Here is a 56,028-nt window from a genome sequence, read left to right as displayed (position 1 = left end):
TAGGGCGCTGGCGGGGCCGCCGGCGGCGTGACGGGCAGGTGCACGGTAAAGCGCGTGCCACGGCCCACTTCCGAGGCCACCTCGATGCGTCCGCCGTGCTTGTTGACGATGCCGTACGACAGCGACAGGCCCAGGCCCGTGCCGCTGCCCACGGCCTTGGTGGTGAAGAACGGTTCGAAGATGCGGTTCAGGTGCTCGGGCGCGATCCCGGCGCCCGTGTCACCGATCTCCACCCACACCCAATCGCCGGCGTGGCCCGTGCGGATGCTGATCACGCCATCGCTGCTGATGGCCTGGCCCGCGTTGACAAGCAGGTTCATGAACACCTGGTTCAGCTGCGAGGCCAGGCACAGTATCTGCGGCAGCTCGCCGTAGTGCTTCTCGATGCGCGCCTTGTATTTCAATTCGTTGGCGACGATGTTGAGGGTGCTGTCCAGGCCCGCATGCAGGCTGGCCACTTGCCAGTCCGTCTCGCCCACATGGGAAAAATCCTTCAGCGCCTGCACGATGTCGCGCACGCGTTTGAGGCCATCCATCGATTCGCGCACCAGGTCCACCATGTCGTCCTGCAGGAAGGCGAGGTCGGCCTGGTCGCGCACCTGGGCCACGCGCGCGGCCAGGGCCGGGCCGTCGGGCGTCTCGCGCATCGCCGCCTCGTACTGGCCGATCACGCCGAACAGGGTGCCGACATAGCCTTGCAGCGAACTCATGTTGGAGTTGACGAAGCCGATCGGGTTATTGATTTCATGCGCGATGCCGGCCGCCAGCTGGCCGATGGACGCCATCTTTTCCGATTGCAGCAGCTGGTCGTGCGCTTCCTGCAACTTGCTGATCAGTAGTTGCTGCTCTTCGCCGCGCGCCTGCAGCATCGCTTCCATGCGCTTGCGTTCCGTGATATCGGTCAGCGAGCCGATCACCTCGAACGGCACGCCGTGTTCGTCGCGCACGAGGCGCAGGCTGTCGTGCATCCACAGGTAGCTGCCGTCGTGCACGCGGAAGCGGTATTCATAGGCGCGCGCGCCTTCGACGAAGATCTGCGCCAGGCTGGAGAAAATGCCGGGCGCATCGTCGGGGTGGATGTGGTCGAACCAGAAATTGGGGTCGGCTACCATCTCCTCGGGCTGGTAGCCCAGGACATTGAGGGCATTGTTGCTGACGAACGTCATCTTGAAGTCGCCGCTGGGCACGGTGCAATAGATGATGGAGGGTGTATTGTCGAGCAGGTATTGCAGGCGCACGGCCGTGGCGGCCGGCGTGTCGGCGTCAGGCGCCGCCCCGGCATGCCGCCCGGTATCGGGAGTGGAAAGGTCAAAATCCTCGAACTGCATTGTCACACCTCGCGGCCTGCACGGCATTGATGTCGTCCTGCTTCGATTATGCCTGATTCTACCTGCCTTGGGCCGTCATCGGCACGCTCAAGGAGCCAGTGGCTGCTCGACGATCGCCATGCGCCGCGCGATGCGCTGCGCCGCTTGGGCATCGCCCGCCTGTTCGGCGCGCAGGCGCTGCACACCGAGCCATGCCAGCAGCGGACGGCGCCAGCCCTGGTCCGAGGCGGTGGCCACGGCCGTATCGAGCAGCTCCGGCGTGGCGCGGCCCGAGCGCAGCAGCACGCCGGCCGCCACCAGCTGCGACAGCGGGTCCTTGATGGCGGCCACGGCGCTGGCGGCGGCCGTATCCGAGCTGGCGCTGGCGGCCGCCCGCTGCGCTTCCGGCAGCAGGGCGGCGTCGGCCGCCTGCGCCTTGCCTGCGAGGTAGGCCGCATAGGCGCGGTCGGCGTCCGTCGCGTCGGCCTGCAGGGCGTCAAAGCCGGCGCAGTCCTCGAAGGCCAGGCTGGCCACGCGCGCGGCGCAGCGCAGCAGTTCGATGCGCGCCACGAGTTCGAGCTTGCCCGTGCCGGCGACCTGGCTGCGGGCGCGCCGGAATTCCGTCTGCTCGACCAGGGCGTTGCCATTCAAATATGCGGCTTGAAACCGTTCGACGGAACTTTGCGCATTCATTTTCCAGTCCGGCACGGGCGGGCCGCTGGAGCAGGCGGCGAGCGTGGTCAGGGCCAGTGCGGACAAGGTGGCGTTGAGTTTTCTCATGGCAGTTTGATCTCCGGATTGCGCTTGAACGGCCATTTGCGGTTGATTTCATTGACCAGCTGCTCGACCTTGCGCAGATTGCTTTCCACATCGGCGCGCAGCGGGCCCAGGTCGGCTGTGGCCGCCTTGGCGTTGGCGCCCACGGCTTGCGCTTCGACCAGCACGGCATCGACTTTTTTCAGGCTGTTGCGCGTATCGGCCAGCAGGGCGTTCAGCTGCACGATGGTCGCCTGCGCATCCGTCATCACGCCCTTGTCGCCGAAGACGCGCGTATCGGCATTGGCCACCAGGCCATCCGTGCGGCGCGCCAGCTGGTCCGCCGTGATCAGCAGGGCGTTGGCCCGTTCGATCAGCAGGCGCGACTGCTTGTCGTCGCCCGTCAGCAAGCCCATGGCGCCGCCCGGACCGCTGAGCTTGCCGGTGACGGCCTGCACGTTGCGCATGGTGCCGTCGAGTGCGGAATCGGTGCCCGTCAGGTTGCCCAGGTTGTTCAGCAAGTCCTTGGCGGCGGCCAGCAGGCGGGGGATTTCCGCCGCCATGTCGCCCACCAGCAAGTCGCGCGTGGCGTCGTCGGGCAGCGGCGGGTCCGTCAGGATGCCGCTGTAGGCGCGCAGCTTGGCGCCGCCGACGATGCCCCGTTCCAGGGTGAAGATGGAGCTGGTGCGCAGCCAGTGCGCGTCTTTGCGCGGCACGTCGATGATGACGCGCGCGCGGCCGTCCGGCGCCAGCTCGATGCGCTGCACGCGGCCGATGGGAAAGCCGGAAAAGGTCAGGTCGGCGCCGACGCCGACGCCGTCCGAATCGTCGGCCGTCAGCACCAGGGTTTGCGTGGCTTCGAAGGCGCCCCGCGCATACATCAGGTAGACGACGGAGCCGACCACCAGCACGAACATGAAGACGAGCAGGATGGCCGCCTTCAGTTCGGCGTGGCGCACGGGCGGCGGGGCGGGCAGCACAGCGTCGGGCGCCGTGACGTCGGTCTGGTCGGGATTTTGAGGTTGGCTCATGGCTTCTGGCTCTGGTATGGGTGGTTCAAGGTTAGCTGGGCGGTGGCGGGCATCAGTAGTAATTGCCCATCAGCGAAGCCACTTCGACCAGCAGGATGACGGAAAACAGGCGCAGCATTTCGGACAGGCCGTGCGCGGCCCACAGGCGGTTGCGCCGGCCGTGCGGTTCTTCCGGATAGTACGACGAGGCCAGCGGGATCAGGGCGACGGCAAAGCTGAAGAAGATGACTTTGAGCATCAGGATCAGCGCCACGGCCGGATTGAATATCTGCCCCACGACGCGCGTGTAGCCTTGCAGCGCCCACGGCGTAAAGCCGTAGATGGTGATGTAGGCGAGGATCAGCGAGGTGACGCAGCTGACGATGGCCAGCATCCACACGGCGAAGATGCCGGACATGACGCGCGGAAAGTATTCGCGGCGCAGCAGGTCGACGCCCTGGCGCTGCATCTTGTCGAGCATGCCGGACGAGCGCATTTGTGCAAACGCAATGCCGTCGGGCAGGGTCAGGCGCAGCGCGACGAACAGGGCGGCCGTCAGCGGTATCAGTTCCAGCACCAGCACGCGCACGACCATTTCCAGCGCATAGCGCGACAGGCCGTAGCTTTGCGCGCTGACGACGACGATGCGTATCAGCACCAGGCTGACGAGCGCGCAGGCCACGCTGAACCACACGAGATTGGGCGCCGTGTTCGTCACGAGTCGGTGCGCGAGGATGGGGCGGTTGTCGCGGTTATAGCTCGATGGCGACAGGGCCAGCGAAAACACGAGGATGGCGAAATGCAGCATGCGCCACCAGCTGACCAGCCAGGCCATGGTGGCCCGGTGCAGGCGGCGCAGGCTGATGATGAGGGAGACGGATAGGGTCATCATGGCATCTTAACATTGGATGCGTTCGATACAAGCGATTGTGCAGCCGTGCACGGCAGGCCCTTTATTGACCGGCCACGCTGGCGACGCTGTGGATAATCGCGTCGGCCGCCGCCCGCACGCGGGCAGAACGGTTCAGGTCCGCATGCATGACCAGCCACACGTCATACGCTTCCGCCCGCTCGGGCCAGATGCGCACGAGCTGCGGGTCGATGTCGCCCAGGTGGGTGGCCAGCTCGGCCACGCCCAGGCCCGCGCGCGTGGCTTCCTGCAGCATCGCCGCCGAGTTCACTTCCATGGCGACCCGGGCGTTGGCGACGGATTCGCCGGCGATTTTCTCGCCATGGCGCGGCGTCACGGAATGGTGGTAGATGACGATGTCGTGGCCGGCCAGTGCCGTGCCGCGCACGGGCTCGCCCCGTTCGGCCAGGTAGCTTTTCGACGCATACAGGCCCAGGCTGCGCTTGACGAGGTGGCGCGAGATCAGGTCCGGATCGGTGGGGCGCACGCCGCGCACGGCCAGGTCCGCTTCGCGCCGCGTCAGGCTGGCCAGCGCGGGCGCCACGTTGAGCACGATGCGGATGTCCGGGTGGGCCGCGTGCAGCTGCTGCATGGCGCGGATGACGAAATGGCTGGCCATGGTGTCCGTGGTGGCCACGCGCACCAGGCCGCTTAAACGGTTGTCGACGCCCTGCATCTCGCGCTGCAGCTTGTCGGCCGCCCGCTCCATCGCTTCGGCGGCCGTGAGCGCCAGCTCGCCGGCCGGCGTGGGCACGTAGCCCGACGGCGTGCGCAGGAACAGGGTGGCGCCCAGCGAGCTTTCCAGCGCGGCCAGGCGGCGCCCGCACGTGGCCTGGTCGATGCGCAGCAGGGCGGCCGCGCCGCGCAGGGTGCCGGCACGGCCGATGGCGAGAAAGATGCGCGCGTTATCCCAGTCCATCCGTTTCCTTGTGATTGGCGATGCATTTCTGCATCAAGGTGCCGAGTTTATGCCTGTTTACTGCATCATGCAACGCTCGCATAATGGCTGCCCCGCTGTCCCTGCAAGGAATACCATGTCTGCCCCTACACCGCACCGCGCCAACGGCTTGATCCTGCTGACCCTGGCTTTCGGCTTCGTCATGGCGATGATCGACGTCACGGCCGTCAACGTGGCCCTGTCCGATATCGCGCTGGACCTGGCCATTCCGCTGACGGGCCTGGTCTGGGTGGTCGACGGCTACACCCTGACGTTTGCCGCGCTGCTGCTGGCCGGCGGCGCGCTGGCTGACCGCTACGGACCGAAAGCCGTGTACCAGGGCGGCCTGGGCATCTTCCTGCTCGGCTCGATTTTGTGCGGCGCCGCGCCCGACGGGCATTTCTTGACGGCGGCGCGCCTGCTGCAGGGCGCGGGCGCGGCCCTGTTCATGCCCAGTTCGCTCAGTCTGCTCACGCACAGCTTTGACGACGAGCGCGAGCGCACGCGCATGCTGGGCGCGTGGTCGGCGCTGGTGGGCGTGGCTGGTGCATCCGGTCCATTGATCGGCGGCATCCTCGTGCACCAGTTCGGCTGGCGCAGCGTGTTCTGGGTGAACGTGCCGCTGGGCGTGCTGGCCATCGTCATGGCGCAAATGCTGCTGGCCGCGCCGGCGCGCCAGCCGCGCGATCTGTCGCTGTTCAGCCATGCGCTGGGCGTGGCGGCGCTGGCGGGCCTCAGTTTCGTGCTGATCGAAGGGCCCGTGCTGGGCTGGCTGTCGCCCGGCGTGCTGGCGGCGGTGGCATTGGCGGTGCTGTCGGCCGGCCAATTGCTGCGGCGCGAGCGCAGCGGCAGCCATCCGCTGTTGCCGCGCGCACTGTTTCATAGCAGCAGCTTCGGCGCGGCCAATGGCGTGGGTTTCCTGATCAATTTCTGCGTCTTCGGCCAGCTGTTCCTATTGAGCCTGTATTTGCAGCAGTCGGGCGGCGCCGACGCCTTGCAGTCGGGCTTGCGCCTGCTGCCCATGATGGCGGCCTATACGGTAGGCAATTTCATGGCGGGAAGTATTGCGGCCCGCCATGGCACACGCTTGCCCATGCTGGCCGGCTTGCTGGTAGGCGCCGTCATGGCCTTGTTGCTGATGGGCTTGCGTCCGGGCACGCCGTTTGCGCTGCTGGCGTTGGGCACGGCCGTCATGAACGTGGCCATCGGCATCGCCATTCCCGCCATGACGGCCACCGTGATGCGGGTGGCCGGCAAGCAGCATGCGAACAGCGCCGCCGCCGCCCTGAATGCGAACCGGCAAATCGGCGCGCTGGTGGGCGTGGCCCTGATCGGCAGCATCCTGCACATGGTGCAGGACTGGTCGCTGCGCTTGCCGCTGGCCTACGCGACGATTGCCGTCGCGTATGGCCTGGCGGCGGGCCTGGTCTACCGGCACGTGCATCTGCCGAAGACCGTCGCCGCCTGACAGTTTATTGCTCGCGCGTGCTGCGCCATTCCACCAGTTCTTCGATGGTGAGGATCGGCATGCCATGCAGTTCGGCGAAGCGTTCGATATCGTCGCCGCGCATCATGGTGCCGTCCGGATTCATCAGCTCGCACAGCACGGCGGCCGGGTTCAGGCCGGCCATGCGCGACAGGTCGACGGAGCCTTCCGTGTGGCCACGGCGCTCGAGCACACCACCGGGCGCGGCGCGCAGGGGGAACACGTGGCCGGGGCGCACCAGGTCGGCTGGCTTGGCGTTCGGCGCGATGGCGGCGCGGATGGTGGTAACCCTGTCGGCGGCCGACACGCCCGTCGTGACGCCATCGCGCGCCTCGATGGACACGGTGAACGGCGTGCCGTAGCGGCTACCGTTGTCGGACGACATGGGTGGCAATTCCAGCGCGCTGACGACGTCCGTCGGCAGGCACAGGCAGACGATGCCGCTGCATTCACGGATCAAGAGTGCCATGGTTTCGTGCGTGAGTTTTTCGGCAGACAGGATCAGGTCGGCTTCGTTTTCACGGTCGAAATCGTCGAGCAGGATGACGGGGATGCCGGCGCGCATGGCGGCCAGGGCGGATTGGATGCGACCTTCGAGGTCGTTGGAAAGCAGGGTATAGCTGTTGACTAACATGGTGAAACGCTCCTCGCATAGGCGAAAAACGCTGCAGGGCAAGCGAATAGACGCAGCCGGCCGCATCGACAGGTCGAGCGGACATCGCGTTTACTGCACATCTTCTTTCATCCGGACTATACCGTCGGCTCTGGAGTCGCACCAGATCTGCTGACCCTGCCAAACGAAGTTGGACAGGCGCTCGCGGGCTTGACCGTTGCCGGTCTTACCGCCGGTGGGGAATCGCACCCCGCCCCGAAGACGTATTGTTGTGCCGGTCCACATGACCGGCGGCAATACTTTAGCACAATTGAACAAAAGGGGCGGGGCACTGCTGAGTTTGTCATTCGGCAAAGTTGCTTGGGGAAAGCAGTTTTCCTAAGCTGTTTTTAATGGCGGAAACAGGATTTCAGTGTAAGGTACGCTTACTGAATCTTACCGTTGAGAATACATGAAGCTGAGTAAATTACGCCTGATCTCGGGTGCCGTCTTATTGGCGTGCGCCTGCATGGCCCAGGCGGAAATCCGTTTGAGCGATCCCCTGCCGCTGGCACCAGAAGTTACCGTTGGAAAACTGCCGAATGGCTTGACCTATTACATCAAGAAAAATGCCCGTCCCGCGCAGAAAGTGGAATTGCGCCTGGTGGTGAAAGCCGGTTCCATCCTGGAAGACGACGACCAGCAAGGCCTGGCCCATTTCACGGAACACATGGCCTTCAACGGTTCCACGCATTTCAAGCGCAATGAGCTGATTTCATATCTGCAATCGATCGGCGTGAAGTTCGGTGCCGACTTGAACGCCTACACGAGCTTTGATGAAACCGTCTACGTGCTGCCGATTCCCACGAACAAGAAGGAAAACCTGGAAAAAGGTTTTCTCGTGCTGGAAGATTGGGCGCATGGTTTGAAATTCAACCCGGCCGACATCAACAGCGAGCGAGGCATCGTGCTGGAAGAGGCGCGCCTGGGCAAGGGCGCCAGCGACCGCATGAACAAGGTGCTGTATCCGAAGTTGCTGAACGGTTCGCGCTATGCGGAACGCATGCCGATCGGCAAGGAATCCGTGCTGAAAACCTTCAAGCCGGAAGCCATCAAACGTTTCTACAAGGATTGGTACCGTCCCGACCTGATGGCCGTGATGGTGGTCGGTGATGTGGAGCCGAAACAGGCTGAAAAGCTGATCCGGCAGCATTTCGGCAAGCTGAAAAACCCCGCGAAACCGCGTCCGCGCCTGTATGCGGAAGTGCCGCAGCGCTCGCAGACGGAAGCGCTGGTGATCACGGACAAGGAAGCGCCGGACGACAGTGTCTTCATCCGCTATCCGATCCGCGCCGCGCAGGAGCCTGTCACCATCGCCGACTACCGCCGCCAGATGATCGAAAACCTGTATGGCCAAATGCTCAGCGCGCGCATGCAGGAATTGACGCAGCAAGCCAATCCCCCGTTCATCCAGGGCGGCAGCAGCATGGGCAAGCTGGTGCGCGGCTATGAATCGTTCAGCGCCTATGCATTGCTGGGCAAGGGCGGCGTGCAGCCGGCCGTCGATGCGCTGGTGCAGGAAGATGAGCGGGCGCGCCGCTTCGGTTTCAGCCAGGATGAACTGGACCGCGCGCGCAAGGACATGCTGCGCAATTACGAGCGCGCCTACAGCGAACGCGACAAATCCGATTCGGCCGGTTTCGTGGCCGAGTATTCGCGCAACTTCCTGGAACAGGAAGCCATCCCCGGCATCGCCAATGAATTGCTGTACGCGCAGGAGCTCTTGCCACAGGTAACCTTGCAGGAAATCAACGAGACGGTGGCCAAGGTGATTCCCGACCAGCAAAAGAAACTGGTCGTCTTCATGGGCGCCGAGCCGAAAGCGGGCGCCAGCGTCCCGACGCAGCAGCAATTGCTCGACGCCGTGGCGAAGGCCGAGCAGCAGAAGGTCGAGCCGCGCACGGAAAAAGTCCTTGCCAGCAAGCTGATGGATGGCCCGCCGGCCGGCGGCAGCATCGTCTCGGAAAAGTTGAACAGCGCCATCGGCGTGACGGAATTGACCCTGGGCAATGGCGTGCGCGTGCTGCTGAAACCGACGGACTTCAAGAATGACCAGGTGCTGATGGGCTCGACGCGTTTCGGCGGCCAGTCGCTGTTTGGCGACGCCGACATCTACAACGCCCGCTATGCCAGCGCCGTGGTCGGCAGCATGGGCTTGAAAGATCTGGCGCCGCTGGACTTGCAAAAAGTGTTGGCCGGCAAGACGGTCAACGTGGGCGCGTCGCTGGGCGAGCTGAGCGAAGGCTTTGGCGGCTCGGCCAGCAGCGCCGACGTGGAAGCCATGCTGCAACTGGTGTATTTGTATTTCAACGACGTGCGCAAGGATGCTGGCCTGTACCAGTCCTTCATCGGCAAGCAGCAGGACCTGGCGAAAAACAGCATGGCGCAGCCGGAAGCCGTGTTTTACGACGCCATCCAGCACGCCATGTTTGGCGACAACCCGCGCGTCGACGGCGTGCCGCGCGTGGCCGACTTCGACAAGGTGGGCCTGGACCGTTCGCTGGACATCTTCCGCCAGCGCTTTTCCAGCGCGCGCGACATGACCTTCATCTTTGCGGGCAGCTTCGAGCTCGACAAGATCAAGCCGCTGATCGCCAGCTATCTGGGGACCTTGCCCGTGGGCGACGTGCCGCATGCCTACCGCGACGTGGGCATGCGCCCGGTGACCGGCGTCGTCAAGAAGGATATCTACATGGGTAGCGAGCCCAAGAGCACGATTTCCATTACCTTCAATGGCGACGTGGCGTATTCGGACGAGCAAAAGCTGACCTTGCAGGCGCTGGGCGAGGTGCTGAACCTGAAAGTCATCGAAGTGCTGCGCGAAAAGATGAGCATGATCTATGGCGGCGGCTTTGAAACCTCAATGGGCCAGCACCCGTATGGCCATTATTCGGTGGCCTTGAACTTGCCGACGGGACCCGAAAACGTGGACAAGGTGATCGCCGCCGCCTTTGCCGAAATCAACAAGATGAAGACGGACGGGCCATCGGCGGCCGACCTGGAAAAGGTCAAGCTGAACTGGATCACGCGCCAGCAAAAGTCGCTGCGCGAAAACCGCTACTGGATGAGTCAGTTGATGGGTTCCGTGACCCAAGGGCGCGACCCCGCGCACATCCTGCGCTACGAACAGCGCGTGCGCGCCATCACGCCGCAAGCCGTCAAGCTGGCGGCGCAACGCTACCTGGACATGCACAATTATGTGCAGGTGGTGCTGTATCCTGAACGCAAAAACGTTGCAGCCAAGTAACCCTCGTGTTTGATCTGCATGGGCGGCAGCGTGGCGAAGCTGTTAAACTGCCGCTTATTGATGTGATATCGCAATTTAACAAGCAAGGAAATACGATGGCTAAGAAAGAAGAGCTCGATCCGGAAACCCTGGAGTTGATCAACTGGTGTATCGAGGTCGAAGGCTTCCTCGTGGCTGGCGGCGCCACCGTGGCGCAGGCGCAGGACCACATCGAAGAGCAGGTCGAGTGGTTTACCGACCAGTTCTACGACGGCTTGACGCCGGAAGAGGCGGCCAAGGAAGCCTTGGCCTGACCTTCAACAGTAACTTACAGCGGGCGGTGCCTGCCGGGCACAGCCCGGTAGCGCCGCCCGTTTTGCTTTTCTGAAAAGATTTCCATTGGGCAATTAATTCTCCTATTTATTTCCAGGCACCCATGACACTCCGTTCGCGCATTCTCCTCCTGTGTTTCAGCACCTTGCTGGGCATCGTCCTCATCGCTTCATTTTCCCTGTATTCCTTGCGCCAGACCATGATGGCGGAAAGGGTCGAGCAATTGACGGTGCTGGTGGAGCTGGCCAACGCGTCCGTGGAAAAGGCGTATGCGCTGGAACAATCGGGCAAGCTCACACGTGAGCAGGCCCAGCAGCAGGCCAAGCTGGCCATCGGCAGCTTCGCCAAGGACGAGATGTATTATTTCGTGCGCGATTTCAGCACGGACTTGCTGTACGTGCATCCGAATGCGTCGCGCATCGGCGTGCCGCAAAAGAACATGAAGCAGTCGGGTGACCGCTACCGCGTGGCCCTGGCTGCCAGCCGCATCGGCCTTGTGCAGGCGGACGGCACGCGCCCCGGCGTGCCCGACCCGGTGGCGAAGATGTATGCCGTGGTGAAATTTTCGCCGTGGGACTGGCTGATCGGCACGGGTACGTATATCGATGACATCAACCACAAATTCTGGGCCCAGGCGGGCGTGCTGCTGGCCATCGGCGGGGCGCTGATGCTGGTGGTGGGCGCCTTGGCGGCCCTGATGCTGCGCCGCATCCTGGCCCAGCTCGGCGGCGAACCCGACTATGCAGCGGCCATCGTGGCGCAAATCGCCCAGGGCGACCTGACCACGCACATCGATACGCGCCCCGGTGACACGTCGAGTTTGCTGATGGCGATCAAGGCCATGCGCGACAACCTGGCCCATCTGGTGAGCCAGGTGCGCACCGATGCAGAATCGATTTCCACGGCGTCGGGCGAGATCGCCTCGGGCAACCACGACTTGTCAGCGCGCACGGAGCAGCAGGCGGGCTCACTGGAAGAAACGGCGTCGACGATGGAAGAAATGACCTCGACCGTGCGCCAGAATGCGGACAATGCGCGCCAGGCCAACCAGCTGGCCATTTCCGCCTCGCAAGTGGCGAGCCAGGCGGGTGGCGTGGTGAGCCAGGTGGTCGACACCATGGGCGCCATCAATGCCTCGTCGAAAAAGATCGGCGACATCATCGCCGTCATCGACGGCATCGCTTTCCAGACGAACATCCTGGCCCTGAACGCGGCCGTGGAAGCGGCGCGCGCGGGCGAGCAGGGCCGTGGCTTCGCCGTCGTGGCCAGCGAGGTGCGCAACCTGGCGCAGCGTTCGGCCGCAGCCGCCAAGGAGATCAAGCAATTGATCGACAGTTCTGCCGAGCAAGTGGGTGCCGGTGAAAAACTGGTGGCGCTGGCGGGCGAGACGATGGAAAAAGTCGTTTCCAGTGTGCAGCACGTGACCGATATCGTGGCCGAGATTTCCTCGGCCAGCGCCGAGCAAAGTGCCGGCATCGAGCAGATCAACCAGGCCATCGTCGAGATGGATAACATGACGCAGCAAAACTCGGCCCTCGTCGAGCAGGCGTCGGCGGCGGCGCAGGCGATGAACGAGCAGGCGGCCGGGCTGGCGCAGATCGTCAGCGTGTTCAAGGTGGGCGCAGTGGCAGGGGCGCCGCGCCCGACGCAGGCGGCCCAGCGCCGGCTGGCCCGCTAAGTTTTCGTCATAGCGGGAACTTATCGCCTGACCATCTGTCAAATTCTTCTTGGTCCTTAGCGGACGCATAGTAGAGGTGAGCATGACAGATGGTTTTTCCTATCACGCGGCATTTGCCCGCAACCTGGGCTGGGTCACGCAGGCGGAGCAAAACAGCTTGCGCGGCAAACGCGTGGCCATTGCCGGCATGGGCGGTGTCGGCGGCGTGCACTTGCTGACCCTGGCGCGGCTGGGTATCGGCGCTTTCCACATCGCCGATTTCGACACCTTCGATATCGCCAACTTCAACCGCCAGGCCGGCGCCATGGTCTCCACCCTGGGCCAGCCCAAGGTGGCCGTGCTGGCGCAGATGGCGCGCGACATCAATCCCGAACTCGACATCAAGCAGTTTCCCGACGGCATACACGACAGCAACCTGGCCGAGTTCTTTGCCGGTGTCGACCTGTACGTGGACGGCCTGGATTTCTTCGCCTTTCCCGCGCGCCAAGCCACTTTCGCCACGTGCGCCCGCCTGGGCATTCCCGCCATCACGGCCGCGCCGCTGGGCATGGGCACGGCCGTGCTCAGCTTCATGCCGGGTGGCATGACGTTCGAAGAGTATTTCGGCTGGGGCGACTTGCCCGAAGAAGAAAAAGCGCTGCGCTTTCTCGTCGGGCTGGCGCCGGCCGGCTTGCACGGTCCTTACCTGGTCGACCCGTCCGCCATCAACCTGAAGGAGCGGCGCGGGCCGTCGACCATCATGGGCTGCCAGCTGTGCGCGGGCGCGGCCGCCACGGAAGCCTTGAAAATTTTGTTGAAACGCGGCAAGGTGATGGCGGCGCCGCACGGTGTGCATTTCGACGCCTATCGCAACAAGCTCGTGCATACCTGGCGTCCCGGCGGCAACCGTCATCCGTTGCAGCGCCTGACGATGGCCATCATCAAGCGGCGACGCGCCGCGCAGGGGGCATAAATGGCGCAAGCACTGTTGAACGATCCCGTGCTGGAAAGCATCCTCGACCAAGCGCGCTGGGCGCCCAGCGGCGACAACACGCAGCCGTGGCGCTTTGAAGTCGTGGACCCGCGGCACGTGGTCGTGCATGGTTTCGATACGCGCAGCCACTGCGTGTACGACCTCGACGGCCATCCCAGCCAGCTATCGCTGGGCGCCTTGCTTGAAAGCATGGCGCTGACGGCCAGCTGTCACGGCTTGCGCATGGAAGCGCGCCGGCGCCTGTCCATGCCCGATACCCTGCCCACCTTCGATGTGCACCTGATCGACAGCCCCGGCATGCTGCCCGATCCGCTGGCGGCCTTCCTGCCGCAGCGCAGCGTGCAGCGGCGGCGGCTCAGCACGCGCAGCCTGCGCGCCAGCGAAAAGGCGGCGCTGGCGGCCAGCTTGCCGTCCGGCTATGGCGTGCAGTGGTTCGAGGGCGGGCGCGCGCGGCTGGCCTGCGCGCGGCTGATGTTCGACAATGCAAAGCTGCGCCTGACCATGCCCGAAGCGCACAAGGTGCACCGCGACGTGATCGAATGGGGCGCGCGCTTCAGTAACGACCGCATCCCGGAGCAGGCGCTCGGCGTCGATGCGATGACGGCGCGCCTGATGCGCTGGGTCATGCACAGCTGGCGCCGCGTGGATTTTTTCAATACCTGGCTGGGCGGCACCATTGCCCCGCGGCTGCAGATGGACTTGCTGCCGGGCCTGTATTGCGCCGCGCATTTCGCGCTGCTGGCCGATGCGCCGCCGCGCCATATCGACGATTATGTGGCGGCCGGCCGTGCCATGCAGCGCTTCTGGCTGACGGCCACGCAGCTGGGACTGCAATTGCAGCCGGAACTGACGCCGCTGATCTTTGCCCGCTATGTGCGCGAGCGGCGCACCTTTTCGCGCACCGATGGCATGCAGGAAATGGCGCAGGAGTTGGCCGTGCAATGCCAAGGCGTGCTGGGGGCGGCGGCGGTCGAACGGGCCGTGTTCCTCGGACGCATCGGTGCGGGGCCGGCGGCCAGTGCACGCTCCTTGCGCCGTCCGCTGCAAGACTTGCTGGTGGCGCCCACAACGGGGCAGTAGCGCGCGTGACGCCGTGCGCGCCACGGCGTCAGCATCAGTGCCGGTGCCGGCGCCGTGGCGCCAGGCACGCCAGCGCTGCCAGGCCCGCCGCCAGCAGCGGCAAGGTGCCGGGCAGCGCCACCGGGGTGACGCCTGGCACGTAGGCCAGTTCGGAACTGTTCAGCATGTTCAACACGAGGGTGTAGTTGCCCGCCACCAGGTTGTCCGTGATGGCGCCATATTGCCCGCCGCAGGTCTTGCCGGTGCCCGTGCCCGTGGGCGCGCCGCAGCCGCTGGGGTCGTACGTGAATACGCTGCCGCTGGTGAGCGGCGTTTGCGCGTAGCCCGTATTGAGGTTGGCGGCGTCGGCCAGTTCGGTGCCGCCCAGGATGCCGGAGCCCAGGCTGCCGTCGGGCGCCCAGTTGAAGACGATCTGGCCATTGTCATCGATGATGCTGAACGTCATCGCCATATTCGTCGTGGCCGCCGAGCCCGTGCCGGCCAGCGCGTCCAGGTACAGCTGCATGAAGGGCAGGGCCTGGAAGTCGAAGGCCAGGGTTGCGCCCGGCTGGCCGACGACGAAATTGATGGCCAGGGCCGTGCTGGAACCGTTGCGTCCCGAGGCGTCGGCGCTGCCGCCGCCCGTCAGGAAGGTTTCCGCCGCATTCACCGTATGCGTACTGGTCGAGCCCGGCGGGAACGGGGGAATTTGCGAAGTGATGATTTGTGCCTCGCCGCGCGCATACGCGGCGTTGCCCATGCCTTGCTGGGTAAAATCATTTTGCCCTTTGGTCACGGCGCCGCGTGTCGCTTGCGGCGCGTCGATCTCATTGCTGCCACCGTTGATGACGCTGCTGCCGTTGAGCGTGGCGGTGGTGCGCGACAGGTCGATATTGCTGATCAAGGTGGTGGAACCGGTGGGATTGCTGATGACCAGGCCAAAGACGCTGGTGTAGGAATAGCCGTAGGCGGCGGCGCTGGCAGTGCCGCTGCCGGCCAGCAACAGCAAGGCCAGCAGGGCCATTGAAAGTCGGGTGCATAAAAATGTAGTCATGAAAATCCTCATCTCCTGGTCGGCCGCGTTGTAAGGAAAACCGACAGGCTTGCCGCATAAAAAAAAGGCGAGGAGACTCCCTCGCCTGTGAATCCCCCCTGTTGCCTGGTTCAGGCGGCAACTTTGCGGCGGCGGGCGTAGCCCAGGCCGGCCAGGCCCAGGCCCAGCAAGGCCAAGGTGCCCGGTTCGGGTGTCGCCGCCTGTTTCACCAAGTCCACGCTTTCTACCGCATTCAAGGTCAAGGTGTAGTTGCCGGCCGTCAAAGCATTGCTGACGGAGCTGAAGTTGCTGCCGCACGCTGTACCCACACCGGTGCCCGTGGGCGTGCCGCAGCCGGAAGGGTCGTAGGTGAACAGATTGCCGCGCGTGAGGAAATTGGTCGCCAGGCTGGTGTTCAGGTTGGCGCCATCGGCGTTTTCCGTGCCGCCGAAGATGCCCGAGCCGATCACGCCGTCCGGCGTCCAGTTGAATACCGTCGCGCCGGCCGCGTCCGTGATGGTGAAGGTTACGACCAGGTTGGCCGTGGCCGTGGACAGCTGCCCGACCGTGCTTTGCAGGAAGACCTGCATGAAGGGCGACGCCAGGAAGTCGAAGCTCAGGGTTGCCGTGGGCGAGCCGACGACGAAATCGACCGAGAAACCCGTGGTCGAGCCGTTGCGCCCGGACGCATCGGCCGTGCCGGCAGGCCCGTCAAGGTGGGCTTCGGCCACGTTGACGGCCTGGGTGGAGGTGGAGCCTGGCGGGAACGAAGGGAACTGCGTGCTGACGATTTGCGCATCGCCGCGTGAATAGTTGCCTGCCGGGCCTTGTTGCGTGAAGTCGTTTTCGCCCTTGATGACGGGGCCGACGTTGGCGCGTGGGGCATCGAGCGAGCCGGCGCCACCATTGATGACGCTCACGCCATTCAGGGTGGCCGTGCTGCGCGAGATCGTGGTGCTGTTGGCCACCGTGATCTGGCCCGTCGGCACGGCGATCACCAGGCCGAAGATGTTGTTGTACGAATAGCCGTAGGCGCCCGCCTGTGCGCTACCGGCGGCGCACAGCATGGCCAATGCCGCTGCGGCCGGGAGCAGTTTCAGTTTCGAGAGTTTCATTGTATTCACCTCATGGTTGAGTGAGTCTGGAAGTCTTGCCTGAGACCTGTCGGCAGGTGCTCATGGCCAGTACCTAGCGACTTCCATGCCAACGCATGAGGTTCTTTTAAAATCAATGACTTGGCGTGCTTTTGTTGACGCGGTGCAAGCTTTGCCGGATGCGCTGTAAGAAAAACCGACGCCAGCCTTTCAAGGCTGTCCGCCTTGTGGCAACGAGCCCAGCAGGGCGTGCATATGGGGCAGCAAGCGTTGCGCGGGCACATAGTCGCGCATGGCCGTGGCCAGCTGGCGCGCCGCCAGCTTGGCCCGGCCATCGTCGAGCATGCGCGTGGCGGCATGGCGCAGAGCGGTTTCCTGGAAGCGGTCGGCGCGCAGCAGCAGGCCGGCGCCGGCGCCCACGATGCCGTGCATGTTGAGAAATTGGTCGAGGTTGTTGGCGATGCCGATGACGGGCACGCCTGCCGTCAGCGCTTGCTGGCTGGTGGGGCTGCCGCCGTTGCAGATCACCAGGCTGGCGCGCCGGGCGGCCGCGTCGCCCGGCAGAAAGGGCGCGACATAGGCATTCGGTGGCACGGCATCGACGCGGATGGTGCCGGCCGTGGCCGCCAATACGGTGACGGGCAGGGGCGCCAGCGCGCGCAGCACGCGCGGCAGCAATTGCCCCTGGCCTGAACTGCCCAGGGTGACATAGATGATGGGCCGTCCGCTGCTCAGTTCCGGGCGCTGCCACCAGTCCGGCAAGTCGAGCGGCGGCGCCCAGATGATGGGACCCAGGTAGTCGTGCGTGGACGGCATGCCGTGCGGCGGGAACAGTTGCGGAATATCCGCGTACAAGGTGCGGTCGGCATCCGTATAGATGCGCCGCAGGTCGCTGCCCAGCGATGGCAAGCCATGGCGGCGGCGCACGCGGTTCAGGGGCACGGCGTGCGAAGCGAAGGCCAGCGGGCGGATCAGGCGGAACAGGGGATCGGCCAGCCAGATGGGCAGCACGCCCGTCAGGGGCAGGTTGGGCACCGTGTAGTGCTGGCGCACCCAGGGACTCCAGTAGGCGTTGCTGACGGTAATGTAGGGAATGCGCTGCAGGCGCGCGCTGACCGACAGCGACAGGCGGAAGTCGCCGATCACGAGGTCGGGCTGGACGGCATTGAGCAGGCGCAAGTCGTCTTCCACATACGCGTGCAAGGTGCTTTCCGTATACACGGGCTTGCCGTGCGCCAGCGCCTGCAGAAATTGCAGCGATGAAATACTGTCGATGCGCCAGCGGCGGAACGGGGCTTGCTTGAAACAAAAGTCATACCCATCGGCGCAGGCAAAATGCACCTCGTATTTTGCCTCGTCCAGGCCCTGGGCTAGGCTCAGGGGACGGCCAACATGGGCCAGGGTCACTGCCTCGGCCATAAAGAGGATTTTCTTGCGCGCCATAGGGGTCGCTTGTACTCGTGCTGGAGGGGATGCCTGCGAAGTTGGAGTGGCGCCACGCCGTTTAGTTCCCCTGCAGCGGGCCAATGGCGGGCGCCAGGATTTGGCTGCATCAGCTACAGTGGGGCAAAGGAGGCCACCATGCAGCCACAATTCCATCTTGCCCCGCTGCGTGCGCACAGCACGCCCGAACCCGATATACCGCCACCGCCCGAAGGCGATCCCCTCAAGCCGCCGCCAGAACCGCCGCCGCACATCGACCCCGTGCCGGTCGAGGAACCAACGCCGCCACCACCGCCCGTGAAAATGCATTGAACGGTTCTCGGACCGTGGCGCCGCGCCATGGGTGGCGGCGGGCAGGCGCGCGCGATGTTTATTTCCAATCGGAAATTGAAGGCGCGGGCCTCGCCAGAGGCACGCCATTTAAACAACAAAAATGCGCATAAATGTTGCCGAGCGGATACAAATCAAGCTCCAACTGCTGAGTGTCATGCGGCCGTCACGATTCTGTTCTTATAATGAGACATCATAAAAATTCTTGTACAGGAGACCATCGTGGGCAATTCCTTGCATAACAAAATCTACCTGGGCCGGCGGCCTGTGATCACCAGCAAACACCTCGTGGCGCTGGCCCTGGCGGGCGCCGTGGCTGGTTGCGGCCTGGCATGGCTGCTGCTGCGCAGCTACAAATAACGCTCGTCACGCCCGTGTTTCCGTCGCCTGGCCGCATGGCGGGCGGCGGTAGATTCACGTTGCCTGTTGCCGATGCGCAGCGGGGCGCGTACCATGGGGGCCGAACACCTGGCCTTTTATGGAAAAGTAATGAAGAACGAGAAATTAACAACCGATGAATATGACGCGCTGGAGCAAGTTGCACGCGGCATCAAGACCGAGCGCCCCAGTGCTTGCGTTGCCCGCAATGCCAAGCGCCTGTCGGGTCTGAAGCTGCTCAGCTATGCGCGCGATGGCCGTCTGTCCATCACCGAGAAAGCACAACAATTGCTGTTCCTGCGCCGCTGCATCATGGGTTTGCGCGCTGTCGCCACCGATCCGCTGACCAAGCTCGATACGGACGTGGCGTATTTCCTGGGCAAGAAAGCCCACATCGTGGCGCGCGCCGAAGGCGAAGGCCACGACATTTCCGACAAGGGCCGCGAATCGCTGGCCGACATCGACACCCTGGGCCTGTAAGGCTCACAACCGGCCCCTGGGGCCGGTTTTCACATCTTCCCTCACTTTTAATTTCCCCCTTGGAGAACACTTTGGACAGCGCGATGAACTGGTCGGCCCACGAACTGACGATGACGGTCCTGATGACGCCCGATATGGCCAACTTTTCCGGCAACGTGCACGGCGGCACCATCCTCAAATACCTCGACAGTGTCGCCTACGCCTGCGCCAGCCGCTATTCGGGCAGCTATGTGGTGACCTTGTCCGTGGACCAGGTGATGTTCCTGCAGCCTATTCACGTGGGCGAGCTGGTGACGTTCCTCGCCTCGATCAATTACACGGGTACGACGTCGATGGAAGTGGGTATCCGCGTGGTAACGGAAAACATCCAGCAGCGCCTGGTGCGCCATGCCAACAGCTGCTACTTCACGATGGTGGCCGTGGATGCCAACCGCAAGCCGGTGGCCGTGCCGCCGCTGGTGCTCGAGACGCCAGAGCAGCACGCGCGCTTCGAGCAGGCAAAGCTGCGCAAGCTGTCGCGCCAGAAGGTGTCGAAGAAATAAAGGCAGCGGACATGAAAAAACGGCCACCAGAGCGATCTGGTGGCCGTTTTTTATTGCTTGCCGCCGGCTGGCGGCATGGCGCCGTGATTAACGGTCGCCGTAGCTGCGGCGTGCGCCATCGGTGCTGCGCGGGTTGGAACCCTTGTAGCCGCCGCCGGTGCTAGGTGCGCCGTCTTTGCGTGGTGCGCCTGGCTTGCTGAACGTGCGTTGGCCTGGCTTCGCGCCGCCACGGTTGTCGCCTGGTTTCCAGCCGCCTGGACGGGCGCTCGAACGTGGTGCCGATGCCGTTTTCTTCGGTTCGAAACCTTCGATGACATTGACCGGGATCAATTGCTTGGTAAAGCGTTCGATGCGCTTGACGTTCATGCCTTCAGCGTGGTTCACCAGCGAGATGGCCAGGCCATTACGGCCAGCGCGGCCGGTACGGCCGATGCGGTGGACGTAGTCTTCAGGGAACTTCGGCAGATCGTAGTTGAACACGTGGGTGATCGTTGGCACGTCGATACCGCGGGCGGCAACGTCGGTGGCAACCAGCACTTTGACCTGGCCGCGGCGCATGCCGTCCAGGGTGCGGTTACGCGCGCCCTGATGCATGTCGCCGTGCAAAGCGGCAGCCGAGAAGCCTGCGATGTTCAGACGGTCGGCGATGGTGTCGGCGTCACGCTTGGTGGCGGTGAACACAACAGCCTGGTCCAGCGATTCGTCGCGCAGCAGGTGGTCCAGCAGGCGATTCTTGTGCGACAGATCGTCGACGAAGTGGACGCGCTGGGTGATGTTTTCATGCTTGTTGCTCGAGCTTGCCACTTGGATGACCAGTGGGTTCTTCGTGATGCGGCGGGCCATGTTGCCCACGACGCCGTCCAAGGTTGCCGAGAACAGCATGGTTTGACGGCCTTCTGGCGTCGCTTCCACGATTTTTTCGATGTCGTCGATGAAACCCATGTCCAGCATGCGGTCGGCTTCGTCCAGCACCAGGATTTCCAGTTGCGAGAAGTCGATCTTGCCCGAGTCCATGTGGTCGATCAGACGGCCAGGGGTGGCGACCAGAATCTCAGGATTCTTGGCCAGCAATTGCATCTGTTTAGGGTAAGGCATACCGCCCAGAATCGACACAGCCTTGATGCGGCGGATGCCGGTGCTGTACTTGTCGGTGTTGGTGGTTACTTGCAGGGCCAGTTCGCGCGTTGGCGTCAGCACCAGCATTTTTGGCTGGGCAGCCTTGAAACGTGGACGCTCGCCGCGGGCGCGCGATGCTTGCATTTCCTGGTTTGGCGTCTTGCCGGCGGCGCTTTGTTCGGCGCTGGCCAGTTTGTGCAGCGACGGCAGCATGAAAGCTGCGGTCTTGCCCGAACCGGTCTGCGACGAGACCAGCAGGTCACGGCCTTCGATCGCGGCTGGAATCGCTTGCGACTGTACCGCGGTTGGCGCGGTGTAGCCCGATTCGGTCAGTGCGGCGATGATGGACGGATGCAGGCCTAAGGATTCAAATGTCATTCTTTTCTTTCGTAAAAATCAGCGTTCTTGCAAAAAGCAGAACGCAAAATAGCAACGCCAACCAAAACGAAATGACTCAACTAGAAAGAAATTTCGGCACAAAAGCTTTGCGCCGGGACGGTGTCAGGTGCGACACACAAGGCGGGAGGGCTTTATAAGCGGCATCCTGTGGATGCGCTAAGGCTTGCGAAGCTGCTAAGTTTGTAGTGCATGACTGCGGTGTTGCCATCGCTTCAAGGGAACATATTGCAGCGCACAACGACACTATACCGTATTTGACGCCGTTTTGCACGGGCTAAATGGGAAGAAACGAAAGTCCTACCACGTTTTGCGCATGTTTCCTATGTGAAATCAGTAGGAATACGCAGTTTTCGCCCGTTCAGTTGAGCATGGCCACGATGTCGGCGGGCAGCGGCGGCGCCTGTCGCGTTTCCCTGGCCAGATTGATTTGCCGGGTGACCTGCGCCAGTTCGACCAGGCTGCGTTCCAGCTGATACGTTCCCTTTGCGTGCAGCCACGCCAGTACGTCGTCCAGGTGCCAGATGGTGGCGCTGCCTTCATGCACGGGCACGGGGAAGCTGTGGCGGTATTTGCTCATCAGCTTGTGCAGGTTTTGCCGGGACAGGCCCAGCACTTGCGCCACGTCGGTCAGGCCCACGAAGTCGGGCGAGGCCTCGACCAGCACGGCCTCGGGCACGATGGCCTTGACGTCGGCCAGGGCGCTGAGCAGCGCCTCCCTGGCATTGCTGGCCTCGCGCGTGAATTCCAGTGCCAGGCGTCCCGCTTGACCGATGCCGACCAGGGCGTCGTCGCAACCGCCACTGCCCAGGCGCCCGGCCAGCGCGTCGAGGTCGTGTTCGTGGTCGGGCAGGCGGTACTTGAGAGTGAAGATGTAATCCATGATGGTTATCCTCTGGATTTGCGTTGCATGCAGTCGTGCATCAGTTTGTTGAAAGTGCAATTGTCGACCACCCGGCGGATCGCCCGCGCGTAGTTGCCCGGGTTTTTCGGCGTGCTCCAGATGCAGGCGATGCAACCTCTCCACAGCGGCAGCCGTCGTCATTGTAGGGGCGACATTTTGCCCCAGGCATGGCTGCCGCCCACTTCCACTCGCCAGCCCTGGCTTTCCGCGTGGCGCAGCGCCGCTTCGATTTCTTTCCTGGGATGCGAGGAGCGCGCCATGCGATGCCTCCAATGTAGGTCGATATTTCGAGGTTGTCAAATGACAACCACAAAATATCGGCCATCACCGCATCACTCTACTTCGGGATTGACAGCCATCACTTGCGAAAAGCCGCCATCGACATAGGTAATCTCGCCCGTGATGCCCGAGGCCAGGTCGGACAGCAGAAAGGCGGCCGTGTTGCCGACCTCTTCGATGGTGACATTGCGCCGCAGCGGGGCGTGTTCGGCCACAAATCCCAGCAGTTTACTGAAATCCTTGATGCCCGAAGCGGCCAGGGTCTTGATGGGGCCGGCGGAAATGCCGTTGGCGCGGATGCCGCGCGGACCCAGCGATTCGGCCAGGTAGCGCACGGAGGCTTCCAGCGACGCCTTGGCCAGGCCCATGGTGTTGTAGTAGGGTACGGCACGTACGGCGCCCAGGTAAGTCAGGGTCAGGAGTGACGCGCCCGGATGCAGCAGGGGCAGGGCGGCCTTGGCCATGGCGGGAAAACTGTAGGCGGAAATGTCGTGCGCGATGCGGAAGCTGTCGCGCGACAGGCCGTCGAGGAAGTCGCCGGCGATCGCCTCGCGCGGCGCGAAGCCGATGGCGTGCACCAGGCCGTCCAACTGATCCCAGTGGCGCGCCAGATCGCTGAAGACGGCGCTGATCTGTTCATCGCTGGACACGTCGCAGTCGAATACCAGTTCGCTGCCGAATTCCGCCGCAAATTCCGTGATGCGCTCCTTGAAGCGTTCGCCCACATACGTGAAGGCGAGGGCGGCGCCTTCGCGGTGGCAAGCCTTGGCGATGCCATAGGCGATGGAGCGGTTCGACAGCAAGCCCGTGATGAGGATTTTTTTGCCTTGCAAGAAAGCCATGACGACTCCTGTCTGGGTAGGTGGGCGGGTAAGCGGATGTGCAACCGGCCGCGACAGCAAAGCTGTGGCGGCCGGTGAGGTGGATCTATACGGATCAGGCGATCAGTGACGGGCCTTGGCTCGGCTGTTACCGCCGCCGCGCTGGATGCGTGGTTTCACCAAGGAAATTGGCGCCGCTTGCACCTTGCCGCCCTTGGTGACGCGGCGCACGGCCTTGGCGACCCGTTCAGGACGGTCCGCTTCCAGCAGCATGGTGGCGCTGTCGGCGATTTCCTGGGTGATGTCGCTGTTCATCGTGGCCGAGGTTTTCGGCACGAGGATGGTGGAGCCGGCGCGCAAACGCGTGCGCTGGGGAATATTGTTGGCCTGGCGCAGCACGTCGGCCGTGGTGCCGAATTTCGACGCCAGCGTTTCGATGCGTTCGCGCGCATTGGTGATCTTGTGCGTGGTCCAGCTCGACAAGGCATGGCCCCATTGCGCCAGGTTGGTGGTGAACTTGGCGGCGTTTTCCTGCGGCAGCAGAATCTTCGTCTTTTCGCCACCGATGATGACGGGGCGGTTAAATTGCGGATTCAAGGCCTTGAATTCATCCATCGACAGTTCGGCCAGCTGGGCGGCGACGGTGATGTCGATGTCGCTGGTCTTGTCGATGGCCGTGAAGTAGGGCTGGTTGTCGACCACGGGCAGGGTCAGGCCGAACTGGGCCGGATTGGCGATGATGTTTTTCACCGCTTGCAATTTCGGCACGTAGTTGCGTGTTTCGGCCGGCATCAGGTCGGCCAGGCTTTCGAAGTCGGTCGGCTTGCCCAGCGCCTGGTTTTTCTTGATGGCGCGCTGCACCGAGCCTTCGCCCCAGTTGTAGGCGGCCAGGGCCAGTTGCCAGTCGCCAAACATGTCATACAGGCGTTGCAAGTACGTGAGGGCCGCATCGGTCGAGGCCAGCACGCCGCGGCGCTCGTCCTTGAACATGTTTTGCTTGAGGTTGAAATCGCGCCCCGTGGCGGGCACGAATTGCCACATGCCGGCCGCATTGGCGCTCGAGAACGCTTGCGGGTTGAAGGCGGACTCGATGAACGGCAGCAATGCCAGTTCCGTCGGCATGCCGCGTTTTTCCAGTTCCTGCACCACGTGGAAAATGTAGCGCGAGGCGCGCGCCGTCGTGCGGGCGATGTAGTCGGGGCGGGTGGCGTACCAGTTGACATGATTCGCTACCAGCTGGTTGTTGATGTCGGGAATCGCATAGCCGCTGCGGATGCGGCCCCAGACGTCGGCTTCGCGCAGCGGATCGGAATTGTCGCTGAGGTTTTTCAGCAGACGATCGGTCTTTTGCAGGCGGTTGTCGAGGGTGGGGAGTTTCGCCGTGACCTGGGCGGTCATCGGGATCAGGGCGGGCGTGGTGGCGGCGACTGGCGCGTTATCGCTCTCAACACCGGCTTCGTACGCCTGGCTGAGGGCGGGCGCAAGCGCCAGGGCCAACGCCGCCAGGACGGTAGATTTAAAGGAGTTTTCGTGCATAGTGTTCCATTGTTGTCGTCGGAGAAACATCGGACAGACCCATGATTAAGCTGCGAGTGTACGTATATCCACATGCCGGAGTCAAGAATTATGTCAGCATGATGACAGCACATAGGCGTCAATAGCGATGTTTCCAGTCGCTAATAATGTAATTATTACAAATTTAATTTGCCAGATGTGCGATTCGGCCGCTGTTATAGCATATATGGCCAGGGTCATGGCGCAAGCCTGGCGGCCGTCCGGTATGAGGCTGCGCAAAAGTGCGTACAATTTGGCTTTGGCCGGCCATTCAGCCGTCGGCCGCTTTATTGATAGAGAGTCAAGTATATGAACACCCCGCCGCGCCACGACGACGACAACGCCGTCATCATCGCCAATACTGTTGCCTGGTTGGAAAAGGCCGTGATCGGCCTGAACCTGTGCCCGTTTGCCAAGGCCGTGCACGTCAAGAAGCAGATCCGCTATGTGGTGTGCGAATCGAGCAATCCCGAGGATCTGCTGGCGATGCTGATGGATGAGCTGCAAACCCTGGCCGACACGGATCCCGAGCAGATCGACACGACCCTGCTGATCCACCCGTACACTCTGAACGATTTCCTCGACTACAACGAGTTTCTCGACGTGGCCGATGCGGCCGTGGAAGACATGCACCTGGCCGGCGAGTTGCAAGTGGCCAGCTTCCACCCGAACTACCAGTTTGCCGAAACGTTCGAGGACGATATCAGCAACTACACGAACCGCTCGCCGTACCCGACCCTGCACCTGCTGCGCGAAGACAGCATCGAGCGCGCCGTCGAGGCGTTCCCGGAAGCGTCGGACATCTTCGACAAGAATATCGCCACCCTGGAAGCGCTGGGCACCGAAGGCTGGGAAAAGCTCGGCCTGCCGAAGGTATCCTGATGGCTGACAAGGAATTGCCGCCGCGTCCAGACACGCCCTGCGTGGCCGTGTGCTCGACGACTTTCGATGAAATCTGCCGCGGCTGCGGCCGCACCGTGGTGGAAGTGGCCCACTGGGTGTCGATGACGGATGAAGAGAAGGAAGTGGTGTGGGTGCGCATTCTGGCGCAAGGGTATCCGCGCCGGAATACCTGATTTAACCCAACTGCAACTGCTGGGGTCAGACCCGACGGGGGAATGCTTCCCAATGGGAAGCATTCCGATTCCGAAGGAACTGCCCCCATTTTCACAGCTAAGGATCAATAGCTGCCGATGAAGTCTTTCTTGCCGACTTCAATACCGTTATGGCGCAGGATGTCGTACGCCGTCGTCGCGTGGAAGAAGAAGTGCGGCAGCGCGTAGTGGAATAGATAGGTCTGGCCCGTGAAGTGTTTGGTCTTTTCGCCGCTGCCGGTGGTGATGGCGCGCGTTTCGCTGCCGTCGATGTCCGCTTGCGGCAGGCTTTCCAGGAAAGCGATGGTTTTGACGATGCGCGCTTTCAGTTCGGCAAAGCTCTGCTCGCTGTCTTCATACGGTGGCACGGCCACGCCGGCCAGGCGCGCGCCGCAGCCCTTGGCGAAGTCGGTGGCGATCTGGATCTGGCGCACGAACGGCAGCATGTCCGGGAACAAGCGGAATTGCAGCAGGGCGTTCGGGTCGATTTTCTTGTCTTGCGCGTGCGTTTCCGCCTTGTCCAGGATAGCGGCCAGGCTGCCCAGGATCTGTTTGAAGACGGGGATCGAAGCGGAGTAGATGGAGAAGGTCATGGTGGTTCCTCTAGGTAAAGTGGCGCGATGATAGCAAGCTAAGCGTTTTTCTGCTGGCGCCGGCAGGGCGCGCCGGTCAGCGTGTGGTTTTTCAACCCTGTTTATATGACATGAGGTTGCCGCTGGCGCGTGTTTATTGGTGACTTACCCCGCTTTTTCCATGCATAATTGCTCCTGAAAAAAGTTTCTTCCCGCCTGACCACCCGACTTCCCCTGTAAAGTTCAATGATCGCCCGCCTGATCCCTGTTGCCCTGTTGCCGCATGTTTAATTCACCTTACCAGCGCCTGCGCGCCAGCCTGCGTGTGCTGTACGGTTCGTCGATCTATGGCGCCCTGCTGCTGGTGGTATTTGGCGGCCTTGTCGTGCCCGCCATCTTCGGCAGCTATGTGCTCGTCGGCGTGCATGAACGCCAATCGGCGCGCACCAGCCTGAACGAGGCCTTGCAGCGTAATGTCGATATCCTGGCGCTGGGCATGCAGGAGTCGCTGTGGAACATGAATGCGGAATCGGCCCACTCGCTGGTCGAGTCGGTGATGCGCGACCGTTCCGTGCTGCTGGTGAAGGTGCTGGGGCAGGGCGACACGGAATTCATCAGCCTGCAGGCGCCGCAGCGGCCCGTGGGCAATCTGTACCGCGCCGAGCGCGACATCCTCGTGCGCGGCGAACGCATCGGCCACGTCGTCGTCGAGATGGACGACGCGCGCAGCCAGCAGGAACTGCGCGAAAAGCAGATGTCGTATATTTTCGTGCTGGGCGCGCAACTGGCCGTGTCGATGGCGCTGATCGTGCTGTTCCTGAACCGCCGCCTGCTCAAACCCCTGCGCCGCCTGACGCGTTTTTCCGACCGCCTGTCGCACGGCGATTTCGACACGCCGCTGGCTTCGCACAGCAATGACGAACTGGGTCGCCTGACGGCCCAGCTCGAGCAAATGCGCGCGGCCATCGGCCAGCTGTTCGAGGATGTGGGCCAGCGCGAAGAGCGTTTCCGCACCATCGTCACGCAGGTGCCGGGCGCCGTCTTCCGCTACCGGCCCGATGGGCCCATCGATTTCGTCAGCGATGCCATCGAAGACATTTCCGGCTATTCGGCGCGTCAGTTCATGCGCGGCACCACGCATGCCTGGGCCGACCTGATCTGCCCGGAAGACCGCCGCGAGCATCGCCGCGCCGTCGGCCAGGCCGTGCTCGACGAGCGGCCGTATGCGCTGGAATACCGCATCGTCGACGCTTTCGGCATCGAGCGCTGGGTGGCCGAGAATGGCCAGCCGCAGGTGGGCGAGCAGGGCGTCATCTGGATCGACGGCATCATCGCCGACATCAGCCAGCGCAAGCACCACGAGATGCGCATCGAAGCGCTGCTGACGGAGCAGAGCGCCATCCTCGACAACGTCATGTTCGGCGTGATGTTCGTGCGCCACCGCCGCATCATTTCCGTCAACCGCCGCTGCGAGGAACTGTTCGGCTACGGTCATGCCGAAATGACGGGCAGTTCCACCGCCATCGTGTTTACCAGTTCGTATGACTTCGAAGAGGCGGGCGAGCGCCAGTATCCGGCCCTGGCCGCGGGTGGCGATTTCAGCGAGGAGCGCCAGTACAAACGCCGCGACGGCAGCCTGTTCTGGGCGCTGGTGAGCGGCTGCGCGCTCGATCCGCTGCGCCCCAACGAAGGCAGTATCTGGGTGTATGCCGATATCACGGCGCGCAAGGAAGCCGAGGAGAAACTGCGTTTATCGGCCACCGTGCTCGAACACATCGCCGACGGCGTGATGGTGGTCGACGCCGATGGCATCATCGTCACCGTCAATCCCGCGTTCACGCAGATCACCGGTTACGCTGAAGCCGAGGCGCTGGGGCAGCATGCGTCGCTGACGCGTTCCGAGCGGCACGACGCCGCGTTTTACCAGTTCTTGTGGGATGAACTGGCCGTCTCGGGTTTCTGGCGCGGCGAGATCTGGAACCGGCGCAAGAACGGCGAGGTGTACCTGGAATGGCTGACCATCAGCGCCGTGCGCGACACGCGTGCCGTCACCACCCATTACGTGGGCGTGTTCAGCGACATCACCCTGATCAAGGAATCGCAGGAAAAGCTCGATCACATGGCCCACCACGATCCGCTGACGGCGCTGCCGAACCGGCTGCTGTTCCATGACCGCCTGCAGCACGCGCTGCTGCGCGCCGCGCGCGACCAGGAGCAGCTGGCCGTGCTGTTCATCGACCTGGACCGCTTCAAGAACGTCAACGACACCCTGGGCCACCATGTGGGCGACGAATTGCTGCAAAAAGTGGCCGGCCAGCTGGCGGCCCGCCTGCGCGAAGGCGATACCCTGGCGCGCCTGGGTGGCGACGAATTCATCGTCCTGCTCGAACGCATCGACGGCGAGTATGGCGCCACGCAGGTGGCGGAAAAACTGATGACCATGTTCGACCAGCCGTTCACGGTGGCCGGCCACGAACTGTTCGTCACCTGCAGCGTGGGCATCAGCCTGTATCCGGACGATGCGCTGGACTTGAACATGTTGATCCGCAATGCCGACGTGGCCATGTACCAGGCCAAGGCGCGCGGGCGCAATGGCTACCGCTTCTATGCGCCGTCGATGACGGGTGAGGGTGTCGAGCGGCTGCGCCTGGAAACCTTCCTGCGCCGCTCGATCGAGAAGAACGAGATGTTCCTCAATTACCAGCCGCAGGTGGAAATCGACACGGGCCGCCTGGTCGGCGTCGAGGCGCTGGTGCGCTGGAACCACCCGGAACTGGGCCTGGTGCCGCCGGCGCGCTTCATCCCGCTGGCCGAGGACAGCGGTTTCATCAACCAGCTGGGCAAATGGGTGCTCGACGAAGCGTGCCGCCAGATGATGCGCTGGCAGGCGCAGGGCTTGCACGTGCCGAAGATGGCCGTCAACCTGTCCGTAAAACAGTTCGAGCGGGGCAGCATCGCCGGCATGGTGGCCGCCATATTGAAGGAAACGGGCCTCGAGCCGCAGCGCCTGCAGCTGGAAGTGACGGAATCCGTCATCATGAACACGGGCGACGCCCTCGGTTTCATCAACGACTTGCACGCCATCGGCGTGGGCCTGGCCATCGACGATTTCGGCACCGGCTATTCCTCGCTCGCGTATCTGAAACAGCTGCCCGTGCAGACCTTGAAGATCGACCGCTCCTTCATCAAGGATATTTCGACGGACGTCAACGACGAGGCGATTGCGATTGCCATCATCCAGCTGGGCAAGAGCATGCATTTGTCCGTGATTGCCGAAGGCGTGGAGACGGAAGAGCAGGCCGCTTTCCTGCTGCGCCATGGCTGCAAGCTGGCGCAAGGTTATTTTTATAGCCGTCCGGTGCTGGCACAGGATATGCTGGAGCGCTGGATCGATCACTCACTACTATAAAGGACAGCCCATGGCCGCACACTCCTCCCCGTCGCGCCGCCGTTTCCTGCTCGGCGGCCTTGGCCTCGGCGTGGCCGGCGTGGGTGCCCTGGTGCTGGGCTGGGGCGTGCTGCCGCCGCGCCAGCGCCTGCATGGCAGCGCGCCGCTGCCACTCCAGGATGGCGCCGTGGCCCTCAACGGCTGGCTGGCCATCGGCACGGATGGCACGGTGACCCTGGCCATGCCGCGCAGCGAGATGGGGCAGGGCGTGCACACGGCCTTGCCGATGCTGGTGGCTGAGGAACTCGACGTGCCGCTGGCCAGCGTCAAACTGATACAGGCGCCGAACGATAAAATCTTCGGCAATGTCGCCATGCTCAAGGACAGCCTGCCTTTCCATCCGGACGACCAGGGGCGCTTGAAGGCGCTGGCGCAGTGGACGGTCGCCAAGGCGGCGCGCGAGCTGGGCGTGATCGTCACGGGCGGTTCGTCGAGCGTGAAAGATGGCTGGGGCCCCATGCGCGAGGCGGGCGCGTCGGCGCGCGCCATGCTGGTAGGCGCCGCCGCCGCGTTGTGGCAGGTGCCGGCCGCGCAGTGTCGCACGCAGGACGGTGAAGTGCTGCATCCGGACGGCCGGCGCGCCAGCTACGCCAGCCTGGCGCAGCGCGCCGCCGTTATCGATCCGGGTACGCCCGTGCTGAAGTCGCCCAAGGATTTCAAACTGATCGGCCAGCCGGCGCCGCGCCGCGATACGCCGTCGAAAGTCAATGGCAGCGCGCGTTTCGGCATCGATGCGCGTCCGCCCGGCATGCTGTACGCGGCCCTGCATCTGCCGCCGCGCCTGGGTGATAGCCTGTCCGCGTTCGACGCGGCGCCCATACTCGCCATGCCCGGCGTGAAAAAAGTGCTGGACCTGACGCCGCAGCTGGCGCAGCGCAGCGTCTCGTGCGCGGCCGTGGTGGCCGACACCTGGTGGCGCGCGAAGCAGGCGGCGGCCGCCTTGCCGACGCAGTGGAAGGCTGGCCCGCAAGCGAACTTGTCCAGCGCCGACGTCTACGCGGAATTTGCCCGCCTGTTGGACAGCGAAGCCGGTTATGCCTATCACGCCAGCGGCGAGGTGGAAAGTAAAGCCGTGCAGGGCATGCGGCAGGTTAGCGCCGAGTACCGCGCACCGTTTCTCGCGCATGCCGCCATGGAGCCCGTCAACTGCACCGCGCAGGTGAAAAATGGCAAGGTGATGCTGTGGGCCTCGACGCAGGCACCCGGCATCGCCATCGACGTGGCGGCGAAAGTGGCCGGCGTCGATGCGAAGGATGTCAGCATCGAGGTGCTGCTGCTCGGTGGCGGTTTCGGCCGCCGCCTGGAAGTGGATATGGTCGCGCAAGCCGTGGCCATCGCGCTGCAGTGCGATGGCGCGCCCGTGCAGCTGGTGTGGACGCGCGAACAGGACACAAAGCACGATATGTACCGTCCCGCCGCGCTGGCCCGCTTTGCGGCTCGCCTCGACGAGCATGGCCGCATCGCTTCCTGGGACAATAAATCCGTCAGCGGCTCCATCACGCATCAATACCTGCAGCGCAATTTCGGCTTGCCCGGCGCGGGGCCGGACAAGACGACGGCCGAAGGCGAATTCGACATGCCGTATGAAATCGCCAACCAGCGCATCGCCCACGTGATCGCCGACAGTGCCGTGCCGGTCGGCTACTGGCGCTCGGTCGGGCATTCGCACAACGCGTTCTTCAAGGAAAGCTTTATCGACGAGCTGGCGCATGCGGCAGGGCAGGATGGTATCGCCTTCCGCCGCGCCATGCTGGTGCGGCATCCGCGCCATTTGGCCGTGCTCGATGCGGCCGTCGCCAGGGCGGGCAGTCCTCCGCCCGGCCATGCGCATGGCGTGGCCTTGCACCAGTCGTTCGGCAGCATCGTCGCGCAAGTGGCGCAGGTGTCGGTGGAAAACGGAGAAATCCGCGTGCAGCGCGTCGTGTGCGCCATCGATTGTGGCATTGCCGTCAATCCGAACATCATCGCCCAGCAGATGGAGTCGGCCGTGCTGTTCGGCCTGTCGGCGGCGCTGGGCGGCGAGATCACGTTCAAGGAGGGGAGGGTCGAGCAGGGCAACTTCCACGACTATCCCGTGCTGCGCATGGGGCAGACGCCCGAGGTGGAAACCATCATCATCGCCAGCGCCGAGCATCCGGAAGGCGTGGGCGAACCGGGCACGCCGCCGATTGCGCCGGCCGTGGCCAACGCCGTGTTCAGTCTGACGGGGAAAAGGCTGCGCAGCCTGCCGCTGCGCCTGGCTTGATGTGGATCAGGCCAGGGTGGTGGCCAGCATCTGGCGCAGATTGCAGTCGCGCTGCCAGTCGCGCCGTTCCTGCGTGCTGCCGGCCAGCGCGGCCAGTTCCTCGGCGCTGAGCGCCTGCTGCGCCTGCACCATGCGGTGCGCCAGGCCGCCGTCGGGCAGCACGGTGCCGAAGAAGGCCACGTTGTCTTCGCGCTGTATCAGCAGGGTGGGGAAGTTGTCGATGTCGAGGTCGCCCACCACGTCGGCCTGGTCCTCGATGTCGATCCAGACGAAGACGGTGTCCGGGTGGCGCGCGGCCAGTTCCTCGAACGTGGCGCGGTAGCTGCCGCAGGTGCCGCACCACAGCGCACACAGGCAGGCCACCGTCCAGCGCGGGCCGGCCAGGGTTGCTGCGACGTCGGCGCGGTTATCGGTCGTGAGGGTCAGGCTGTGCATGGTCGTTTCTATTAGTAGGCGGATGGGCGCGGGCGCCCGATGCGCGTATTCTACCGCGCCCGGCGATGCCAGTCCCGGGAATGCATGGGCTTGTTTAGCCGTGTTTTTTGATGCAATACACCTTTCTGGTGGATAATGCTGGTAATTGCGCGCTGATTACGCTGGTCCATGCTGTTTCCTGGCCCCGCAGCCTGACCCCTCCAGTCTGTTTTCATGCCCTGCCCGGTGTCAGCGCTCCCGCCTTTATTTATTTTTATTATGGAATTAGCCAGCTTATGTTGAGTTACCGCCACGCCTTTCACGCGGGTAATCACGCCGATGTGTTGAAGCATTATGTGCAGATTCAGTTGTTGCAATATCTGAATCAAAAAGATACCGCCTATAGTTATATCGATACCCACTCCGGCGCAGGCGTGTATGCGCTCGACGGCGGTTATGCCTCGAAAAACGCCGAATACGAAACGGGCATCGCGCCCCTGTGGGACCGCACGGACCTGCCGGCCTCGCTGGCCGAGTACATGAAGCTGATCAAGGAAATGAATCCGAGCGGCAAGATGCGCTACTACCCGGGTTCGCCGTACTGCGCCGACAAGGTCAGCCGCGAGCAAGACCGTCTGCGCCTGTTCGAGCTGCATCCAGCCGATGCAAAGATTCTGGCCGACAACTTCCGCAAGGTCGAGGCGCATGCGCTGGCCCAGGGTGAGCGTCCGACCGTGCGCGGCAAGCGCGTGCTCATCACCAAGGCCGACGGCTTCCAGAGCCTGAAAGCCCTGCTGCCGCCGCCATCGCGCCGCGCGCTCGTGCTGATCGACCCGCCGTATGAAGACAAGATGGATTACCGCAAGGTCAAGGATACCCTGGCCGACGCCCTCGTGCGCTTCCCATCCGGCATGTATGCCGTCTGGTACCCGGTGCTGCAGCGCATGGAATCGCGCCAGTTCGCCGACAAGCTCAAGCAGCTTCCCAGCTCGGACTGGCTGCACGTGACCCTGACGGTCAACACCCCGTCGCCGGACGGTTTCGGCTTGCACAGCAGCGGTATGTTCATCCTGAACCCTCCGTATACCCTGGAGCCGATGTTGCGCGAAGTCATGCCGTACCTGGTCAAGGTGCTGGGCCGCGACGAAGGTGCGAAGTTTGTATTGGAAACGGGCAAGGGCGGACAGAAGAACACGGGCACCCGTCGCGTCTGAAGACACCTGACCAAACCTACTGCGCGTCGGTATAGGCGGCCTGCGATGCTCACCGTACTAGAGTGCGGTTGCGCTTCTTAGCCACCTCTCCCTTCCGCTCGCTACGGTTTTGTCAGTTGTCGTGACTATCGTAGTGAAGCAAAGCAAAGCAAACGCCACGGCAAATATTTCCGTGGCGTTTGTCGTTTACTGTCCCAGCAACAGGAACACGGTCGGTTTCTTGTGGAAGTCGGGCGCCTTGCCGGCGGCTAATTGTTTTTTCCACTGTCCGCCATTCCACGTCTGCACGCTTTCCGTGTCCAGGCTCAGGTCGGTGGCGACGCAGATCAGCGTCGATGGCGCGCATTGCGCCACGAGCGCTTCCAGCATGGCGGCGTTGCGGTACGGCGTTTCGATGAACAGCTGGGTCTGCTTTTCATTGCGCGAGCGGCTTTCCAGTTCCTTGATGCGCTTGGCGCGCAGGGCCGCGTCCGTGGGCAGATAGCCGTTGAAGGCGAAGCTCTGGCCGTTCAAGCCGCTGGCCATCACGGCCAGCAGGATCGACGACGGGCCCACCAGCGGGCGCACTTTAATGCCGTGCTGATGCGCCAGGCGCACGAGGTCGGCACCCGGGTCGGCCACGGCGGGCACGCCTGCTTCCGACACGAGGCCCGCGTCGCGTCCCGCCAGCAGCGGCGCCAGCAAGCCGGCCAGCGCTTGCGCCGGGGTATTGACGTTCAGTTCGGAAATCGTGATTTCCTGCAGCGGCTTGGCCAGCGGATGCTGATTGCCGATCAATTTCAAAAAGGCGCGCGCCGTCTTGGCGTTTTCCGCAACGAAATAATCGAGCTGCGACGTGATCTGCCGCACTTGCTCTGGAATGATGTGGCCCAGCGGGTCGCTTGCGCCGTCGGACAGGCCGAGGTGGTTGGGAATCAGGTACAGGGTGCCGGTCATATTGTTAGCTTTGTATTGGCCGGGGTCAGTCCCTTCGGGATCGGAGTGCGCTCCACTGGAACGCACTCCCCCGTCGGGTCTGACCCCAGGGTGATTAAAATGTGAAAAACGCCACACCCGCCTTGCGCAGCATGCCCGTGAGGGCGATCAGCGGCAAGCCGGTCAGGGCGGTCGGGTCGGTGGTGGCTATGCGTTCGAGCAGGGCGATGCCCAGGCCTTCGTTCTTGGCGCTGCCGGCGCAATCGTACGGCTGCTCGATGCGCAGGTAGGCGTCCAGTTCCGCGTCGGGCAAGTCGCGTACGGTGACGAGGGTCTGGACGTCTTCCACTTGCGCTACAGGCGGACTCTGGCGGCCGTCGAGCAGGCACAGTGCCGTGTGGAACACGGTCTGGCGCCCGCGCATGGTTTGCAGCTGCAGCAGGGCATTCGCATGGTTGCCGGGCTTGCCGATCTGAGCGCCATCGAGTGTGGCGACCTGGTCGGAGCCGATGACGAGGCTGTCAGGATAGCGGTCGAGCACGGCTTGCGCCTTGGCCTGGGCCAGGCGCAGGGCCGTGGCGCTGGGGCTTTCGCCTGGCAGGGGACTTTCGTCGAGATCGGGCACGGCCACCTCGAAGGGCAGGCGCAGGCGTTGCAGCAATTCCTTGCGGTAGGTCGAACTCGATGCAAGAATCAAGCGCGATGGGGCGGAAGTTGGTATCATTCGGTAGTGGATGGCGGCCGGCATGGCCGCGCTGGTCGATGTCAGTGGAATTTCACGCAAATTCCAGGGCGCAGAGCCCACAACTGAGGCTCCATGCGGCATGACGGTGTTGATGAAATGTCATGTTGATGGCAATAATTGCGTCAAAAAAGATGCTTAGCCTTTGACTCCGTGCTAAAAACCCTGTTATTATCGCAGGTTTTCCGGGGAAATTTTCTACCAATGAATGCTTTTGTGATCGACACCTTTGATTTTTGTCGTATCAGCGGGAGCCGCGAGGGTGTAACTCCTGTCGCTGAAATGACCCGGTTGACCAAGGATTGTGCAGATAGTTCCGGCGAGATCGCCTGGAAAATCGTCGGCGGCACCAGCAAGCTGGGCTACCCACAACTGACCTTGTCGGTCAACGGCACCGTTCAGCTGGTTTGCCAGCGCTGCCTGACTCCGTATGCTTACGCAATTGATTCGACGACCACTCTGATGCTGGGCAAGGATGACGAGCACGCGGACGAGATCGAAGAAATCATCAACGATGAATCGATCGACGTGATCGTCGGCAGCCGCAACATGGATGCCGCGGCCCTGATCGAAGATGAAGCCTTGCTGGCCCTGCCGCAGGTACCCAAACACGACGTCTGCCCCGATACGGCGCAGCTCGATGCTCTCAAGACTGAAAAGAAGTCGCCGTTTGCGGCCCTGAAAGACTTGAAGCCAGAATAAAGTAGTAAAGGGGTTTTCCCCATCAAAGAACGTGTCAAACGCGTGTTGTAATCGAGTATGGCAAGTGTAGTGAAATGTAATTGTAATAAACGATGTCGGTCCGGGCTATTTTCGGGTAGTCTTTGCCGCTGGGATACTCGATTCGCATGTATTTGCCAATCGATTGTGCTAAAATTTTAGAACTTATGTATTAGGAGTCATCATGGCAGTTCAACAGAACAAGAAAACCCCTTCCAAGCGCGGCATGCACCGTTCGCACGACTTCCTGGTCGCGCCGCAATTGAGCGTCGAGCCAGTTACCGGCGAAACACACATGCGTCACCATATCAGCCCTAACGGCTTCTATCGTGGCCGTAAAGTGTTGAAGACCAAAAACGACGAGTAATCGACGTTTTTGTTGGGTAAGATGAAAGCGGTGTTGCGTGGTTATTCGGCGTGGCGCCGCTTCTTCTTTTTTATCGGCTGCAATTCATCTTGCACACCCGTCATTTTGAATCACGCTGTCCAGGCCTGTGCATGACATGCTGCACCCTGCATATGCTCCAGTCCGATTCACATCTTGCCGCACGCCCGCAGCGGTATTGAATCAACACAAATGACAATCAAAATTTCTATCGACTGCATGGGCGGAGATCACGGTCCCTCAGTCACTATCCCCGCAGCAATTTCCTTCGTAAAACATGAGCCTGAAGCCGAACTGATCCTTGTTGGATTGGAAGACGTGATTCGTGCCGAACTGAAGAAACATAAAGCCGACACGCATCCGCGCCTGTCGGTATTGCATGCCTCCGAACAAGTTACCATGGACGATCCCCTGGAAGTGGCCCTGCGCCGCAAGAAGGATTCCTCCATGCGCGTGGCCATCGAACAGGTCAAGAATGGCGTGGCGCAAGCCTCCGTTTCCGCCGGTAATACGGCAGCCCTGATGGCCGTGTCTCGCTATGTATTGAAAACCATGTCCGGCGTCGATCGCCCGGCCATCTGCAGCATCTTGCCGAATCAAAAGAACGGCCCGACCTACATGCTGGACCTGGGCGCGAACGTCGATTGCGAACCGCATCACTTGCACCAGTTCGCCATCATGGGTTCCGTGCTCGTTTCCGCCATGGAAGGTATCGAGCGCCCGACGATTGGTTTGCTGAACGTGGGCACGGAAGATATCAAGGGCAATGAAGTGGTGAAACTCACCTCGAAGCTGCTGCAGGCCGACCATGAGCGTGGCGCGCTGAACTTCTACGGCAACGTGGAAGGCAATGATATCTTCAAGGGCACGACCGATATCGTCGTCTGCGACGGTTTTGTCGGTAATGTGACCCTGAAAGCCATCGAAGGTCTGGCGCGCTTCATGAAAGACGTGCTCACTTCCGAATTCAAGCGTAATCCGATCACCATGCTGGGCGCACTGATCGCCCGCGGGGCCCTGAAAGCCATCGGCAACCGTTTGAATCCTTCACGTTACAACGGCGCTAGCCTGCTGGGCTTGCGTGGTCTCGTCTTCAAGAGCCATGGCAGCGCCGATGCCTATTCGTTCGAATGGGCCTTGCGCCGCGCTTTTGATGCGGCAAAAAATGACGTGCAAGCGCACTTGGCCAGCATGATCGCCGAGCTGATGCCGCGCACGCCAGTTCCGGATGAACCTACATCAACAAGCTCTACCATTTAGTGGACGGGTACTTGCATGACTGTTTTTAGCAAAACTTACAGCAAAATTATCGGTACCGGCAGCTACTTGCCGGAGAAGCGCGTCACCAACCAGGACTTGACCGAACAGCTCGCCGCCAAGGGCATCGAGACGTCGGATGAATGGATCGTCTCGCGCAGCGGCATCTCGGCGCGCCATTACGCGGCGCCAACGCAAAATTCCTCGGACCTGGGCGTGGAAGCGGCCAAGAAGGCCCTGGAAATGGCTGGCCTGAACGGCAACGACCTCGACCTGATCATCGTCGCCAGCTCGACTCCCGATTTCTTCGGCAGCTTCCCAAGCACAGCCTGCATCGTGCAAAACAAATTGGGCATCACGAACAACTGCGCCGCCGTCGATGTGCAAGCCGTCTGCAGTGGTTTCGTGTATGCGGTGGCCACGGCCGACAGCTTCATCCAGTCGGGCATGCACAAGAATGTGCTGGTGATCGGTGCCGAAGTGTTTTCGCGCATCCTCAATTTCGACGACCGCGGCACCTGCGTGCTGTTCGGCGACGGCGCCGGCGCTATCGTCATGACGGCGTCAAAAGAGCCGGGCATCCTGGCCACCAAGCTGCACGCGGACGGCCGCCACTCGAACATCCTCAGCGTGCCGGGCAGCCTGGCTGGCGGCGCGCTCGACGGCAGCGCCTTCCTGTACATGGATGGCCCGGCCGTCTTCAAGCTGGCCGTGTCCGTGCTGGAAAAAGTCGCGCATGAAGCCCTGGAGCACGCCAACATGACGTCGGACCAGATCGACTGGCTGATCCCGCACCAGGCGAACATCCGCATCATGAACAGCACGGCCAAGAAACTCGGCTTGCCTCTGGAAAAGATGGTGGTCACCGTCGACCAGCATGGCAACACCTCGGCCGCCTCGATCCCGCTGGCGCTCGATATCGCCGTGCGCGATGGCCGGGTCAAGAAGGGCGACAACGTCATGATGGAAGGCGTGGGCGGCGGCTTTACCTGGGGCGCCGTGCTGGCAAAGATGTGATGGCCGAAGGCTGATTTCGGGGTCCGACCCGTTGGGTCGTACCCCAGCAGTTGCATTTGGTTCTCTGAGTAAATAGTAAAAAAAACGGAGTCGACATGACACAATTTGCATTTGTTTTCCCAGGCCAAGGCTCGCAAGCGATTGCGATGCTCGACGGTTTCGCCGGCAACCCCGTGGTTGCGCAAACCGTCGCCGAAGCGTCGGATGCCCTGCAATTCGACCTGGGCAAGCTGATCGCCGAAGGTCCGAAGGAAGAGCTGGACCTGACCACCAATACGCAGCCGGTGATGCTGACGGCGGCCGTGGCCTTCTACCGCGCCTGGCTGGCGGCCGGCGGCCCCGTGCCGACGGTCGTGGCCGGTCATAGTCTCGGTGAATATTCGGCGCTGGTCGCCGCAGGCGTCATCTCGTTCAAGGATGCCGTGCCGCTCGTGCGTTTCCGCGCGCAAGCCATGCAGGAAGCCGTGCCGGTGGGGCAGGGCACGATGGCTGTCGTGCTGGGCCTGTCGGATGACGACGTGCGCGCCGCCTGTGCGGAAGCGGCGGCGGAAAACCCGGCCCTGGTGGTCGAGCCCGTCAATTTCAATGCGCCAGCACAAGTCGTCATCGCCGGCCATACGGCGGCAGTCGAGCGCGCCTGCGAACTGGCCAAGGCCAAGGGCGCCAAGCGCGCCATGAAGCTGCCCGTCTCCGCGCCATTCCACTCGTCGCTGCTCAAGCCTGCATCGGACCGTTTGCGCGAATACATGGCCGGCTTGACGTTCTCGGCGCCGCAAATCGCGCTGATCAACAACGTCGACGTGGCCATCGTCAACGACGTTGCCGGCATCAAGGATGCGCTCGTGCGCCAGGCAGCCAGCCCCGTGCGCTGGGTGGAAACCATGCAAAAAGTGGCGGCCGACGGCATAACGCAAGTGATCGAATGCGGTCCGGGCAAGGTCCTGATGGGCCTGGCCAAGCGCATCGATCCCGTGCTCGTGGGCGACGCCATCGTCGACCAGGCATCGCTGGAACGCATTTTGACGCAGCTCAAATAAACATCAGATCGCGGCAGCTTGCCTGCCGCGCTTGCATTTAAGGATACTCATGAATTTAGCAAATCAAGTCGTGCTGGTCACGGGCGCCTCGCGCGGCATCGGCCGCGCCATTGCCACCGAACTGGGCAAACAGGGTGCTACCGTGGTCGGCACCGCCACCTCGGAAAGCGGCGCGCAAGCGATCACCGATTACCTGGCCGCCGAAGGCGTGACGGGCAAGGGCCTGGTCCTGAACGTGACCGACGCGGCGCGCTGCGCGGCCGTCGTCGATGAAGTGCAGAAAACCTACGGCAGCCTGTCGATCCTGGTCAACAATGCGGGTATCACGCAAGACCAGCTGGCCATGCGCATGAAGGATGAAGAGTGGGACAGCGTCATTTCCACCAACCTGTCGGCCGTCGGCCGCCTGTCGCGCGCCGTACTGCGTGGCATGATGAAAGCCAAAACTGGGCGTATCATTAATATCACGTCGGTGGTGGCGTCGTCGGGCAATCCGGGGCAAATGAATTACGCGGCGGCCAAGGCCGGCGTGGAAGGCATGAGCCGCGCCCTGGCGCGCGAAATCGGCAGCCGCAACATTACCGTGAATTGCATCGCGCCGGGCTTCATCGATACCGACATGACCAAGGCGCTGAGCGAAGAGCAGCACGCGGCCCTGTTGACGCAAATTCCGCTGTCCCGCCTGGGCAAACCGGAAGACGTGGCGGCGGCGGTAGCCTTTTTGGCCTCGCCGCAAGCGGCATATATCACGGGCACGACCCTGCACGTGAACGGTGGAATGTACATGAATTGATGTGAAAGCTAGACGGGGCGGGCGTTTGTGGCATGATTCAACGGTCGTTTTTGTCTATAATCGCATCTTTTAGCAGCAGCTTCGGTCGAATTAGCAGCAGACACCGAAATTAGTATTCGGACGCGCAAACCTGATAAAATGCGCGCACTTTCCGTAACACACACTTTGGAGCCATAACATGTCGGATATCGAACAACGCGTTAAGAAAATCGTCGCTGAGCAACTGGGCGTTGCAGAAGCAGACATCAAAATCGAATCCTCCTTCGTCGACGATCTCGGCGCCGATTCCCTGGACACCGTGGAACTGGTCATGGCCCTGGAAGACGAATTCGAAATGGAAATCCCTGACGAACAAGCTGAAAAAATCACCACCGTGCAACAGGCGATCGACTACGCCACCGCACACGTCAAGGCCTAAGCCTGTCTGACCGACTTCAGGAGAATCGCTTGAGCCGTTCTAAAAACCGTCGTGTTGTTGTCACCGGCCTGGGCTGCGTTTCACCTGTCGGCAATACTATTGCCGAGGCGTGGGGCGCAATCATTGAAGGTAAATCCGGCATTGCCACGATTACCAAGTTTGATGCACAGCCATTCACCACGCATTTCGCTGGTGAGGTCAAAGGCTTCAATATCGAAGAGTACATCTCCGGTAAAGAAGCCCGCCACATGGATACCTTTATCCATTACGGCATGGCTGCGGGCATCCAGGCGATGCAGGACTCCGGCCTGGAAGTGACCGAAGAAAACGCCGAGCGCATCGGCGTGATCATCGGTTCCGGTATCGGCGGCTTGCCGCTGATCGAGGAAACCAAGTCCGAGTACGAAAAGCGCGGTCCGCGCCGTATCTCGCCATTTTTCGTGCCTGCCTCGATCATTAACATGATCTCTGGCAACCTTTCGATCAAATATGGTCTGAAGGGCCCGAACCTGGCGATCGTTACAGCGTGTACCACCGGTTTGCACAGCATCGGTGCCGCAGCGCGCATGATCGAGTACGGCGATGCCGACGTCATGATCGCCGGCGGTGCTGAATCGACCGTGTCGCCACTGGGCCTGGGCGGTTTCGCTTCGGCGCGTGCCTTGTCGACCCGCAACGACGATCCGGCAACGGCATCGCGTCCGTGGGATACCGACCGCGACGGCTTCGTGCTGGGCGAGGGCGCTGGCGTCATGGTGCTGGAAGAGTACGAGCACGCGGTGGCCCGTGGTGCCAAGATCTATGCCGAAGTGCATGGTTTCGGGATGAGCGCAGATGCTTATCACATGACCTCGCCGCTGGAAGATGGTAGCGGCGGCAGCAAATCGGTGATCGCGGCCCTCAACAACGCTGGCTTGAACGCGGATCAGATTCAGTACCTGAACGCGCACGGCACGTCGACCCCGCAAGGCGACGTGGCGGAAGTGATGGGCATCAAACGCACCTTCGGCGAGCACGCCAAGAATCTGGTTGTCAACTCGACCAAGTCGATGACGGGCCATTTGCTGGGCGGCGCGGGCGGTCTGGAAGCGGTGTTTACGGTCCTGGCATTGCACCATCAGGTGTCGCCACCGACCATCAACATCTTCAACCAGGATCCGGCTTGCGATCTCGATTTCTGTGCCAACACGGCGCGGGATATGAAGATCGATTATGCAGTGAAGAATTCGTTCGGCTTCGGCGGAACGAATGGCACGCTGATTTTCGGTAAAGCGAAATAAGCAGGAACTTTCAAGCGCTCGCTACGGTCAAACTGTAGTGAGCGCTGATTCGGCGCCAACGTTCGTTGGCGCCTGAATTTGCCCGGCATGTTGCCGGCGCGCCTTTTTTTCCCATGAAGTATGTCAATCGCGGTAGTGGCTGTCATTCGCACGCCTGTCTGTTTGCGCCTGTTGCAAGCGGCGCTGGGACTGTGTGCCTTGCTGGCCGCCTGGCCCTTGAGCGGTGCGTGGCGCGTTGCGGCCGTGCCCGGCTCTGGCCCCGTCCAGTTGGTGGGCGCTTATGCGCTGGGCTGGAGCGGTGCACTGCTGAGTGCGGCTGGCGGCGTGTTGTTGCTCGCTTTGCTGCGCAGGCGCAGAAAGCCGCGGACGCTTGATATTTCGCCGGTTGGCCAGTTGCGGCTGGCGGTATATCTGGAGCATGGCGGGGTGCCAATGATGGATGCCAGCGCGGTGATGGAGTCGGCCGGCGCGGGGCCGTTGGTGCCGCCGGGGCTGCGCCTGTTACCGGGCTCGACCCTGTGGCCGTCGCTGCTGGTGCTGTGCCTGGCAGATGCTGCCGGGCGGCGTACGGATGTGCTGGTGCAGCGCGGCGGCAGCTGCGCCGCCTTCCGCCCGCTGGCCGTGGCGTGCCGGGCCATCGCGGCGCGGAATGGGGAAGAATAAAAGTGGGGCGAACACTGAACTTCTTGCAGCGGGCCAACTCTATATCCATACAGGCGCCCACGCTGCATGACTACAGGGACATTGGGCGTGAGGACAGAGCGCGAGTATGATCAGTTACTGGTCGAGCGGGTGCAGGCCGGCGACAAACGGGCATTCGATGTGCTGGTATCGAAATACCAGCGCCGCTTGATGCGCCTCGTGTCGCGCCTTGTGCATGACCCGGCGGAGGCCGAAGATGTGGTGCAGGAAACCTTTATCAAGGCATACCGGGCGCTGCGCCATTTTCGCGGTGAGGCCGCCTTTTATACCTGGCTGTACCGCATCGGCATCAATACGGCCAAGAATTATCTTGTCACACAGGGGCGCCGCGCCGCCACGTCCAGCGATACCGACGCCGAGCAGGCGGAGTCCTTCGATGATGGCAATAAATTGCGCGACAACAATACACCCGAATCGGTGCTGGCCAGCAAGCAGATTGCGGCCACCGTCAATGCGGCCATGGATGTACTGCCCATCGAATTGCGCACGGCCATCGTGCTGCGCGAGATCGAGGGCCTGAGCTATGAAGAAATATCGGAGATCATGGCGTGCCCCATCGGCACCGTGCGCAGCCGGATTTTTCGCGCGCGCGAAGTGATTGCGGAGAAATTGAAACCGTTGCTGGACATGCCAATTGACAAGCGCTGGTAATCTGGAGAGTATGAGATTGGCATGGCTGTGTCCGGTTTCCGCACCGATCCCTTTGAAATGGCAGGACCCATCATGGATACGCATACACGATTGCACGAGACTATTTCCGCCCTGGCCGATGGCGAGCTGGCGGCGAGCGAACTCGAACTGGCTTTTGCCGCCCTCGACACGGATGAGGGGCGGCAGGCTTGGGATGCCTATCGCCATATCGGTGACGTGCTGCGCTCGGAGCAGTGCGGCCATGCACTGAGCAAGCAGTTCGATGCGCGCCTGGCCGCCCGCCTGGCCGCCGAGGCGGCGCCTGAGGGGCCGGCTGCCCATGCCGAGCCGCTACTGCCCCTGTCCGCCGCCATCGTGCCGCCGGGCACTGCCGAGCCACTGGAGGCGGGGCCACTGGCGCAACGCTAAGAGGCTGTTTGCCATCTTATGCCAGGCTTAATGTTCCCGTCGCCCTATTGACACTGGCCTTCGGTACGATTGACACTGTGCGCAGGCAATATCTTGCTTTTGCGATATATTGTTGCTGCCATGCGCGCTGCCGGGTGTGTTTGCCCCCGGGATTCCGTCGTGACGGCCAATCATGCACGCAGGCAATAGTCTGATCCGCGGTTTGATCCGTTTCTATATTCGAGAAGATCTTTTCCATGAAAAAAAACATGTGTGCTGCCAGCAAGTCGTTTTCAGTGAAGACGCTTTCCGCCTTATTGTTCGGTACGGCTGGCGTCTTTTTTGCCCCCTCCATGCTGGACCTGGCGCCACAGGCGCAGGCCGCCGTGCCGGCCGTGAAATTGCCTGATTTCTCGGACCTGGTCGATGCCGTCGGCCCGGCCGTCGTGAATATCCGCACCACCGAGCGCCTGAAAATGAACGGCGCCGGCGTCGGCAGCCAGGATGAACAGGAAATGCAGGAATTCCTGCGCCGCTTCTTTGGCGGCGCCATGCCGACGCCGCGCCAGCAGGCGCCACGCGGCGGCGGCCGCCGTGCCGTGCCGCAGGAACAGGAAGTGCAGCGCGGTGTCGGTTCCGGCTTCATCATCTCGGCCGATGGCTACGTGCTGAGCAATGCCCACGTGGTCGACGGCGCCGATGAAGTCTACGTGACCCTGACGGACAAGCGCGAATTCAAGGCCAAGGTGATCGGCGCCGATGCGCGGACCGACGTGGCCCTGCTGAAAATCGAGGGCGGCAACTTGCCGCGCCTGACCATCGGCGACTCCAACAAGATACGTGTGGGCGAGTGGGTCATCGCCATCGGTTCGCCGTTCAACCTGGAAAACTCGGTGACGGCTGGCATCATTTCCGCCAAATCACGCGACACGGGCGACTATTTGCCGCTGATTCAAAGCGACGTTGCCGTCAATCCCGGCAACTCGGGCGGTCCGCTGATCAATATGCGCGGCGAAGTGATCGGCATCAATTCGCAGATCGCCACCTTGTCCGGCGCCTACAATGGCATTTCGTTTGCCGTGCCCATCGATGAAGCCATGCGCGTGGGCGAGCAGCTGAAAAAGACGGGTAAAGTCGTGCGCGGCCGCATCGGCGTGCAGATCGGTGAAGTGAGCAAGGACGTGGCGGAATCGCTGGGCTTGCCGAATGCCAAGGGCGCGCAAGTATCGATGGTGGAGCCGGGCGGTCCCGCCGACAAGGCGGGTATCAAGCCGGGCGACATCATCCTGAAATTCAACGGCGCTCAGATCGAGCGCTCCTCCGACCTGCCGCGCCTGGTGGGTGGCGCCGCCGTCAACGGCAAGTCCACGCTCACCGTGTGGCGCAAGGGGGCGCAGCAGGACATCCCCGTCACCGTCGTCGAGCTGGAAAGCGAGAAAACGGCGAAGAAGAGCGCCAAGGAGCCGGAAGCGCAAGCTGTCAATGCCCTGGGGCTGAAGGTCAGCGACGTGCCGGCCGCGAAGAAGCAGGAACTGAAGATCGACGCGGGCGTGCAGGTCGACGAGGCCGATGGCGTGGCGGCCCTGGCCGGCCTGCAGCCTGGCGATGTGATCTTGCAACTGAATAACGTTGCAGTGAAAGACGCCAGGCAGTTCAATGCCCTGGTCGCCAAGCTCGATCCGAAGAAGACGTCGGCCTTGCTGGTGCGCCGTGGCGACGTGGCGCAATTCGTTTCGCTGCGCCCGTCGGCGAAGTAACTATGTGATCATCCCGCATTCCGGCCGCGGCCGGGATGCGGTATCCTGCCCGCCATGCACTTCACCCTCTATTCCCGCAGTTATTGCCACCTTTGCCAGGACATGCTCGACGCTTTGCTCCTGCTGCAGCCGCCCGGAAAACCGTTCACGGTGGACGTGATCGACATCGATGCATCGCCCGATGCCTCGCTGCTGGCCCGTTTCGATGAGCTGGTGCCGGTGCTGTTCGGCGACCTGGCCCAGCCCGAGCTCTGCCATTATTTCCTTGACGAGGCGGCCGTGCGCCGCTGCCTGGCGTAGCTTGATTGTCAATATTGACACTGCATTGCACCATTCTGGTGCTGAAAACAGCCGAAAATGTCGGCTTGCCCCGGTGTCGGCCTCATAAGACGGGCTTTCTACTCTGAAATCCGGTAAAATGGGGAGGTCGAAAAAGCTACTGTCCGAGGCAGCAGCTTCTGTCGCTTCAAAAGCGCTCGCCTGGGCATGCAGATGTCCTGCTCGGAGCGCTTTTTTCATCATGAGTGGGGTGCCCGGTTTTGGCCCGGCTTGGCCCGAGCATGATCCCCATGATTCCTGTTAAAGCAGTGTCGTAAACTTCGCACTTATATTAGTTAATGAACAACATACGCAATTTCTCCATCATCGCCCATATTGACCACGGTAAATCGACCCTGGCTGACCGCATCATTCAATTGTGCGGCGGCTTGTCCGACCGCGAGATGGAGGCGCAGGTGCTCGATTCGATGGATCTGGAGCGCGAGCGCGGCATTACCATCAAGGCGCAAACGGCGGCCCTGCACTACAAGGCGCGCGATGGCCAGATCTACAACCTGAACCTGATCGATACGCCGGGCCACGTCGACTTCAGCTATGAAGTGTCGCGCTCGCTGTCGGCGTGCGAAGGCGCGCTGCTGGTCGTGGACGCGTCGCAAGGCGTGGAAGCGCAAACGGTCGCCAACTGCTACACGGCGCTGGACCTGGGCGTGGAAGTGGTACCCGTGCTGAACAAGATCGACTTGCCGAACGCGGATCCGCCGAGCGCCATTGCCGAGATCGAAGACGTGATCGGCATCGATGCGGGCGACGCCGTGCATTGCTCGGCCAAGACGGGCTTCGGCGTGCTGGACGTGCTCGAACAACTGATCGTCAAGGTACCGCCACCGAAGGGCGACCCGGACGCGCCGCTGCAGGCGCTGATCGTCGACTCCTGGTATGACGCCTATGTGGGCGTGGTCATGCTGGTGCGCGTCATCAACGGCACCCTGAAACCGAAAGACAAGATTCGCCTGATGGCCACTGATTCGGTGCAGCTGGTGGAAGACATTGGCGTGTTTTCGCCACGTTCGCAATCCTTGCCGCAATTATCGGCAGGCCAGGTGGGCTTCATCATCGCCGGCATCAAGGAATTGAAAGCGGCGAAAGTGGGTGACACCGTCACCCTGGCCAACCGTCCTGCCGCCGCGCCATTGCCTGGCTTCAAGGAAGTGCAGCCGCAAGTGTTCGCCGGCCTGTTCCCCGTGGAAGCGAACCAGTACGACGCGCTGCGCGACTCGCTGGAAAAGCTGAAACTGAACGACGCGGCCCTGATGTACGAGCCGGAAGTGTCGCAGGCGCTGGGCTTCGGCTTCCGCTGCGGCTTCCTGGGCTTGCTGCACATGGAAATCGTGCAGGAGCGCCTCGAGCGCGAATTCGACATGGACCTGATCACCACGGCGCCAACCGTGGTGTACGAAGTGATCCAGCGCGACGGCACCATGATCAACGTCGACAATCCATCGAAGATGCCCGATCCGTCGCGCATCGAGGAAGTGCGCGAGCCTATCGTCACGGTCAATCTGTACATGCCGCAGGAATATGTGGGCTCCGTGATTACCTTGTGTATCGGCAAGCGCGGTATCCAGATGGACATGAGCTACCACGGCCGCCAGGTCAAGCTCGTGTATGAAATGCCGATGGCCGAGATCGTGCTGGACTTCTTCGACCGCCTGAAATCGACGTCGCGCGGCTATGCCTCGATGGATTACGAGTTCAAGGAATACCGCGCGGCCGACGTGGTCAAGGTCGACATGCTGATCAACAGCGAAAAAGTCGATGCGCTGGCCATCATCGTCCACCGTTCGAACAGCCAGTACCGTGGCCGCCAGGTGGCTGCCAAGATGCGTGAACTGATCCCGCGCCAGATGTTCGACGTGGCGATTCAAGCGACCATCGGCGCGAACATCATTTCGCGCGAGAACGTAAAAGCCTTGCGCAAGAACGTCTTGGCCAAGTGCTATGGCGGCGACATCAGCCGCAAGAAAAAATTGCTGGAAAAACAAAAAGCGGGTAAGAAACGCATGAAGCAAGTGGGTTCCGTGGAGATCCCGCAAGAAGCATTCCTGGCAATTTTACAAGTGGATGGTTAATCAATGAACCTGCAAGTGATTTTAGGAAATTTCGCTTTAATCCTGTTCGTGCTGATGGTGTTGACGGGCCTGGTCTGGTGCCTCGATGTGTTTTATCTGTCCAAGCAGCGCCGCAAGGCGGCCGACCGCGCCCTGGCTGAATTCGATGCGCGCCAGTCCAAGCTGGCCGCCGAGGGCATCAAGTCCGATGCCGGCGGCAGCCGCGCGAGCATCGAGGCGGCCCTGTTGCGCCAGCCGACCTGGGTCGAGTATTCGGGCAGCTTCTTCCCCGTCATCGCGCTCGTGTTCTGCCTGCGCTCGTTCCTGTACGAGCCGTTCAAGATCCCGTCGAGCTCGATGGTGCCGACCTTGCTGGTGGGCGATCTGATTCTGGTGAACAAGTTCACCTATGGCATTCGTTTGCCGATCGTCAACAAGCGCATCATTGAAGTCAATGATCCGCAGCGCGGCGACGTGATGGTGTTTAAGTACCCGAAAGACATGTCGCAAGACTATATCAAGCGCGTGATCGGTGTACCCGGTGATAAAATCACCTATGAAAACAAGCGCTTGACGGTCAACGGCAAGGAAGTGGCGTACACGCCGCTGGACGACTATCTGGACGATGAAAGCACGGTCTACCACAAGCAGCTGGAAGAAAACCTGACGGGTGTGAGCCACCGCATCCTCAACGACGAGCCTGCTCCAACGTTGAACTTGCGCGAAGTGAAGGATTTCCCGCACAAGGATGCGTGCAACTACAACGAAGACGGTTTTACGTGTGTAGTGCCACAAGGCAATTACTTCATGATGGGCGATAACCGCGACAATAGCGCGGACAGCCGCTACTGGGGCTTCGTGCCGAACGAGAACATCGTCGGCAAGGCTTTCCTGGTGTGGATGAACTTCAGCAATCCGAAACGAGTGGGCGGCATACACTAGGCCGTCCCTATGGCTGCCGCGCCGATTCCCCGCGCGGCGGCCAGCCGAATTACTCAGATGACACAGAAACAACAATGAATCTTCAGCTATTGCAAACCCGTTTAGGCTATACGTTCCAGGATGCTGGCCTGTTGCAGCAAGCCTTGACGCATCGTAGCCACAGCAGTTTGCATAACGAGCGGCTGGAATTCCTCGGCGACTCCATCCTCAACTGCGTGGTCGCTTCCATCCTGTACGAACGCTTCAAGTCCATCGACGAGGGCGACCTGTCGCGCTTGCGCGCCAATCTGGTGAAACAGCAGTCGCTGTATGAAATCGCGCAAAAGCTGGAATTGTCGCAATTTTTGCGCCTGGGCGAAGGCGAACTGAAATCGGGCGGCTTCCGCCGTCCATCGATCCTCGCCGACACCCTGGAAGCCTTGCTGGGCGCCATCTTCCTCGACACGGGCTTCGATGCGGCCAGCACGGTGATCCGCGCCTTCTACATCCCCATCCTCGACTCGGTCGATCCGCAAACCCTGGGCAAGGATGCCAAGACCCTGCTACAGGAGTTTTTGCAAAGCAAGAAAATTTCGCTGCCACAGTACAACGTGGTGGCTACCCACGGCGCCGCCCACAGCCAGGAATTCGAGATCGAATGCCTGGTGCCGAAATTGAACATCCAGGTTTACGGCCGTGGCGGAAGCCGCCGCGCCGGTGAGCAAGCCGCCGCCAAACTGGCGCTGGACGTGGCCGAGCAGGCGCTGCTGAAGTCGCCTGCCGCCAGCCGCAAGCCCAAACCGCGCGCCGCCCAGCTCAAGCTGGCCGGCATTGCCACCATCCAGAGCGACGACGCGCAAGCTCCTGCTGCCCCGGCGATCGCCGCTCACACTAAACAGAATCGACACTAGCATGACAGCCACCAAAATGCCCGACAACTTCCGCTGCGGCTATATCGCCATCGTGGGCCGCCCGAACGTGGGCAAATCGACCCTGATGAACGTGCTGATCGGCGCGAAGGTCAGCATCACTTCGCGCAAGGCGCAAACCACGCGCCACCGCATCACGGGCATCCAGACGGTGCCGGACGCGCAATTCATCTACGTCGATACGCCTGGCTTCCAGACGCGCCACTCGAACGCGCTGAACAAGACGTTGAACAAAACCGTGACGAACACCCTGATTTCCTCGGACGTGATTTTGTACGTGATCGAGGCGGGCACGTTTGGCCCGGCCGACCAGCAAGTGATGGACCTGCTGCCGAAGGAAGTGCCATGCATCCTCGTCATCAATAAATCGGACCGCGTGAAAGACAAGGCCGTGCTGCTGCCGTTCGCGCAAAAGGTCGCCGCCATGCGCGACTTCGCCGCCATCGTGCCCGTCTCGGCCAAGCTGCACTTCCAGCTGGAAGGCTTGCAGAACGAAATCAAGCGCTTCCTGCCGGAAAACCAGCCGATCTTTGGCCCGGACGACATCACGGACCGCAGCGAGAAATTCCTCGCTTCGGAAATCGTGCGCGAAAAACTGTTCCGCTTCGTCGGCGACGAACTGCCGTACACGAGCACCGTCTTGATCGAGAAATTCGAGCAGGAAGGCGATCTGCGCCGCGTGTTCGCCGCCATCCTGGTCGAACGCGATACGCACAAGTCCATGATTATCGGCAACAAGGGTGCGCGCCTGAAGGAAGTCTCCACCCAGGCCCGCCTGGATATGGAAAAGCTGTTCGGCGGCCCCGTGTACCTGGAAATCTGGGTCAAGGTCAAGTCGGGCTGGGCCGACAACGAGGCGGGCTTGCGCGCCTACGGCTACGAGTAATCCGCAACCCGGGGGCGACGCCACACGCATGAGCACCACCACGCCAGCGCTGCACGATCCTGCGCCAGCCTCCATCGTTGTCCCCGCGCCGGCGGCCATTGCGCCGCCGGCCGCAACTCCCGCATCCGCCGCGCCCCGGCGCAGCCGTCCGCCCGCGCGCGACGGCAAGGTCACGGGCCAGCCCGCCTTCGTGCTGCACAGCTATCCGCATAAAGAAACCAGCCTCATCGTCGACGTGTTTACGCGCGAGTACGGCCGCATCGCGCTCGTCGCCAAGGGCGCCAAGCGGCCCCATTCGCAGTTGCGCGGTGTGCTGCAGACGTTCCAGCCGCTGCAGGCGGGCTGGACGGGCAAGTCCGAACTGCGCATCCTCACGGGCGCCGAGTGGGTGGGTGGCATGCTGCCGCTGGAAAAGACCGCCTTGCTGTGCGGCTTTTATCTGAACGAATTGCTGGTGAAACTGCTGGCGCGCGACGACCCGCATCCCGTCCTGTTCGACCACTACGTTGCCACCTTGAATCAACTGGCGCACAATGAGCCGCCGCCCATCGTGCTGCGCAAGTTCGAGCGTGCCCTGCTCAAGGAAACGGGCGTGGCGGCCGACTTGACGCGCTGCACGGGCACGCGCCAGGCCGTCGATGCGGGGCAGGTGTACGTGGTCGATCCGGAACGGGGACCGCGTCCGGCGCGCGCCGCCGACGCCTGGCCCAAGATCACGGGCAAGACCCTGCTCGACATGGAGCGCGAAGATTATCTTGACGTGGCCACGCAGGCGCAAAGCAAGCTGCTGATGCGTTTTTTGCTGGCCCATCAACTGGGTGGCGCCACCTTGAATACGCGCCAGATACTGATCGATTTAATGCAGCTGTAATAGATTTCAGCACTTTACGGACACCATCATATGAGCTTTTTGCAGCCTTCCGGCCCCGTCATCGACCTGGGCGTCAATATCGACCACGTGGCTACCTTGCGCAATGCGCGCGGCACCGCGTATCCGGACCCGATCCGCGCGGCCCTGCTGGCCGAACAGGCGGGCGCCGACGCCATCACCCTGCATTTGCGTGAAGACCGCCGCCACATCAAGGATGCGGACGTCATCGCCATCGCGCCGCAGCTGCTTACGCGCATGAATCTGGAAGCGGCCGTGACGCAGGAAATGATCGATTTCGCCTGTCGCATCCGCCCGGCGGACGTCTGCCTGGTACCGGAAAAGCGTACGGAAGTGACGACCGAAGGGGGCCTGGACGTGGTGCGCTACTTCAAGGAAGTGCAGGCGGCCGTGAAACAATTGCAGGGCGAGGGCATCCGCGTGAGCCTGTTCATCGATGCGGACGAGCAGCAGATCGCCGCCGCAGCTGAATTGGGCGCGCCCGTGATCGAGTTGCACACGGGCCGCTACGCCGATACCGAGGGCGCCGAGCAATTGGCCGAGCTCGAGCGCATCAAGGCGGGCGTGCTGTTCGGTGCGGGCCGCGGCTTGAAGGTCAACGCGGGCCATGGCTTGCATTACACCAACGTGCAGGCGATCGCCGCCATTCCAGATATCGCGGAACTGAACATCGGCCACGCCATCGTCGCGCATGCCGTGTTTGTCGGCTGGGAAAACGCCGTGCGCGAAATGAAGGCCATCATGGTGGCCACACGCATCGCCAGCAAGGCATAAGCGCGCACAAAGGAGGCAGCATGATCTACGGCATCGGCACCGATATCTGCAAGATCCCCCGCATCGAGGCGGCACTGGCGCGCCACGGCGAGCGTTTCGCGAAAAAGATACTGGGGCCGCAGGAGCTGGAAAAGTTTCGCGCCCGCAGCGCCAAGAACGCCGTGCGCGGCGTGCGCTTCCTCGCCACGCGCTTCGCGGCCAAGGAGGCGTTTTCCAAGGCCATCGGCCTGGGCTTGCGCATGCCGATGACCTGGCCCGCCGCGCAGATGCTGAACCACCCGAGCGGCAAACCGATGATCGTCTGCAGCGGCGTGCTGGCGGACTTCATGGAAAAACACCGGCTGAGCGCGCAAGTGACGATCAGCGATGAAGAAGAGTATGCGGTCGCGTTCGTGATCGTGGAGCAAGCAGATGCCGGGGTCAGACCCGGCGGGTCTGACCCCAAACCGAGCCAGCAATGACCGAAGCAAGCCCAGAATCTACCTTGGCGGAGACGCCGCCCGACCCGCGCGCGCAGGTGCTGGCCACCGTCGCCAAGCTGCCGAACCTGCCCGGCGTGTACCGCTACTTCGACGCCGCCGACAAGGTGCTGTACGTCGGCAAGGCGCGCGACTTGAAAAAGCGCGTCTCCAGTTATTTCCAGAAAAACCTGGCCAGCCCCCGCATCGCCATGATGGTCGAGCGCATCGCGCGTCTGGAAACGACCGTCACGCACAGCGAAGCGGAAGCCCTGATCCTGGAAAACAACCTGATCAAGGCGCTGCAGCCGCGCTACAACATCCTGTTCCGCGACGACAAGTCGTATCCGTATTTGAAAATCACGAATGGCGATGCGCCGCGCATGGTGTATTACCGGGGCGCCGTGGACAAGAAAAACCAGTATTTCGGGCCGTTCCCCAGTTCCTGGGCCGTCAAGGAATCGATGCAGATCCTGCAAAAGGTGTTCCTGATCCGCACCTGCGAGGACAGCGTCTACGCGAACCGCACGCGGCCCTGCCTGCTGCACCAGATCGGCCGCTGCAGCGCGCCGTGCGTGGACCTGATCAGCAAGGAAGACTACAAGAACGACGTGGAAAACGCGGCGCGCTTCCTGCGCGGACGCCAGAGCGAAGTGCTGGCCGACCTGGAAAAGAAGATGCATGCGTTTGCCGCCGAGCTGAAATTCGAGCAGGCCGTGGTGGTGCGCAACCAGATCGCTTCGCTGTCGCGCGTGCTGCACCAGCAAAGCATGGAAACGACGGGCGACGCCGACGTCGACATCATCGCCGTGCTGGTGCAGGGCGGGCGCGCCTGCGTCAACCTGGCCATGGTGCGCGGTGGGCGCCACCTGGGCGACCGTGCGTATTTCCCCAGCCAGCTCAGCGATGCGGCGGCGATTGCCGAGGAAGCCATCGAGGTGGAAGTGCTGGCCGCCTTCCTGGCCCAGCACTACACGGAAAAATTCATTCCCGGCACCCTGATCCTGAATATTGAATTCGACCAGCCGGCCCTGATGGTGGCGCTGATGGAGCAGTGTGGCCACCGCATCAACCTGATTTTCCAGCCGCAGGGACAGCGCCGCCAATGGCTGGAGATGGCGCAGAAGGGCGCCGAGATTTCGCTGGCGCGCTTGTTGTCCGAGCAGGGTTCGCAGCAGTCGCGCACGCGCGCGCTGGCCGAAGCACTGCGCCTGGAAACAGAAGATCTCGACAGCCTGCGTGTCGAGTGCTTCGACATCAGCCACACGCAGGGCGAGGCGACGCAGGCCTCGTGCGTCGTGTTCCATCACCACGCCATGCAGAACGGCGAGTACCGGCGCTACAACATCAACGACATCACGCCCGGCGACGATTACGCGGCCATGCGCCAGGTCCTCATGCGCCGTTATGAAAAGGTGGCGAATGGCGACGGCGTCATGCCCGACGTGGTCTTGATCGACGGCGGCAAGGGACAGATCGAGATGGCGCGCCAGGTGTTTGCCGAGCTGGGACTCGATATCAGCTTGATTGTCGGCGTGGCCAAGGGCGAGGGGCGCAAGGTGGGCCTGGAAACCCTGCTGTTCGTCGATGGCCGCGCGGCGCAGGAACTGGGCAAGGAATCGGCGGCCCTGATGCTGATCGCGCAGATCCGCGACGAGGCGCACCGCTTTGCCATTACCGGCATGCGCGCCAAGCGGGCGAAGACGCGCCAGACCTCGCGCCTGGAAGAGATCGAAGGCATCGGCGCCAAGCGCCGCCAGAAACTGCTGTCGCGCTTTGGCGGCTTGCGCGGCGTGGTCGACGCCAGCGTCGAGGACCTGATGTCAGTGGAGGGGATTTCCACGCAACTCGCGGAAGAGATCTACAAGCAATTACATTGATGGATCAATGGCCTGGTCCGGTGTTGCGGCAAGCGGACTAGGCTAATACCCCTGGGCCATGTAGACTAGTGGCGCTTTCTTCATACTTTCTTCATATTCAATTTACCCGTCGGCCGATTGCTCTCTTATGCCTTTTAATATTCCCATCCTTCTGACCTGGCTGCGCGTGGCCCTGATTCCGCTTGTCGTCGGCGTTTTTTACCTGCCGCCGTCGATGCTGCTGCATGGCGACCAGAACCTGGTTGCCACCCTGGTCTTTATCGTTGCGGCCGTGACCGACTGGTTCGATGGTTTCCTCGCGCGGCGCTGGAACCAGACGTCGGCCTTCGGCGCCTTCCTCGACCCGGTCGCCGACAAGCTGATGGTGGCGGGCGCCTTGCTGGTGCTGGTGCAACTGGACCGTGTCAATGCCGTGCTGGCCTTCATCATCATCGGCCGCGAAATCACGATTTCCGCGCTGCGCGAATGGATGGCGCAGATCGGCGCATCGAAATCGGTGGCCGTCAGCTCGATCGGCAAGATCAAGACGGCCGCGCAAATGACGGCCATTCCCTTGCTGCTGTACCACGAAGTGATCTTTGGCGCGATCGACACCCATGTGTGGGGCGAAAAGCTGCTGTGGATCGCCTGCGTGTTGACGGTGTGGTCGATGTTCTATTACTTGCGCCTGGCATGGCCGCTCATCAAGGAAAAGGCCGGTAGCCTGCATTAAGGCCGCTCCGCCTAGCTACTGCGCAGCGCACTCTCGCGTCTCCGTTGCTCGCTGTACCTTCGTACAGCTCCGCTACTCAACACGATATTGCGCTTGCTCGCTACGCTATTCGGAGGACCTTAAGACGGTATTGGCTACTTTCTGCGGAATATTTTGTAAAACACCAGATATTGCCCGTTGACAGCCCCTGTAATCCCTCTATAATGCTGGCCTGTTGTTGATGACGCGGGAGTAGCTCAGTTGGTAGAGCGCAACCTTGCCAAGGTTGAGGTCGAGAGTTCGAGACTCTTCTCCCGCTCCAGTTTTCTGGATCGTGTCATAGGTAAAAACAGCGAATGCAGTAAAAAGTAGTACTGGCGATGTAGTAGAGCTTCTGATACAATGTTGTCCACTGCGGGAGTAGCTCAGTTGGTAGAGCGCAACCTTGCCAAGGTTGAGGTCGAGAGT

54 protein-coding genes, 1 tRNA gene, 1 pseudogene and 1 riboswitch (1 of these 57 only partly in view) are annotated in these 56,028 nt (G+C 62.2%); of the genes and pseudogenes, 38 read left to right on the top strand and 18 right to left on the bottom strand.

The genetic code is table 11. The features are described 5' to 3' along the window. From JAB6_RS07455 to JAB6_RS07435, 5 genes are all read right to left on the bottom strand, one after another. On the bottom strand, positions 1-1,328 hold the 5' portion of the coding sequence (locus tag JAB6_RS07455; protein ID WP_070302056.1) for an ATP-binding protein. The gene continues 1 nt to the left of window position 1, outside the view; only the first 1,328 of its 1,329 coding nucleotides appear in the window; the start codon lies at positions 1,326-1,328; the stop codon is cut by the window's left edge — 2 of its three bases fall inside, at positions 1-2. Between the two features lie 87 nt (positions 1,329-1,415). After that, entirely contained in the window at positions 1,416-2,087 is a 672-nt protein-coding gene (locus tag JAB6_RS07450) for a hypothetical protein (RefSeq protein ID WP_070302054.1), read from the bottom strand. Beyond that, positions 2,084-3,094 (bottom strand): MlaD family protein, encoded by a 1,011-nt coding sequence (locus tag JAB6_RS07445; RefSeq protein ID WP_034749726.1) that lies wholly within the window; start codon positions 3,092-3,094, stop codon positions 2,084-2,086. Before JAB6_RS07445 ends, JAB6_RS07450 begins: the two co-directional genes overlap by 4 nt. 52 nt (positions 3,095-3,146) lie before the next feature. Then, the gene (locus JAB6_RS07440) at positions 3,147-3,962 is read right to left on the bottom strand and encodes an ABC transporter permease (protein ID WP_070302288.1); all 816 of its coding nucleotides are present in this window, start codon (positions 3,960-3,962) and stop codon (positions 3,147-3,149) included. Between the two features lie 64 nt (positions 3,963-4,026). After that, entirely contained in the window at positions 4,027-4,902 is an 876-nt protein-coding gene (locus tag JAB6_RS07435) for a LysR family transcriptional regulator (protein WP_070302052.1), read from the bottom strand. Between the two features lie 115 nt (positions 4,903-5,017). Here JAB6_RS07435 and JAB6_RS07430 point away from each other — a divergent pair, with 115 nt between their 5' ends. Beyond that, the gene (locus JAB6_RS07430) at positions 5,018-6,388 is read left to right on the top strand and encodes an MFS transporter (RefSeq protein ID WP_070302051.1); all 1,371 of its coding nucleotides are present in this window, start codon (positions 5,018-5,020) and stop codon (positions 6,386-6,388) included. A 4-nt stretch (positions 6,389-6,392) separates the two neighbouring features. Here the strand turns inward: JAB6_RS07430 and ribB are convergent, their stop codons facing one another. Continuing rightward, the gene (gene ribB, locus JAB6_RS07425; RefSeq protein WP_046683947.1) at positions 6,393-7,040 is read right to left on the bottom strand and encodes a 3,4-dihydroxy-2-butanone-4-phosphate synthase; all 648 of its coding nucleotides are present in this window, start codon (positions 7,038-7,040) and stop codon (positions 6,393-6,395) included. Between the two features lie 95 nt (positions 7,041-7,135). Next, positions 7,136-7,286, bottom strand: a riboswitch (FMN riboswitch). 184 nt (positions 7,287-7,470) lie between these two features. Here ribB and JAB6_RS07420 point away from each other — a divergent pair. The 5 genes from JAB6_RS07420 to JAB6_RS07400 all read left to right on the top strand — a co-directional run bounded on the left by JAB6_RS07420 (position 7,471) and on the right by JAB6_RS07400 (position 14,348). Continuing rightward, positions 7,471-10,305: a pitrilysin family protein gene (locus JAB6_RS07420; RefSeq protein WP_070302049.1), complete on the top strand. Its 2,835-nt coding sequence runs from the start codon at positions 7,471-7,473 to the stop codon at positions 10,303-10,305. Between the two features lie 95 nt (positions 10,306-10,400). Then, a complete protein-coding gene (locus JAB6_RS07415) occupies positions 10,401-10,598 on the top strand; it encodes a hypothetical protein (protein WP_010399555.1) in 198 nt (65 codons plus the stop codon). Positions 10,599-10,720: 122 nt separating this feature from the next. Further along, positions 10,721-12,295, top strand: coding sequence for a methyl-accepting chemotaxis protein (locus tag JAB6_RS07410; RefSeq protein ID WP_070302047.1), 1,575 nt, complete (start codon positions 10,721-10,723; stop codon positions 12,293-12,295). An 82-nt stretch (positions 12,296-12,377) separates the two neighbouring features. Beyond that, the gene (locus tag JAB6_RS07405) at positions 12,378-13,247 is read left to right on the top strand and encodes a ThiF family adenylyltransferase (RefSeq protein WP_034749708.1); all 870 of its coding nucleotides are present in this window, start codon (positions 12,378-12,380) and stop codon (positions 13,245-13,247) included. Further along, positions 13,248-14,348, top strand: a complete 1,101-nt coding sequence (locus JAB6_RS07400) for a nitroreductase family protein (RefSeq protein ID WP_034749705.1) — start codon at positions 13,248-13,250, stop codon at positions 14,346-14,348. It abuts the gene before it with no gap. Between the two features lie 34 nt (positions 14,349-14,382). On the opposite strand, the gene JAB6_RS07395 is transcribed toward JAB6_RS07400, so the two are convergent. The 3 genes from JAB6_RS07395 to JAB6_RS07385 form a co-directional block, all read right to left on the bottom strand. Then, the gene (locus JAB6_RS07395; RefSeq protein ID WP_254671510.1) at positions 14,383-15,381 is read right to left on the bottom strand and encodes an EDSAP-1 family PEP-CTERM protein; all 999 of its coding nucleotides are present in this window, start codon (positions 15,379-15,381) and stop codon (positions 14,383-14,385) included. Between the two features lie 110 nt (positions 15,382-15,491). Further along, positions 15,492-16,475: an EDSAP-1 family PEP-CTERM protein gene (locus JAB6_RS07390; protein ID WP_034749700.1), complete on the bottom strand. Its 984-nt coding sequence runs from the start codon at positions 16,473-16,475 to the stop codon at positions 15,492-15,494. A gap of 189 nt (positions 16,476-16,664) precedes the next feature. Next, positions 16,665-17,897, bottom strand: coding sequence for a glycosyltransferase (locus JAB6_RS07385; protein ID WP_051991011.1), 1,233 nt, complete (start codon positions 17,895-17,897; stop codon positions 16,665-16,667). 138 nt (positions 17,898-18,035) lie between these two features. Here JAB6_RS07385 and JAB6_RS29260 point away from each other — a divergent pair, with 138 nt between their 5' ends. From JAB6_RS29260 to JAB6_RS07375, 4 genes are all read left to right on the top strand, one after another. After that, positions 18,036-18,209 carry a hypothetical protein gene (locus tag JAB6_RS29260; RefSeq protein WP_175444514.1) on the top strand — a complete coding sequence of 58 codons (174 nt, stop codon included), beginning with the start codon at positions 18,036-18,038 and terminating at the stop codon, positions 18,207-18,209. 240 nt (positions 18,210-18,449) lie between these two features. Continuing rightward, the gene (locus tag JAB6_RS29255; RefSeq protein WP_162995739.1) at positions 18,450-18,587 is read left to right on the top strand and encodes a hypothetical protein; all 138 of its coding nucleotides are present in this window, start codon (positions 18,450-18,452) and stop codon (positions 18,585-18,587) included. A 129-nt stretch (positions 18,588-18,716) separates the two neighbouring features. Beyond that, entirely contained in the window at positions 18,717-19,085 is a 369-nt protein-coding gene (locus tag JAB6_RS07380; protein ID WP_034749696.1) for a hypothetical protein, read from the top strand. Between the two features lie 83 nt (positions 19,086-19,168). After that, positions 19,169-19,627: an acyl-CoA thioesterase gene (locus JAB6_RS07375; RefSeq protein ID WP_034750191.1), complete on the top strand. Its 459-nt coding sequence runs from the start codon at positions 19,169-19,171 to the stop codon at positions 19,625-19,627. Positions 19,628-19,714: 87 nt separating this feature from the next. On the opposite strand, the gene JAB6_RS07370 is transcribed toward JAB6_RS07375, so the two are convergent. The 5 genes and pseudogenes from JAB6_RS07370 to JAB6_RS07350 all read right to left on the bottom strand — a co-directional run bounded on the left by JAB6_RS07370 (position 19,715) and on the right by JAB6_RS07350 (position 24,679). Beyond that, the gene (locus tag JAB6_RS07370; RefSeq protein ID WP_035820280.1) at positions 19,715-21,121 is read right to left on the bottom strand and encodes a DEAD/DEAH box helicase; all 1,407 of its coding nucleotides are present in this window, start codon (positions 21,119-21,121) and stop codon (positions 19,715-19,717) included. 379 nt (positions 21,122-21,500) lie between these two features. After that, positions 21,501-22,022 carry an AlpA family transcriptional regulator gene (locus JAB6_RS07365; RefSeq protein ID WP_070302043.1) on the bottom strand — a complete coding sequence of 174 codons (522 nt, stop codon included), beginning with the start codon at positions 22,020-22,022 and terminating at the stop codon, positions 21,501-21,503. Between the two features lie 5 nt (positions 22,023-22,027). Beyond that, a pseudogene (locus tag JAB6_RS07360) lies at positions 22,028-22,303 on the bottom strand (hypothetical protein). A gap of 72 nt (positions 22,304-22,375) precedes the next feature. Continuing rightward, positions 22,376-23,164, bottom strand: a complete 789-nt coding sequence (fabI, locus tag JAB6_RS07355) for an enoyl-ACP reductase FabI (RefSeq protein ID WP_034749687.1) — start codon at positions 23,162-23,164, stop codon at positions 22,376-22,378. Between the two features lie 102 nt (positions 23,165-23,266). Beyond that, positions 23,267-24,679, bottom strand: a complete 1,413-nt coding sequence (locus JAB6_RS07350; protein WP_034749684.1) for a transglycosylase SLT domain-containing protein — start codon at positions 24,677-24,679, stop codon at positions 23,267-23,269. Between the two features lie 327 nt (positions 24,680-25,006). On the opposite strand from JAB6_RS07350, the gene JAB6_RS07345 reads away from it, so the two are divergent. Both JAB6_RS07345 and JAB6_RS07340 read left to right on the top strand, forming a co-directional pair. Then, entirely contained in the window at positions 25,007-25,579 is a 573-nt protein-coding gene (locus tag JAB6_RS07345; RefSeq protein ID WP_034749682.1) for a DUF1415 domain-containing protein, read from the top strand. Continuing rightward, positions 25,579-25,773 (top strand): DUF1289 domain-containing protein, encoded by a 195-nt coding sequence (locus JAB6_RS07340; RefSeq protein WP_034749680.1) that lies wholly within the window; start codon positions 25,579-25,581, stop codon positions 25,771-25,773. The genes JAB6_RS07345 and JAB6_RS07340 overlap by 1 nt, the downstream gene beginning before the upstream one ends. A gap of 104 nt (positions 25,774-25,877) precedes the next feature. On the opposite strand, the gene JAB6_RS07335 is transcribed toward JAB6_RS07340, so the two are convergent. After that, complete coding sequence (locus JAB6_RS07335) at positions 25,878-26,384, bottom strand: DUF1993 family protein (RefSeq protein ID WP_034779265.1); 507 nt, start codon at positions 26,382-26,384, stop codon at positions 25,878-25,880. A 262-nt stretch (positions 26,385-26,646) separates the two neighbouring features. Between JAB6_RS07335 and JAB6_RS07330 the strand changes: the two genes are divergently transcribed. Then, a complete protein-coding gene (locus JAB6_RS07330; protein ID WP_070302042.1) occupies positions 26,647-29,772 on the top strand; it encodes an EAL domain-containing protein in 3,126 nt (1,041 codons plus the stop codon). Positions 29,773-29,782: 10 nt separating this feature from the next. Beyond that, positions 29,783-32,056, top strand: coding sequence for a xanthine dehydrogenase family protein molybdopterin-binding subunit (locus JAB6_RS07325; RefSeq protein WP_070302040.1), 2,274 nt, complete (start codon positions 29,783-29,785; stop codon positions 32,054-32,056). Between the two features lie 6 nt (positions 32,057-32,062). Here JAB6_RS07325 and JAB6_RS07320 read toward each other — a convergent pair whose 3' ends face one another. Next, entirely contained in the window at positions 32,063-32,491 is a 429-nt protein-coding gene (locus JAB6_RS07320) for a thioredoxin family protein (protein WP_070302039.1), read from the bottom strand. A gap of 275 nt (positions 32,492-32,766) precedes the next feature. On the opposite strand from JAB6_RS07320, the gene JAB6_RS07315 reads away from it, so the two are divergent. Beyond that, positions 32,767-33,684, top strand: coding sequence for a 23S rRNA (adenine(2030)-N(6))-methyltransferase RlmJ (locus JAB6_RS07315; RefSeq protein WP_070302038.1), 918 nt, complete (start codon positions 32,767-32,769; stop codon positions 33,682-33,684). Positions 33,685-33,870: 186 nt separating this feature from the next. On the opposite strand, the gene JAB6_RS07310 is transcribed toward JAB6_RS07315, so the two are convergent. Then, positions 33,871-34,620: an SAM-dependent methyltransferase gene (locus tag JAB6_RS07310; protein WP_070302037.1), complete on the bottom strand. Its 750-nt coding sequence runs from the start codon at positions 34,618-34,620 to the stop codon at positions 33,871-33,873. A gap of 94 nt (positions 34,621-34,714) precedes the next feature. Then, on the bottom strand, positions 34,715-35,323 hold the full coding sequence (locus tag JAB6_RS07305; protein ID WP_070302286.1) for a Maf-like protein: 609 nt from the start codon (positions 35,321-35,323) through the stop codon (positions 34,715-34,717). Positions 35,324-35,545: 222 nt separating this feature from the next. On the opposite strand from JAB6_RS07305, the gene JAB6_RS07300 reads away from it, so the two are divergent. The 23 genes from JAB6_RS07300 to JAB6_RS07190 all read left to right on the top strand — a co-directional run bounded on the left by JAB6_RS07300 (position 35,546) and on the right by JAB6_RS07190 (position 55,882). Beyond that, positions 35,546-36,043: a DUF177 domain-containing protein gene (locus JAB6_RS07300; protein ID WP_070302036.1), complete on the top strand. Its 498-nt coding sequence runs from the start codon at positions 35,546-35,548 to the stop codon at positions 36,041-36,043. A 202-nt stretch (positions 36,044-36,245) separates the two neighbouring features. After that, on the top strand, positions 36,246-36,428 hold the full coding sequence (rpmF, locus tag JAB6_RS07295; RefSeq protein ID WP_034749653.1) for a 50S ribosomal protein L32: 183 nt from the start codon (positions 36,246-36,248) through the stop codon (positions 36,426-36,428). Between the two features lie 210 nt (positions 36,429-36,638). After that, a complete protein-coding gene (plsX, locus tag JAB6_RS07290) occupies positions 36,639-37,706 on the top strand; it encodes a phosphate acyltransferase PlsX (protein ID WP_034749647.1) in 1,068 nt (355 codons plus the stop codon). A 15-nt stretch (positions 37,707-37,721) separates the two neighbouring features. Then, positions 37,722-38,720, top strand: a complete 999-nt coding sequence (locus JAB6_RS07285; protein WP_034749645.1) for a beta-ketoacyl-ACP synthase III — start codon at positions 37,722-37,724, stop codon at positions 38,718-38,720. 95 nt (positions 38,721-38,815) lie between these two features. Then, complete coding sequence (fabD, locus tag JAB6_RS07280; protein ID WP_035820249.1) at positions 38,816-39,757, top strand: ACP S-malonyltransferase; 942 nt, start codon at positions 38,816-38,818, stop codon at positions 39,755-39,757. A gap of 49 nt (positions 39,758-39,806) precedes the next feature. Beyond that, positions 39,807-40,550, top strand: coding sequence for a 3-oxoacyl-ACP reductase FabG (gene fabG / locus JAB6_RS07275; RefSeq protein WP_034749638.1), 744 nt, complete (start codon positions 39,807-39,809; stop codon positions 40,548-40,550). Positions 40,551-40,728: 178 nt separating this feature from the next. Then, entirely contained in the window at positions 40,729-40,968 is a 240-nt protein-coding gene (gene acpP, locus JAB6_RS07270; protein ID WP_008449912.1) for an acyl carrier protein, read from the top strand. 29 nt (positions 40,969-40,997) lie between these two features. Next, entirely contained in the window at positions 40,998-42,248 is a 1,251-nt protein-coding gene (gene fabF / locus JAB6_RS07265; protein WP_034749634.1) for a beta-ketoacyl-ACP synthase II, read from the top strand. 135 nt (positions 42,249-42,383) lie between these two features. Beyond that, positions 42,384-42,911, top strand: a complete 528-nt coding sequence (locus JAB6_RS07260) for a hypothetical protein (RefSeq protein ID WP_139143312.1) — start codon at positions 42,384-42,386, stop codon at positions 42,909-42,911. A gap of 66 nt (positions 42,912-42,977) precedes the next feature. Then, complete coding sequence (rpoE, locus tag JAB6_RS07255) at positions 42,978-43,601, top strand: RNA polymerase sigma factor RpoE (protein WP_034749631.1); 624 nt, start codon at positions 42,978-42,980, stop codon at positions 43,599-43,601. A 72-nt stretch (positions 43,602-43,673) separates the two neighbouring features. Then, positions 43,674-44,009 carry a sigma-E factor negative regulatory protein gene (locus tag JAB6_RS07250; protein WP_070302284.1) on the top strand — a complete coding sequence of 112 codons (336 nt, stop codon included), beginning with the start codon at positions 43,674-43,676 and terminating at the stop codon, positions 44,007-44,009. A 236-nt stretch (positions 44,010-44,245) separates the two neighbouring features. Then, complete coding sequence (locus tag JAB6_RS07245) at positions 44,246-45,745, top strand: DegQ family serine endoprotease (protein WP_070302034.1); 1,500 nt, start codon at positions 44,246-44,248, stop codon at positions 45,743-45,745. A 54-nt stretch (positions 45,746-45,799) separates the two neighbouring features. Next, positions 45,800-46,045 carry a glutaredoxin family protein gene (locus tag JAB6_RS07240; RefSeq protein WP_070302033.1) on the top strand — a complete coding sequence of 82 codons (246 nt, stop codon included), beginning with the start codon at positions 45,800-45,802 and terminating at the stop codon, positions 46,043-46,045. A gap of 317 nt (positions 46,046-46,362) precedes the next feature. Then, the gene (gene lepA / locus JAB6_RS07235) at positions 46,363-48,153 is read left to right on the top strand and encodes a translation elongation factor 4 (RefSeq protein WP_034749621.1); all 1,791 of its coding nucleotides are present in this window, start codon (positions 46,363-46,365) and stop codon (positions 48,151-48,153) included. Positions 48,154-48,156: 3 nt separating this feature from the next. After that, complete coding sequence (gene lepB, locus JAB6_RS07230; protein ID WP_034749618.1) at positions 48,157-49,074, top strand: signal peptidase I; 918 nt, start codon at positions 48,157-48,159, stop codon at positions 49,072-49,074. A 74-nt stretch (positions 49,075-49,148) separates the two neighbouring features. Continuing rightward, on the top strand, positions 49,149-49,964 hold the full coding sequence (gene rnc / locus JAB6_RS07225; protein WP_034749615.1) for a ribonuclease III: 816 nt from the start codon (positions 49,149-49,151) through the stop codon (positions 49,962-49,964). Between the two features lies 1 nt (position 49,965). Next, positions 49,966-50,868: a GTPase Era gene (gene era, locus JAB6_RS07220; protein WP_046683972.1), complete on the top strand. Its 903-nt coding sequence runs from the start codon at positions 49,966-49,968 to the stop codon at positions 50,866-50,868. Between the two features lie 28 nt (positions 50,869-50,896). Next, on the top strand, positions 50,897-51,739 hold the full coding sequence (gene recO, locus JAB6_RS07215; RefSeq protein WP_070302032.1) for a DNA repair protein RecO: 843 nt from the start codon (positions 50,897-50,899) through the stop codon (positions 51,737-51,739). Between the two features lie 30 nt (positions 51,740-51,769). Further along, positions 51,770-52,531 carry a pyridoxine 5'-phosphate synthase gene (gene pdxJ, locus JAB6_RS07210; RefSeq protein ID WP_070302031.1) on the top strand — a complete coding sequence of 254 codons (762 nt, stop codon included), beginning with the start codon at positions 51,770-51,772 and terminating at the stop codon, positions 52,529-52,531. Positions 52,532-52,551: 20 nt separating this feature from the next. Then, positions 52,552-52,992: a holo-ACP synthase gene (gene acpS / locus JAB6_RS07205; RefSeq protein WP_070302030.1), complete on the top strand. Its 441-nt coding sequence runs from the start codon at positions 52,552-52,554 to the stop codon at positions 52,990-52,992. Beyond that, complete coding sequence (uvrC, locus tag JAB6_RS07200; RefSeq protein ID WP_034749604.1) at positions 52,989-54,869, top strand: excinuclease ABC subunit UvrC; 1,881 nt, start codon at positions 52,989-52,991, stop codon at positions 54,867-54,869. Before acpS ends, uvrC begins: the two co-directional genes overlap by 4 nt. A gap of 127 nt (positions 54,870-54,996) precedes the next feature. Then, a complete protein-coding gene (gene pgsA / locus JAB6_RS07195) occupies positions 54,997-55,581 on the top strand; it encodes a CDP-diacylglycerol--glycerol-3-phosphate 3-phosphatidyltransferase (RefSeq protein WP_070302029.1) in 585 nt (194 codons plus the stop codon). Positions 55,582-55,806: 225 nt separating this feature from the next. After that, a tRNA-Gly gene (locus tag JAB6_RS07190) sits at positions 55,807-55,882 on the top strand. The last annotated feature ends 146 nt before the right edge of the window (positions 55,883-56,028 follow it).

Source organism: Janthinobacterium sp. HH104 (assembly GCF_001758715.1).
Taxonomy (GTDB): Bacteria; Pseudomonadota; Gammaproteobacteria; order Burkholderiales; family Burkholderiaceae_D; genus Janthinobacterium; species Janthinobacterium aestuarii.
The sequence above is the reverse complement of the archived record's forward strand: the minus strand, read 5'-3'. Positions and strand labels throughout refer to the sequence as shown.

Excerpts from the sequence above, each read along its gene's own strand:
- JAB6_RS07450 (WP_070302054.1), bottom strand. The coding sequence starts at position 2,087 with ATGAGAAAACTCAACGCCACCTTGTCCGCACTGGCCCTGACCACGCTC.
- JAB6_RS07445 (WP_034749726.1), bottom strand. The coding sequence starts at position 3,094 with ATGAGCCAACCTCAAAATCCCGACCAGACCGACGTCACGGCGCCCGAC.
- JAB6_RS07440 (WP_070302288.1), bottom strand. The coding sequence starts at position 3,962 with ATGACCCTATCCGTCTCCCTCATCATCAGCCTGCGCCGCCTGCACCGG.
- JAB6_RS07435 (WP_070302052.1), bottom strand. The coding sequence starts at position 4,902 with ATGGACTGGGATAACGCGCGCATCTTTCTCGCCATCGGCCGTGCCGGC.
- JAB6_RS07430 (WP_070302051.1), top strand. The coding sequence starts at position 5,018 with ATGTCTGCCCCTACACCGCACCGCGCCAACGGCTTGATCCTGCTGACC.
- ribB (WP_046683947.1), bottom strand. The coding sequence starts at position 7,040 with ATGTTAGTCAACAGCTATACCCTGCTTTCCAACGACCTCGAAGGTCGC.
- JAB6_RS07420 (WP_070302049.1), top strand. The coding sequence starts at position 7,471 with ATGAAGCTGAGTAAATTACGCCTGATCTCGGGTGCCGTCTTATTGGCG.
- JAB6_RS07415 (WP_010399555.1), top strand. The coding sequence starts at position 10,401 with ATGGCTAAGAAAGAAGAGCTCGATCCGGAAACCCTGGAGTTGATCAAC.
- JAB6_RS07410 (WP_070302047.1), top strand. The coding sequence starts at position 10,721 with ATGACACTCCGTTCGCGCATTCTCCTCCTGTGTTTCAGCACCTTGCTG.
- JAB6_RS07405 (WP_034749708.1), top strand. The coding sequence starts at position 12,378 with ATGACAGATGGTTTTTCCTATCACGCGGCATTTGCCCGCAACCTGGGC.
- JAB6_RS07400 (WP_034749705.1), top strand. The coding sequence starts at position 13,248 with ATGGCGCAAGCACTGTTGAACGATCCCGTGCTGGAAAGCATCCTCGAC.
- JAB6_RS07395 (WP_254671510.1), bottom strand. The coding sequence starts at position 15,381 with ATGACTACATTTTTATGCACCCGACTTTCAATGGCCCTGCTGGCCTTG.
- JAB6_RS07390 (WP_034749700.1), bottom strand. The coding sequence starts at position 16,475 with ATGAAACTCTCGAAACTGAAACTGCTCCCGGCCGCAGCGGCATTGGCC.
- JAB6_RS07385 (WP_051991011.1), bottom strand. The coding sequence starts at position 17,897 with ATGGCGCGCAAGAAAATCCTCTTTATGGCCGAGGCAGTGACCCTGGCC.
- JAB6_RS29260 (WP_175444514.1), top strand. The coding sequence starts at position 18,036 with ATGCAGCCACAATTCCATCTTGCCCCGCTGCGTGCGCACAGCACGCCC.
- JAB6_RS07380 (WP_034749696.1), top strand. The coding sequence starts at position 18,717 with ATGAAGAACGAGAAATTAACAACCGATGAATATGACGCGCTGGAGCAA.
- JAB6_RS07375 (WP_034750191.1), top strand. The coding sequence starts at position 19,169 with ATGAACTGGTCGGCCCACGAACTGACGATGACGGTCCTGATGACGCCC.
- JAB6_RS07370 (WP_035820280.1), bottom strand. The coding sequence starts at position 21,121 with ATGACATTTGAATCCTTAGGCCTGCATCCGTCCATCATCGCCGCACTG.
- JAB6_RS07365 (WP_070302043.1), bottom strand. The coding sequence starts at position 22,022 with ATGGATTACATCTTCACTCTCAAGTACCGCCTGCCCGACCACGAACAC.
- fabI (WP_034749687.1), bottom strand. The coding sequence starts at position 23,164 with ATGGCTTTCTTGCAAGGCAAAAAAATCCTCATCACGGGCTTGCTGTCG.
- JAB6_RS07350 (WP_034749684.1), bottom strand. The coding sequence starts at position 24,679 with ATGCACGAAAACTCCTTTAAATCTACCGTCCTGGCGGCGTTGGCCCTG.
- JAB6_RS07345 (WP_034749682.1), top strand. The coding sequence starts at position 25,007 with ATGAACACCCCGCCGCGCCACGACGACGACAACGCCGTCATCATCGCC.
- JAB6_RS07340 (WP_034749680.1), top strand. The coding sequence starts at position 25,579 with ATGGCTGACAAGGAATTGCCGCCGCGTCCAGACACGCCCTGCGTGGCC.
- JAB6_RS07335 (WP_034779265.1), bottom strand. The coding sequence starts at position 26,384 with ATGACCTTCTCCATCTACTCCGCTTCGATCCCCGTCTTCAAACAGATC.
- JAB6_RS07330 (WP_070302042.1), top strand. The coding sequence starts at position 26,647 with ATGTTTAATTCACCTTACCAGCGCCTGCGCGCCAGCCTGCGTGTGCTG.
- JAB6_RS07325 (WP_070302040.1), top strand. The coding sequence starts at position 29,783 with ATGGCCGCACACTCCTCCCCGTCGCGCCGCCGTTTCCTGCTCGGCGGC.
- JAB6_RS07320 (WP_070302039.1), bottom strand. The coding sequence starts at position 32,491 with ATGCACAGCCTGACCCTCACGACCGATAACCGCGCCGACGTCGCAGCA.
- JAB6_RS07315 (WP_070302038.1), top strand. The coding sequence starts at position 32,767 with ATGTTGAGTTACCGCCACGCCTTTCACGCGGGTAATCACGCCGATGTG.
- JAB6_RS07310 (WP_070302037.1), bottom strand. The coding sequence starts at position 34,620 with ATGACCGGCACCCTGTACCTGATTCCCAACCACCTCGGCCTGTCCGAC.
- JAB6_RS07305 (WP_070302286.1), bottom strand. The coding sequence starts at position 35,323 with ATGATACCAACTTCCGCCCCATCGCGCTTGATTCTTGCATCGAGTTCG.
- JAB6_RS07300 (WP_070302036.1), top strand. The coding sequence starts at position 35,546 with ATGAATGCTTTTGTGATCGACACCTTTGATTTTTGTCGTATCAGCGGG.
- rpmF (WP_034749653.1), top strand. The coding sequence starts at position 36,246 with ATGGCAGTTCAACAGAACAAGAAAACCCCTTCCAAGCGCGGCATGCAC.
- plsX (WP_034749647.1), top strand. The coding sequence starts at position 36,639 with ATGACAATCAAAATTTCTATCGACTGCATGGGCGGAGATCACGGTCCC.
- JAB6_RS07285 (WP_034749645.1), top strand. The coding sequence starts at position 37,722 with ATGACTGTTTTTAGCAAAACTTACAGCAAAATTATCGGTACCGGCAGC.
- fabD (WP_035820249.1), top strand. The coding sequence starts at position 38,816 with ATGACACAATTTGCATTTGTTTTCCCAGGCCAAGGCTCGCAAGCGATT.
- fabG (WP_034749638.1), top strand. The coding sequence starts at position 39,807 with ATGAATTTAGCAAATCAAGTCGTGCTGGTCACGGGCGCCTCGCGCGGC.
- acpP (WP_008449912.1), top strand. The coding sequence starts at position 40,729 with ATGTCGGATATCGAACAACGCGTTAAGAAAATCGTCGCTGAGCAACTG.
- rpoE (WP_034749631.1), top strand. The coding sequence starts at position 42,978 with ATGACTACAGGGACATTGGGCGTGAGGACAGAGCGCGAGTATGATCAG.
- JAB6_RS07250 (WP_070302284.1), top strand. The coding sequence starts at position 43,674 with ATGGATACGCATACACGATTGCACGAGACTATTTCCGCCCTGGCCGAT.
- JAB6_RS07245 (WP_070302034.1), top strand. The coding sequence starts at position 44,246 with ATGAAAAAAAACATGTGTGCTGCCAGCAAGTCGTTTTCAGTGAAGACG.
- JAB6_RS07240 (WP_070302033.1), top strand. The coding sequence starts at position 45,800 with ATGCACTTCACCCTCTATTCCCGCAGTTATTGCCACCTTTGCCAGGAC.
- lepA (WP_034749621.1), top strand. The coding sequence starts at position 46,363 with ATGAACAACATACGCAATTTCTCCATCATCGCCCATATTGACCACGGT.
- lepB (WP_034749618.1), top strand. The coding sequence starts at position 48,157 with ATGAACCTGCAAGTGATTTTAGGAAATTTCGCTTTAATCCTGTTCGTG.
- rnc (WP_034749615.1), top strand. The coding sequence starts at position 49,149 with ATGAATCTTCAGCTATTGCAAACCCGTTTAGGCTATACGTTCCAGGAT.
- era (WP_046683972.1), top strand. The coding sequence starts at position 49,966 with ATGACAGCCACCAAAATGCCCGACAACTTCCGCTGCGGCTATATCGCC.
- recO (WP_070302032.1), top strand. The coding sequence starts at position 50,897 with ATGAGCACCACCACGCCAGCGCTGCACGATCCTGCGCCAGCCTCCATC.
- pdxJ (WP_070302031.1), top strand. The coding sequence starts at position 51,770 with ATGAGCTTTTTGCAGCCTTCCGGCCCCGTCATCGACCTGGGCGTCAAT.
- acpS (WP_070302030.1), top strand. The coding sequence starts at position 52,552 with ATGATCTACGGCATCGGCACCGATATCTGCAAGATCCCCCGCATCGAG.
- uvrC (WP_034749604.1), top strand. The coding sequence starts at position 52,989 with ATGACCGAAGCAAGCCCAGAATCTACCTTGGCGGAGACGCCGCCCGAC.
- pgsA (WP_070302029.1), top strand. The coding sequence starts at position 54,997 with ATGCCTTTTAATATTCCCATCCTTCTGACCTGGCTGCGCGTGGCCCTG.